The organism is uncultured Hyphomicrobium sp., assembly GCF_902826555.1.
Taxonomy (GTDB): Bacteria; Pseudomonadota; Alphaproteobacteria; order Rhizobiales; family Hyphomicrobiaceae; genus Hyphomicrobium_C.
In genome coordinates, this window is the sequence record NZ_CADEFI010000022.1 from 1 (window position 1) to 54602 (window position 54602).

Here is a 54602-nt window from a genome sequence, read left to right on the forward strand (position 1 = left end):
ACGATCTCCTGACCGACGACGGTGTCATGCTCCTGCATTCCATCGGCCACATGAGTCCGCCGGGCACCGCGAGCCCCTGGCTCCGGAAATACATCTTCCCCGGCGCCTACTCGCCGGCACTCTCGGAGGTGTTTACGGCCGTCGAGCAGAACAGCCTGTGGGTCACCGACCTCGAGTTCCTGCGGCTCCATTACGCGAAGACGCTCGCCCACTGGGAGAGTCGCTTCCAGGCCAACCGCGCTCAGGTCGCACAGATGTACGACGAGCGCTTCTGCCGCATGTGGGAATTCTACCTGATCAGCGCCGAGATGATGTTCCGCACCGGAAGCCAGCTCGTCTTCCACATGCAGCTGGCGAAGAAGCGCGACGCGGTGCCGATCGTGCGCGACTACATCACCGACACGCAACGCGCCTACCTCAAGCTCGAGCCCGAGCGCGGCATCGGCTCGTAGGACGCTGACGCGCGCTATTCCGTCTTCGGCAGCGGCGGCGCAGGCGGCACGCCGTCCTTCTCGCAATGGTAGGCCGGCTTCGCCACCTTGCTCCACACCTCCGTGGAGCCGAACAGTGGCAGGAATACGTAACCCCTCACCTCGATCTGGGTCGGGCTCAGCACGGTCGCGTAGCCCTTGAAGCTCATGCCGAGATCGGGAACGTAGACGTCGCCGCCGCCCCAGGTTCCGTCCGGCTGCTTGGCGAAGCCGTTGATGACACGCAATCCGCACACCTGCCGCTCCCGCAGCGACTCGTCGGGATTGCGGAAATCCTTGAGCGGCATGCGGTCCGGCCCATACGGCAACCGCAGCCAGACGACCTTGGCGCACATGTCGGCGGCGCAGGGCTCCACCTGCAGCACTACTTCTCCATGTGAATCCATCCAGAAGCCGTCGAGCTCGGTTGCCCTTGCGGCGCCCGAGCCGGCAGTGAATCCCGAAGCCAGGACAACAAGCGCGACTGCGAAGCGAAGCATGAAGACGGTCCCCGCGAGATGGCCGGCCCGCCCCCGGGCCTTCCGAAAAGGCGGGTATCGGCCAGCTGAGTGGTGTTGTAAAGGCGGCGCGTCGAGAACCCTCTCATTCGCCGGAGCGGCGTGCTAAGCCCGCCACGATGGACAGTCCTTCCAACCCGAGATCGAGCGGGCGATTCGCGCCCGCGCTCCCAATCGACGAAGCCCTTCCGCCCCTGGCGGATGCGCTCGCACGCACCAATGCTGCCGTGCTCGTGGCGCCACCCGGCGCGGGAAAAACGACGCGGGTCCCGCTCGCACTCCTCGATGAGCCATGGCTCCAGGGCCGTAAGATCCTCGTCCTGGAGCCGCGCCGCCTCGCCGCGCGTGGCGCAGCGAACCGCATGGCGACGACACTTGGTCAGGAGATCGGCGAGACCGTAGGCTTGCGCGCACGCCTCGATACCCGCGTCTCCAAAAAGACCCGCATCGAGGTGCTGACCGAAGGCGTCTTCACGCGAATGATCCTCGACGACCCGACGCTGGAGGGCATCGGCGCCGTCTTGTTCGACGAATTCCACGAGCGTTCGCTGGACGCCGATCTCGGTCTCGCTCTCGCCCTCGACGCACAAAGGAGCCTGCGCGACGACCTCCGCATTCTCGTGATGTCGGCGACGCTTGCCGGCGAGAAGGTGGCGGACCTCCTCGGCAAAGCACCCGTCGTCTCGAGCCAAGGACAGAGCTTCCCCGTCGCAACACGCTACCTCGGCAGAAGCCCGACGCTGCGCCTCGAGGACCAGATGGCGGACGCCATCGACCGCGCGCTCCGCTCCGAGACGGGCTCCATCCTCGCCTTCTTGCCCGGCCAGGGCGAGATCCGCCGCACCGAGGAGCGCCTGCGCGATCGCCTCGACCCGAGCGCCGCCATTCTGGCGCCGCTCTATGGCGCGCTCGACCGGCGCGAGCAGGACGCGGCCATCGCGCCTGCCCCGCCCGGAAAGCGCAAGATCGTGCTCGCCACGTCGATCGCAGAAACCTCGCTCACTATCGAGGGCGTACGCGTCGTCGTCGATTGCGGCATCTCCCGCGTACCGCGCTTCGATCCCGACGTCGGTGTAACCCGCCTCGCCACCGTCCGCGTCTCGCGCGCCTCCGCCGATCAGCGTCGCGGCCGTGCGGGCCGCATCGAGCCCGGCGTCTGCTACCGCTTGTGGGACGAGGCCGAAACCGCGAGCCTGCCGCCCTTCTCGGAGCCCGAGATCCGCGCCGCCGACCTCGCGCCGCTCGTGCTCGATTGTGCCGAATGGGGCATCAATGATCCGCGCACGCTGGCGTGGCTCGATCCCCCCACGCCCGCCGCGCTCGATGCCGCCCGCGAGGAGCTCGTCGCCCTCGGCGCCGTCGACAGCGATGGCCATTTGACGGACGCCGGCCGCCGGCTGCGTGCGCTTCCCTTGCCGCCGCGCCTCGCCGCCATGCTGATCGAAGCCGCGCTGATCGGTAGCGAGCGCGAAGCGGCCGACATCGCCGCCATCCTCGTCGAGCGTGGCCTTGGCGGCAACGATACATCCCTCGATCACCGCCTCCAGGCCTTCCGACGTGACCGCTCGCGCCGGACCACCGAGATGCGCCGCCTCGCCGAAGGTTGGGCAAGGATCGCGCGCACTACTCGTCCCCAACCCGGTTCTTCACGGGGAGATGATCGGGATGAGGGGCCGCGACAGCCGGCGGCGCAAGCGGCCGAGAGAGGGGAGGCATCCACGGCAACACTCCTGGCCCTCGCCTACCCCGAGCGCATCGCCAAAGCCCGCGGCCCGCGCGGCCAGTATCTGCTCGCCAACGGCCGTGGCGCCAACCTCGATCCCACCGACACCCTCTCCGGCGCGCAGTTCCTCGTTGTGGCAGAGATGCAGGGCGCAGCAGCCGCCACACGCATCCTGCTCGCCGCCGAGACCACCGAGGCCGAGATGACCCGCATCGCCGGCCATCGTATCGCGATCCGCAACGACCTTTTCTTTGATCGCGAGGCCGCCGCTGTGCGCGCGCGCCGCGTGCGCCGCCTCGACGCCATCGAGCTTGCCAGCGAGCCGCGCCCGGCCGACCCAAGCCCTGAGGTGGAAACCGCTCTTGCCGCAGGGCTTGCCTCTCTCGGCGCGGCCCGTCTCCCCTGGAGCAAAGCGCAAGTGCAGCTCCGCGACCGCTCCGCCTTCCTGCGCAACGCAGGCGGCGGCGATTGGCCCGACCTGACAGACTCGGCGCTGACGGCCACGCTTCCCGATTGGCTCGGACCTTACCTGGCTGGAAAGACGCGTCTTGCCGATGTGTCAGCCGAAGACTTGGGCCAGGCCCTCGACGCACTCATCCCATGGTCCCTCAAGCGCCGTCTGGACGAGGACGCGCCCACGCACTTCGAAGCGCCAACCGGCAATCGCCACGCCATTGACTACGAAGGCGCAGGCGCCCCCGCGCTTCATATCCGCGTGCAGGAGCTGTTCGGCCTCAAGACGCACCCCGGCATCGCCGGGGGGCGACTGCCGCTCACGTTGCATCTGCTGTCTCCTGCCCATCGGCCGATCCAGATCACGCGCGACCTGCCGGGTTTCTGGCGCGGATCATGGGCCGCTGTGAAAGCGGAGATGAAGGGCCGCTATCCGCGCCACCCTTGGCCCGACGATCCGGCCAACGCCGCACCCACCGCGCGCGCCAAGCCGCGCGGCACCTGAGACAACAAGCCGATGGAGCGGACTATTTACCGGCGGCGGCAGCGGCAGCCCGCCGCTGGGCGACCTCGGCAGCCGAGACTTCGCCTTCAGCGATGAGCGCATTAACGCATTCCGGGCTGAGCTTCGCCCCCGCCTTGCGCATGCACGCCCGGAGCTCCGGCGTGCCGAGCCGATGAAGATGGCAATTGTCCATGTAATCGTTGGCGCAGAACTTCTTGACCCTCGGCCCATAAGCGGCTGCGCTCAAGGGCGCGACGAGGCAAGCGGCGACGACGATGGCGACCGAGCACACACGAAGCATAGCAGTCTCCTTAACGGCAGCCGAAACGCTTAAGGTTCCTGAGCGCTGCGGTCGATAAAAGCGGGTCCGACCTGTTTTAGGGCAGCGCGCCCTCATTCCAATCTTTCTAAGAAAGCATAGATAACGTTGTGATTCCACGAGACAAAACATCGCTAAATAGAAACGGTTCCAACACCCGTCTCCCCGACGGTCAACGACTGTTGCCGTCAAGCCCATGCCACTACCTGCAGCGGCTGCTATAAGCCCCGGGCTACGGAGAGCGAATCGGCGGCAGCCTGGTTGTCACCGATCGGAAGGAACGAAGTCTCGAGGGGAGAGATCAACGATGGTCCTGAAAGCACCCGGCATCCTGACGTACATGCTGTCGGTCATCCTTACGGTGCTCGCGCTCGTCACCTATTTCTTCGGCGCTTCAATTCCTTACATCACAGGTCAAGAATTCTGGGTGCTCGTCGTTGCACAATTCGTGCTGATCTTCGGCTGTGTCATGCGTGGCCTTTGATGATGGTCAATGCGCCCTTGAAGCCAAGGGCATCGCCGTCGGAAGCGCGTTCGCGCACTATCGATTGCGGCTTGATGAAGGGATTGTCGGTACGCTGTGCGCATCTGTCGCGCGGCGTTGAGCACTCTGGTCACGGGGTGCTTGTTTGCGCAGATTGGCGCGCATGATGATGCCACGAAAATTGCAGTCGGGCCCGATCGCCGAGCGTGTACGCCGCTCCGTGCGCGAAATCGCACTTGCGGTTGCGCTAACGTTTGCGGCGCTTGTTTTTGTCGTCGCTGCAATTCATGGCAGCGGCTCCGAGACGGCATCCATTTCCCCGCCGCAGGACGCTCCTGAGAACCGCTCCAATTAGTGCGCCGCAGCAATCGCGCCACTGAAATTGCGCACTGCAGCATTCCCAGCCGACAAGATAAGCCGCCTCAACGCAGCTGCTTCAGCGGTTCGGCCTTAACCAGACCCCGCACGGAATTTCCGACATAGATCGCGTCCGCGCCCGCGAGATCGTCGAGCGTAAGCACGGCCTCGTGGGCTTTGCCGCTCCGGATCAGCACGCCGCGCAACACGCCTGGGAGAAGTCCGCTCGAGAGCGGCGGCGTGAGAAGCCTGCCATCGCGCTCAATGAAGATGTTGGTCCGGCTTCCTTCCGCGAGTTCGCCGCGCTCATTGAGATAGAGGACCTCGTCGGCCTTGACCGTGTCCGCGTAGTGCTGCCACTCGCGGTCGTAAAGCTCGCGCCGAGTCGTCTTGTGGAAAAGGAAGGCATTGGTGCTGTCGAGTCGCGTCTCCGAGACGACGAAACGCATCACCGCCCCCGGCACCTGGGCAGGCTGCTCCGTCACGGTGACCGTGAGCCCACCATCTTCAGCTAGTAGCAGCCGCACGCGTAGCCGCTTTCCCGTTTGCCCGGCAACCGCGGTATCGAGTGCCGCCTGCACCTTGGCCTCGTCGAACGCATATCCGAAATAGGCGGCGGACGCGCGCAGCCGTGCGATATGGCCGTCGAGGAGCCAGAATCCCTCCTCCGGCACGTGGAGCAGCGTTTCGATCAGCTCGAAACTCTTCGGCGGGTCGGTGAGGAATTTCATCTTGAGCAGGCATTCGGCGTATTCCTTGGCGCCGACGGAGTCGTAGACGACGCCCGATCCGATTCCCATCTCGCCGCGCCCATCGCGGAAGATGACGGGTGTGCGGATGGCCACGTTGAAGAGTGCCGAGCCCTCGGGGGAAATGGTGCCGATGGCACCGCAGTAGACGCCGCGCGGCTCCGTCTCGTAGTCGCGGATCAGCTCCATGGCCCGGATCTTCGGCGCCCCGATCACCGACCCCGGTGGGAAGATCGCACGCACGAGATCCGCGAGCCCGACGCCGTCCTTCAGCGTCGCCCGCACGCCGGACGTCATCTGGTGCAGCGTGCGGAATGTCTCGACGGTAAATAGATCCGTGACGCTGACGCTACCCACCTCGGCGATTCTTCCGAGATCGTTCCGCATCAGATCGACGATCATGAGATTCTCGGCGCGCTGCTTGACGTCGCTCGAAAGCACGCGCCGCGCGTCCTCGTCGGCTTCGGGTGTCCCGGCCCGCGGCGCCGTGCCTTTCATCGGCCGGGTCGACACGACCTGCCCGTGCTTCTCGATGAAGAGTTCAGGGCTCGCCGAAAGCACGGTAACCTCGCCCGTATCGACGATACCGGCATAGGCCACGCGCTGCCGCTGTCGGAGATCGCGATAGAAGGTCAGCGGCGAGCCTTCGAGACGAAAACGCGCCTTGAAGGTGAGGTTGAGCTGATAGATATCGCCGGCGCGGATCTTGTCCTGCACCGCGGCGAACCTCGATTCGTACTCCGCCTGATCCCACGCCGTGGTCACCGAGGTGAACTGATAGGAGCCGCTGCGGGTGTGGGTTGCAAGCCAATGGTCAACCTCCCGCTCGGTCATCGCGCGCGGCGCCCGATAGAGGCCGAACCAGATCAGCGGCACGCTCCGCCCGTCCGGAAAAAGGCTGCGGATCTTGGGCTCGAGCACGTAGCCGAGCTCGTAGGCGAAGAAGCCCGCCGCGTGGTACCCCGCCGACGTGCCGTCCTCGAGCCGGGCAAGCGCCTGCGGCACCTCGTCCGCCGTCATGGCCGAGATGATCTCGATGGGTTCCGAAAAGAGGAGCGACGGCGTTCCGCGGCCGCTGCTGTTGTCGAGCAGAACGAACGTCTCCTCGAGACCCGCCGCCGTACGTGTTGCTTGGGCTTGGTCGCTTCGGCGGGGATCGGCAGGAGTCATGCGGGTGGTGTCTCGTCCGGCAGTACGATGTTCACGACCCAGCTTATACGAAAGTTCTCGGGCCGTAGCGCATAGCTGGCCGGCAAAATCCGTCGTGGAAGCACATTGTTCAAGGGATAATGCCGGGCGGCGGAAAATGCCGGGTGCGATCGGGGTTCACAAAGCCAAAAATCGTGCTATAGACCTCGCCGAGCCGCCCTGCCGGCGGCTCTTCGAACGGGCCGGTCCCAAGGGACCAAGTCCTAAGGGATCGATCCCAAGGGACAAGGCGGCCCTGATCAGCCCAAGTTTCGCAAGGGTGGCCACTTCGAGTGGCCGGATCGTTCGAGACGACGTGGCAAGCCTCACGAGGCTATGTCAGGTCGGAGAGATGTGTCGGTATCGCGGGATGGAGCAGCCCGGTAGCTCGTCAGGCTCATAACCTGAAGGTCGTAGGTTCAAATCCTACTCCCGCAACCAACCGACCCACAGTCATTCTAGGGTAGCCACCCGCTCTGGATAGAGCACGCGGCATTCCACCTTTCCTTCCCAGCCAGGCGCGAAGCATCGCGATCCAGTCGCGAAAGTGGTCGCCGGTGCAAGCAGCATGGCGAGAGAGAGAGAGCAATAATCGCACTCGCCACCCAAGCTTGCGCGTGCGCGGCAACTTCACAACCCGCCCAGCATCAGATGCAACAAGACACCATCGCTCGTCGGCCTGTTGAAAGGTGTCCGCGCCTCCATCGGCGAAACGGCCAAGCACGTTGCGGACGGGCGCCCTTCCTGCTCAAATGTCGATATCGGGGCGGGGATATTCTAGCGATCATTCAATGGGAAGAATTGTCGGCATCGACTTGGGAACAACGAGTTCACGTGTTGCGATCCTAAGCGGCAACAGCCCCGTAATCATCGAGAATTCCGAAGGCGAAGGGACGACGCCTTCGACCGTGTCGTTCATGGACAATGGCGACATACTTGTTGGTGAGGCCGCCCGCCGGCAAGCCATCATAAACCACGACGGCACAGTAAACGCAGTGAAGCGCCTCGTCGGCCGTCGCTATGACGACCCGTCGATCGAAACGCTGAAGCGAACGGCCTCTTATAAGATCATCCGCAGCGCCAACGGGGACGCCTGGATCGAGATTGATGGCCGGGAATACTCGCCGCAGGAGATCTCGTCGCACATCCTGCAAAAGATGCGCACGACGGCCGAGGTCTACCTGGGCGAAACGGTAAATCGCGCGGTTGTAACGCTTCCCGCCTATTTCAACGATGCGCAACGACAGGCGACGATCGCCGCAGCGCGTATAGCCGGCTTGGAGGTTGTTCGCACCATTAGCGAACCCACAGCCGCTGCGCTGGCCTACGGCCTCGACAAGGCGAAGGACCTGAAGATCATCGCCGTCTACGACCTCGGAGGTGGCACATTCGACATCTCGATCCTCGAAATCAGCGATGGTGTCTTTGAGGTAAAAAGCACCAATGGCGACACCTTTCTAGGCGGCGAGGACTTCGACACAAAGCTCGTCGAGCATTTGGCCGATCAGTTCCGCAAGGAGCATGGGCTGGATCTCTCCAACGATCGACTTGCGCTTCAGCGTCTCAGGGAAGCTGCAGAAGGCGCCAAGATCAACCTGTCTTCGGCCAACACGACCGCAATCAATTTGCCGTTCCTCGCTTCGAACGAGTTCGGTCCGCGACACCTGCACACCACCCTCACGAGGAAAGTATTTGAGAGCCTCGTCGCCGGGCTCGTGGACCGTACCGTAGAGATCTGCAAGGCTGCCTTGCAGGACTGTAAAATCGACATGGGAGGCGGATCGATCCGGTCCGCAACAGTGGAAGATATTACCGAAGTGGTCCTGATTGGCGGATCCACCAGGATCCCATTGGTCACCGAGAAGGTCCACCAGTTCTTCCAGCGCGCCTCCTACAGAAGTCTGAGGCGTGAGGATGCTGTTGCTCTAGGTGCTGCTGTACAAGCGGCTGTCATGTCTGGCGAGATGAAGGACGTCCTGCTCCTGGACGTGGCCCCATTCTCGCTCGGAATTGCCACCGCAGATGGATCATTCGTACGCCTCATCGAGCGGAACACGACGATTCCGTCTAAAAGATCGCTGATCTTCTCCACGCACGAGGACAACCAAGAGGCAACGACCATTAGCGTGTTCCAGGGCGAGCGCCCTCTCGCATCCGACAATGTCCTGATCGGCGAGTTCGTACTGAGTGGAATTCCACCGGCGCCTCGTGGCATCCCTCAACTCGAAGTCACTTTCGATGTAGACGCGAACAGCGTGCTGCACGTGTTTGCAAGGGACAAGGCATCTGGCAAGGAACAATCAATTCGCGTTCAAACGACGGGAGGCTTGTCGGACGAACAGATATCCGCTCTCTCCTCCAAGAGAAAAGGCGAGCCGCCAAAATCATCTGCGGGCTCACCTAACCCTGCGCATCCCGTCCAATCGCCGTCCCAGCCACCAACGGCCGACACGCCGCAACCTGAGCGGACCAGGACATTATTTGTGAGTTATGCCCGTGAGGATCTGAATTGGGCAGAACGGATTGAAAAAGCGCTCTCGCCGCTAACGAGAAACAAAAAAATCGAACTCTGGTTTGACCGCAAGATTGAGCCGGGAGAGGCGTGGGAAAAATCTGTGCTCAGCGCGATCGATAGGTGCGATGGTGCCCTGCTGCTCGTCTCGCCGAGCTTTTTGAACTCCGACTACATCCTGTCGACTGAGCTTCCAAAGCTCTTCGCAGCAAGAGAGCAACGGGGAATTTTCTTCCTTCCAATCGTGATTAGCTTTTGTCCATACTCGCTCGTTGAGAGCCTCACCCAGTTTCAGATGTTCAACGATCCGGAGCGGCCCTACAGCAGTCTGGTCGACTGGCAAGTCGACAAGGAGCTCACAAGGTTGGTGGAAGAAATCGCCACGCGGGCGGGCAAGGGCAAGAAATAGCCTCACCATTGCGCCGGATACGATAAGGCGTGAACCGCGCGCTGAGCGCCCATTTGGTTAAGCAGACGCCGCCGCTTGGCTGCCACGACGGCACTCCCCTAATTTTGCCATGGTTCAGCCAAAGCTTTCACAATAGTGTTGACCGGTTGAGGAGTGCCCCGGGGAGGCTCCCGTGTTTCCTGCACGCCGCTTTGCCGCTGCCGTGACGGCCTCAGCGCTGATCGTCGGGACGTTTGCCGTCCCGATCGCGCGCGCCGCCGACGCAAAGAACGCCCCCGCCGCCAAGTGCGAGGACGCTGCCGGCATCGCCGTCATGGCCTCGCCGATGACGCCCTGGAAGGGCACGCCTCTGCGCGTCGTCTTCACCGCCGAGCAGGCGCTCGATGGCGAGCTGTCGCTGGTTGCTCCCGACGGGGCCGTCGCCGTCAAGACGCGCGAGCGGCACGGTGGCCCGCCCTATTTCTGGGTTGCCGAGGTCCCATCGCCCGCCGCCGGCACGTGGCAACTGAAGCTCGCACGCGATGGCGCGGCCGGCGAGTGCAGCACCCTCTCGCGCGACATCGTCGTGGCACGCAAGCAGCCGCCTGGAGCGCAAGCCGCCGCCAAGAGTGTATGGCCGGTGCGCGACACCTGGAGCCGCGCCACCGAGAACCTTTACTCCGCTTGGATCGAGCTGCTCTTCGACGCACCGCTCGACGCGGCACCGTCCTGGCCCGCCCTGCACGAGGTGCTGCGCGATCGCTCGCGCAACGTCCTGTTCAATCATCTCGGCCTGCGCGAGGACGAGAAGGGCCTCATCATCAAGCCCGATTGTGCGGATCTTCCCTACACCTTGCGCGCCTATTTCGCCTTCAAGATGGGGCTGCCGTTCGGATATGCGAAGTGCACGCGCGGCGGCGCTGGCCAGGCACCGAGGTGCACCCAGTGGTGGAACATCCAGAACGAGGAGCCGCCACCAGCTCCCCCACCCGACCAGAAGGTCGCCGGGCCCGCGGGCGACTTCCTCGGATTCTTCGGCTCGCCGTCAGCGGCACCCGCCCCCGCGGCCAAGCTGCCGAAAAAGCCCCCGGGGCTTGTGCCCGGGTTCGGCTACTACATCCGCACAACTGTCGCCAACGGCGTGCATTCGGGCGCAGGCCGGACGGCGGCCGACGACAACAACACGGACTACTATCCCGTTCCGCTGAAGCAGGAGACACTGCGCCCCGGCACCGTCTACGCCGATCCCTACGGGCACATTCTGGTGATCGCGAAGCGCATCGCGCAGACGGGCGATGCTGCAGGCGTCATTCTCGCCGTCGACGGACAGCCCGACGGCACGGTGGCGCGCAAACGGTTCTGGCGCGGAAACTTCCTCTTCGCTCAGGATCCGGCACTCGGCAGTCCCGGCTTCAAGCGCTTCCGCCCCGTCGTGCGTGGCGGTGGCAGCTTCAGGCGCTTGACCAACGCCGAAATCGAGAAGAATCCCGAGTACGCCGACTTCTCGCTCGATCAGTCCAAGCTCGCGATCGAGGATTTCTACGACCGTATGGACGACGTGATGTCGCCGGCACCGCTCGATCCCACCCGCGCCATGAAGGAGGCCATCACGTCGCTTGAGGAGCAGGTGAAGGCACGCGTGACGTCGGTCGAGAACGGACGCAAGTATCAGACCGGCGGCGGCGGCGAGGTGGCGATGCCGGACGGCGCATCGATCTTCGAAACCACGGGCGCCTGGGAGGATTTTGCAACGCCGTCCCGCGACCTGCGCCTGTTGATCGCCATCGACGTGGTGCGTGGCTTCCCCGATCGCGTCGCCCGGCGCCCGGAACGCTACGCGATGCCGCCAGGCAAGAGCGCCTCCGACGTGAAAGCGGAGCTGGGCGCCGTGCTCGCCTCCGAGCTCGGTGAGCGCAAATTCGCTTACATGCGATCCGACGGCTCGGAATGGACGCTGACCCTCAAGGACGTGATCGAACGTATCGCGGCGCTCGAGATGGCCTACAACGTCAACGACTGCGTCGAGCTGAGATGGGGCGCGTCCGAGTCGAGCGACGAGGCGTCGACGTGCAAACGCCGTGCGCCCGACACCCAACGCGGAAAAATGACCGAGTACCGGGCCTGGTTCAACGAGCGCCGCCGTCCCCCACGCGGATAGTCGGAGCTGCGGATCGCCGCGCCCCCTCTACCACTGGTCCACACGCAAATTCGGCTGCGCGATCGGACGCGGAGCGGTCTCGAGGGAGAGGTAGTCCCACGCCGCCAACGCGATCATCGCCGCGTTGTCGGTCGACCAGCGCAAAGGCGGGAGGCAAAGTTCAACGCCCATCTCCGCGCATAACGTCTGAGCGGCCGACCGCAATTGCGGACTCGCCGCCACGCCGCCGACCACGACGAGCGAGCGGCTCGGGTGCGCCGCAAGCGCACGTCGGCTCTTCTCGATCAGAACGTCCATGCAGGCGTCCACGAACGACGCCGCCAGATCCTCCAGCCGATAGGCGCCATCGAGCGGAAAATATTTGGACATCGCCGATTTGAGTCCCGAGAACGAGAAGTCGAGGCCATCGGCGATCATCGGCCTCGGCAGCCTGAGGTGTGACCCATCGCCGGTGGCCGCAAGCCGGTCGACCTTGGCGCCCGCCGGATAACCGAGACCCATAAGGCGCCCGACCTTGTCGTAGGCTTCACCCACGGAGTCGTCCCGCGTCGAGCCCAGGATGCGCACATCATGCGCTGTCGCCATGTGAGCGAGAAGCGTATGTCCACCCGAGACGAGAAGAAGGAGCGCCGGAAAGCGAACCCTCTGTTCGTCGAGATCCGCACTCCGCAAATGCCCCCGGAGATGATTGACGCCGATCACGGGCACGCCCCACCCGAGTCCGACACCGGCAGCAGCATTGAGCCCGACCAGAAGCGGTCCGATCAGACCCGGCCCGCGCGTGACGCCGATCGCACGCAAGTCCCGCTGAGTGACGCCGGCATCCGCGAGCGCCTTGGTGATGCAGGGGACCATCGCCGTCACGTGCGCGCGGCTCGCCATCTCTGGAAAGACGCCGCCATGGGCAGCGTGAATTTCGACTTGGCTCACCACGACGGACGAAAGCACGCGCCCCGCTTCATCGACCACCGCTGCGGCAGTGTCGTCGCACGACGACTCGATCCCCAAGATGACCTGGTCTTTGGATGATGTCATGACAGCAACCGCGCGATCTCCGCTTTCGAAACAGCCCCTTCCCGTTCGACGACGGGCGGCACGAGGCGACAGTTCACGAGTGTCGAAGGTTGTCCGCCTCCGGCAGCACCTTCGACGATCATATCCGGAGCGTCGCTGAGCTGATCAAGAATCTCCTCGACGCGATCGGGCGACGCCATCCCGTGCGCGTTCGCGCTCGTCACGAACAGCGGTCCGGTCTGCCGCAGCACCGCCAGCAGAAAATCATCTCGCGGAATGCGCACCGCCACCTCGTCGCGCGTCCTGAGCCAGTCCGGACGCCCGTGATCAGCAAACCCGAGCGCGATCGTCAGCGGGCCCGGGACATACTGCGAGGCGAGCAGCGTCCTGGCCGCATCCGTCACCGCCACCCCGAGCGAGGCGAGTTGCCCCGTTTCGGCGACCATCACCGGCAGACGACGCTCCGGAGACCGCCGCTTCAATTCGAAGAGCCTGTTGACGGCAGCCTCATCCGCGGGAAGCACGGCGAGGCCGAATACGGTGTCCGTCGGCACGAGCACAATCCCGCCGTCGCGCAGGCAGCCGGCCACGGCGGCGACGTGCGTGCGATCGACGGTTCTGACTGTGCCACCTTTACTCATCGTACGGCCATCATCTCTTTTATTGCTGAAATGCACTGATCGGACCTGAAACGATACGGTCCTCGGGAGCGCGCGCCGCGAACGCTATGAGATCATGCACCGCCGGCACGTCAATGTCCGTCATCAACGCGTCGATACCCGGCAGGGATCTCTGCAGGGAGTCCTTGAGCTTGCCGGCGATCGCAAAACGGCCGCCGAGATCCGCCAGCGCCCGCGACACGGCATCCAGGCTTCCACTCTCGGTGCGCACGATCCCCGACCCGTCGTAGGCGCCGACCCAGACCTGTCCCTCCGTCGCCCCGCGAATGCAAAGCACCGGCATCCCCGTCTCCGCGAACGCTCGCCACCCCATGATCTCGAGAGACGTCAGCGGCACAATGGGCCGGTTGAGGCTGAGCGCCAGGCCGTTTGCGAACGAAACGCCGGACCTGACCGCGTTGAGCCCTCCTGGCCCGATATCGACGGCAATGAGATCGATGTCGCGGGGCATCACACCGGCAGCGCCCAGAACCCTCTCGACCAGCGCCCCGAGGTCGGTGCCCCGCGCCGCCGGCTCCTCCGCCGGGCCGCCGAAGATGGTGCCGTCCCGGGACACGGCGACACCGGGCAGTCGGGACGAGGTCTCGAGTCCGAGAACCACGGTCATGCGGCCCCCTCGGCGAACGCGGTTTCAATACCTCGCTTCAAGCCGGACCAACCTTGTCCGACGGCTTGCACGCTGACATGGCGCTTGAAGGTGTCCCCCTCCACGAAGGCGAGCCGGATCGAGAGCCGTTCGGGATAGTGAGAGCCGACGACATCTCCCCACTCGATGACGATCACCCCGTCTTCGCGGTCGTCGTCCAAACCCAGATCCTGATACTCCGCCGCCCCCGAAAGGCGGTAGGCATCCACATGCGTCACCGGCACACGGCCCGCATCGTAAATGTGCACCAGCGTATACGTCGGACTGGTCACTGCCTCTTGCGAGCCGAGAGCACGCACGAGCGCCTTCACGAAATGCGTCTTGCCGGCGGCAAGCTCGCCGTCGAGGAGGATGACACTGCCGCCGCGCACATGCTCCGCGACGACGCGCGCGAGGAGATCCGTGTCGTCGGGACCACGCGCCACGAACTCCAATTGCCAACGCGGGTCGACGGTGTCGCCGCTCTGTTTATTGGGACTTTGCATGGCGAATGACGCCTGCTCGCGAAAAAGGTTGCTCTGATAGGGGGCATCGGGCGCGACATCGAGTCCGCAGCGGTCAGCGACGGGTCAGCCTGCTTCCGCCTCCACATATGGGGGTTGTCGTCCCCAGTCAATCTGATGCGCCGCCAGCCGCCGGGACGCGTCCCGCTGCGACACTTCCGTTCGAAAGCCCCTGTTACGTAAAAGTAAAGGACGGAACGGACCCGGCCGTGGCGTTATTGCCTGAACACTTCCCGCGACGGAGCCGGGGAACGCCACCCGAGCCACACGACAGTTGGTTGGTATCCATGCAGGAACGACCCAGCGAGTCCGGAGTTCTGGCTGCCGAAATGAAGGGTTCCATCCCTTCCGAGGCGCGAGAAAAAGGACGCCGGCCCACGCGTCCTGAGAGCGCCGCAACGCGCCGCTCCCGGCACTTCGGGTGGCGCGCGGTCGTGATGCTCCTGCTCGTGACCGCACTCGGCGGCACTTGGGTCTGGCAGCATCCGGATGTCGCCAAGGGAATGTTCTGGCCGGCATCTCCCGGAAAAACGCCCCAACGCGGCAATGACGCCCAAGCCGCTATTCCCGTTCGCGCGACCACGGTCGGACGCCACGACTTCCCCGTCGAATTGAACGGGCTCGGCACCGTCCAGGCGTGGAACTCGGTGACCGTACGCAGCCGCGTCGACGGCCAGGTCGAAAAGATCGCCTTCGAGGAAGGCCAGCCCGTAAAAGCCGGGGACGTCCTCGTCGAGCTCGACGCGCGCCCCTTCCAGGCCGCACTCGATCAGGCTACGGCCAAGATCACGCAGGACCAGGCCACGCTCGCGAGCGCGGAAGCCGATCTCGCACGGACGAACGCTCTGGTCGGCCCCGGCTACGCCACCAAGCAACTCCTCGACCAGCAGACCGCGACTGTGAACCAGCTCAAGGCGTTGATCAAAGCCGACGAGGCGGCGCAGGAGAACGCCAAGGTCAATCTGACCTACACGACCATTCGTGCGCCCATCGGCGGCCGGCTGGGACTGCGCACCATCGACATCGGCAACATCGTCCATGCCGCCGATCAGAGCGGCATCGTCACCATTGCCGAGATCCAGCCTATCGCCGTCGTGTTCACGGCCCCCGAAAGCGAGTTCCCTCCCGTCATGCGAGCCCTCAGCGAGGGACCGCTCGACCTCACGGCATTCTCGAGCGACGGCAAAACGGAGCTGGGGCACGGCAAGCTCGCCATCGTCAACAACGACATCGACGTCGCGAGCGGCACCATCCGCCTCAAAGGACGCTTCGAGAACCCGGACAACCAGCTCTGGCCGGGCCTTTCCGTATCGACGCGCCTTCTCGTCTCGACGCTGCACGATCGCATCGTCGTGCCCGACATCGCCGTGCAGCGCGGCCCCGCCGGCCTCTTCGCCTACATCGTGAGACCCGACCAGACGGTGGAGAAACGCGACCTAAAGGTCGGCCAAATCGGCAATGGACTGGCGGTCGTCGAGTCCGGACTTGAGCCGGGCGAGAAAATCGTCACCGCCGGTCACGCGCGCCTGCAGCCCGGCACACGCGTCGCCGACAGGCCCGATGACGAAAGCAACACCGCCGGGAAACAATAAGCAGGCGGCGACCGGAAACGAGCAAGCCATGCACGGGATCAGCCAGAGAACGCCGGGCGGCGGAATTTCCGGGCCCTTCATTCGCCGTCCGATCGCGACCACGCTCATCATGATGGGCCTTCTGTTCGTCGGCCTCGTCGCCTACCCGCGCCTGCCGGTCGCACCATTGCCGCAGGTCGACTTCCCGACCATCCAGGTCTCCGCTTCCCTGCCCGGCGCCAACCCAGAGACCATGGCCTCGTCGGTTGCGCAGCCGCTCGAACGCCAGTTCGCACGCATCCCCGGCGTCACCCAGACCACATCCTCGTCCGGCCTCGGCTCGACCACCGTGGTTGTGCAGTTCGACCTCGACCGCGATATCGACGCCGCTGCCAACGACGTTCAAGCCGCCATCAACGCCGCTGCAGGTCAGCTCCCAACCGACCTTCCGTCGCCTCCGACCTACCGCAAGGTCAACCCCGCAGATGCGCCGATCATGCTGCTGTCGGCGACGTCCGACACCCTGCCGCTGACGGACGTGGACGACAATGCCGACACCAAGCTCGCCCAGCAGATCAGCCAGATCAGCGGCGTTGGGCTCGTCTCCATCGGCGGCGAGCAGAAACCCGCCATCCGCGTCCAGATCGACCCCGCAAAGCTCGTCGCCAAGGGTCTCTCGCTGGAGGACGTCCGCGCCCGCCTTGCGCTGACCACCGTCAACCAGGCCAAGGGCAATATCGACGGCACGCTTCGAAGCCTCACCATTTACGCCAACGACCAGCTGAGCGACGCCGCCGGATGGAACGACGTCATCGTCGCCTACCGCGACGGGGCGCCTATTCGCGTCAAGGATATCGGCCAGGCCATCGACGGCCCCGAGGACATGAAGAAGGCCGCTTGGGCCGATGGAAAGCGCGGTGTTTTCCTTGTCATCTCGAAGCAACCCGGCGCCAACGTCATCGACACCGTCGACCGCATCAAGGCCCAGCTTCCGCGGCTGCGTGCCGCCATGCCGCCGTCGATCAAGATCGACGTTCTGAGCGACCGCACGCAGACCATCCGCGCTTCCGTCGAGGACGTGCAGTTCACGCTCCTCATCTCGATCGCCCTCGTCGTCGCCGTCATCTTCGTGTTCTTGCGCAGCCTATGGGCGACCATCATCCCCAGTGTCACCGTTCCACTGTCGCTGCTCGGCGCCTTGGCCCTGATGTGGCTCGCGGGCTATAGTCTCGACAACCTCTCCCTGATGGCGCTCACCATCGCCGTCGGCTTCGTCGTCGACGACGCCATCGTCATGCTCGAGAACATCGTGCGTCACGTCGAGGACGGCATGAAGCCGTTCGATGCCGCGATCAAGGGCGCGGAGGAGATCGGCTTCACTATCGTCTCGATCAGCCTGTCGCTTGTCGCCGCGTTCATCCCGCTCCTGCTCATGGGCGGCATCATCGGCCGCCTCTTCCGTGAGTTCGCCGTCACGGTCACCATGACAATCGCCGTCTCGGCCTTTGTGGCCCTCACCCTGACACCCATGATGTGCTCGCGCTTCCTCAGGCCCGAGCACGAGGTGAAACATGGCCGGCTCCACGCGTGGACCGAGCGCGGCTTCGACGCACTCCTCCGCGCCTACGAGCGCGCGCTCGACTTCTGCCTGCGCCGCCGCTTCCTGACCCTGATGGTGTTCTTCGCCACCATCGCCAGCACCGTCATGCTCTTCGTTGCCATCCCGAAGGGCTTCTTTCCGCAGCAGGACACCGGCCTGCTCCAGGGCACATCGGAAGCCGCACAGGATGTCTCCTTTGCCGAGATGATGCGGCTGCAGCAGACGCTGGGCGACATCATCGCCAAAGACCCGGACATCGAGACTTATGCCATGGCCATCGGCGCGGGCGGCGCATCGGCGTCTCTCAACACCGGCCGCTTCTTCATTACGCTGAAGCCGCGCAGCGAGCGCAACGTATCCGCCGACGCGATCATTGCCCGCCTGCGCAAGGCCACCCAAAGCGTCGAGGGCGTGAAGCTTTACCTCCAGGCCGCACAGGACATCACTGTCGGCGGCCGCGCGGGGCGCTCGCAATTCCAGTACACGATCCAGGATCCGGAGATCGCCGAGCTCAACACGTGGGCGCCGAAGATCCTCGAAAAGCTCAAGACTCTGCCCGAGCTACGCGACGTTGCCACCGACCAGCAAGCGGCCGGCATGACGCTCACCCTCGACATCAACCGCGACCAGGCCTCCCGCTACGGCCTTGATCCGAGCACCATCGACAATACGATCTACGACGCCTTCGGCCAGCGCCAAGTCGCCCAATTCTTCACGCAGCAGAACAACTACCACGTCGTCCTGGAGATTCTGCCCGAGTTGCAGGGCTTGCCCGGGAGCCTGGACAAGATCTACGTCAAGTCGGCGTCCACCGGCGAGCAGGTCCCGCTTGCCGCCTTCGCGAGCTGGACCACGCGCAAGACGCAGCCGCTCTCGATCTCTCACCAGGGCCAGTTCCCCGCCGTCACCATCACCTTTAATCTGGCGCAGGGCGGTTCGCTCGGCACCGCGACGGAAGCAATCAAAGCGGCAGAGCGCGAGCTTGGCTTGCCCACCGCCATGCGCACGACCTTCCAGGGCAATGCGCAGGCCTTCCAGGACTCGCTCGCGACCGTGCCGATGCTCATCGTCGCCGCCCTCGTCGTGATCTACCTGATCCTCGGCATTCTCTACGAGAGCTTCATCCACCCGCTGACCATCCTGTCCACGCTTCCTTCCGCGGGGGCAGGTGCTGTCGCCACCCTGATGTTTGCGGGCTTCGACTTCTCGCTGATCGCCATGATCGGCGTCATCCTGCTTATCGGCATCGTCAAGAAGAACGGCATCATGCTCGTGGATTTCGCCATAACGACCGAGCGCGACGAGCATCTCGCTCCTGAGGAAGCCGTGCGCAAGGCCGCCATCCTGCGCTTCCGCCCGATCATGATGACGACGGCAGCCGCCCTGCTGGGTGCCGTCCCCCTTATGCTGGGCTCCGGCACCGGCTCCGAGATCCGCCAACCGCTCGGCTACGCCATGGTCGGCGGCCTCATCGTCAGCCAGGCGCTCACGCTCTTTACCACTCCCATCGTCTACATTTATCTCGACAAGCTCGCTTCGTTTCTCGAACGCACGCTCGGTCGCAGCGAGCCGAAACCCGCCAGCCAGACGGCAAAGGCCAACTAGGCGGCGCGCGGTCGGGGTTGTTGCAGAAGGGTATCGCGACAACCCGTCTCCCCTCACCGCCTGAAAAATTGGCATTGACAGGAAGCCGTTCCTGCTGCGCTTTAGGGGCGTGACGGTGTTGCCACGTCCGCAAGGGCGTGGATGACGAAGAGGGAACACGGTGTGGCGTGAATAACGCTGAATCCGTGGCTGCGCCCGCAACTGTAAGCGGCAAGTCCTCTCCAACGACGCCACTGACGCTCCGAAAGGAACGTCGGGAAGGCTGGAGAGAGACGCTTGAGCCGTGAGCCAGGAGACCTGCCGGCACGAGTCGCCCATCCCCCGTGCGGTGCGCTCGGTGGAACGGTTACCCGTAGTGGCGGCTGATGTGCAACCGAATGGGAGCAACGTCAGGCATGGCCGGGGTATCGATCACCCACTGACACGATAGAAACCGGGCTCGTGGTCTCGAGCAGCGCTAGGCATTGCGGATCCCGCATCAGCCGGCGTTGCAGTCGTACCAGCCGAACCCGTATCGGCCGCACCTGCCAGGGCTTCCGTCCATCAATCGTGACGGGGGGACCTTTGTCATATCGTATCGAGTTGAATAGCAGACGTCGTATACGCGCCTACGCGAAAGCCTTGCTGCTCTCGACAGGCGCCGTCATTGCCTCGACCGCCGCCTTCGCACAGAGCACGGGCACGACGGTTCTCGAAGGCATCACCGTCTACTCCGCCAACCGCACACCGACCGAAGCCTCGAAGGTCGGCTCCTCAGTCGAAGTTTTGACCGAGAAGGATCTCGAGAAACAGTCGCGCATCTACCTCAAGGACTACCTCGAGCAGCTCCCGGGCGTGAACTTCAGCCAGAACGGCCCGCCGGGCTCGACGACGCGCATGAACATTCGCGGGGCGGGCGCCGAGTACGTCAAGGTGCTGGTCGACGGCATCGACATCAGCGATCCCTCGAGCACCAAGACCTCGGCCCACTTCGAGCACCTGCTCGTCGGCGATGTGTCCCGCATCGAGGTTCTGAAGGGTTCGCAGAGCACGCTCTACGGCGGCGATGCCGTCGGCGGCGTCATCAGCATCGAGACCAAGGCTGCGACGAAGCCCGGGTTCTCGATAAGCGGCGGTGCGGAAGGCGGCGAATACAACACCTTTAGCGGAGCCGCCACGGCAGGCTATCTGGCGACGAACGGCAGCAACGTCTCACTCACCGTGCAAGGGGTCGACACCGATGGATTTTCGTCGGCATCTTCCGGGATTGAAGACGACGGCTACAAGAATCTCACGATTTCCGGGCGGGGCGAATATTATCTGTCGCCAGCCGTGAAGGTATTCTTCGCCGCGCGCACGCTCGACGCCGATGGTGATTTCGATGGCTTCGATCCGGTGTCCTTCCTACCGGCGGATGATACTTTGACCACGGAGACCGTACAGCACGCAGGTCGCGTCGGGACCGAGATCTCTCTTTTCGGCGGCGCGTTTCTGAACACGTTTGCTATCCAGGGCACGAAGATCGAGCGCGACAACTTCGACACCGGGCAGCGTACGGTCTGGTTCGACGGCGACCGCGTCAAAGGCGAGTACAAAGGCGTCTTGCACTTCAATGACCGCCTTTCGCTTCTCGCCGGCGCCGACTGGGAGGAGACCGGTATGGAGAATGTGCTGGTCGACCGGGCCACTGCAGACGTCGGCGGTGCCTACGCCCAGCTCATGGCGGAGCCTATCGACGGCCTCGTTCTGACGGGCGGCGCCCGCAGGGACGATCACAGCACCTTCGGCGAATTCGATACCTATCGCCTGTCCGCCGCCTATCTGGTACCGGGCACGGAGACGAAGTTGCGGGCCAGTCGCGGCACAGGCTTCCGAACACCGAGCCTTGACGAGCTTTTTGGCGTCTATGACTTCGGCTTCGGGCTGATCGACTACGGCAACGAAAACCTCAAGCCCGAGGAAAGCACGAGCTGGGACGCCGGAATTGAGCAGGGGTTCTTCAACGGACGTCTTAAGCTCGGAGCCACCTATTTCGAAGTCGACACCGAAAACCTGATCGTCTTCGACTTCGGCTGCGGGTTTGGCGCACCGGTTTGCAACTTCAACCAGGAAGGCGTCACCGAGCGCAACGGCGTTGAGCTGAGCGCCGCGGCCATCGTCACCGAGGGCTTCACGGTGACGGCCGGATACACCTACACCGATACCGAAACGGCGGACGGTGACCGGTTGACTTACGTGCCTCGCCACAACTTCGTCGTCGGCTTCGACCTGCAGCCGATCGACAAGGTCGACCTCAACGTGACGGTAAAGTACGTCGCCGACTCGATCCACAGCAACGGACCGCCCGCCGTCGAGCTCGACAACTATGTGCTCGTCAACGCCAAGGCGTCCTACGAGTTCCAGCCCGGCTGGAAGGCCTATGTGAGGGGCGAAAACCTCCTCGACGAACAGTACGAGACGATTCTGAACTATGGCACCGCCGGCCTCTCCGTCTATGGCGGCGTCACCATGGCACTACCGAGTGACTGACCATGATCGCTTCGGACACAATCAGTCCGAAGCGTGAATAATCGGTCTTCTAAATGAGACCATGATCGCTTCGGGCCTAGTCGCTCCGATCGTCGCGTCGCCTATCAGGCGCGACGTAAATCGGCAGCGCCGCGAAAGTCCGAAGCGTGACATCGGGGCGAGGGGGCTCGATCGCGCAACCATGCTGCATCATGGACGCGACCGGGCTTCCTTGTTCTTACACCTGGGAAGGAGAGCTTCGAGATTTCGGACCAACCCGGAACAGACGCGGTCATCCAGGAGCAGACGCCTTCGACCCAAGTCGCGGAAGGCGCCAATCGCCAGCGTTCGCGCATTTTCGCGACCACTGCCAGCGCGGCATTCTCTCTACTGCTCCACGGCAGCGTGTTTGCCGCCGCCCTCTACTGGATCGATCACAAGCCCGGCGCCATCACGTCTCCGACCGAGGCCATCAGCATCGAACTTCTCGAAACGGAGGTGCTCGAGGCCATTACCACTCCGCCAACTTTGGAAGCCGCTGCGTCGCCCACAACTGTGCAGTCCGATCCCGGCGCCGCAACAGAAAGTGCAGCCTCCTCAAAGGCGCAGCCGGTCGAAGAGCTTCGGGAGATCAGCACCAAGGAGCCCGCCATCGCCGAGATCGAGGCCGAAAGCCCACGCGGCATGGAGGCCGTGCAAGGCACTCTCGAAACAACGGAGCAGGCTGGCCGCGAACACCTAAACGACAAACCCCTGGAAAAGGCCGACACGCCGCCGCGCGAAATCAAGGAGCGCAAGAAGCCGGTCAAGACCGCCAAGCTCACCGAGCCGTCCGACACGCCCGATAAAACCAGCGAAGCGAAAAAGAAGGGCGCCGCCCAATCGCGCGCCGCGAAAGGCTCGGCCAGCGCCAAAGGACGCGTGTCAGCCAGCTCTGGTTCTGCGATCAACTATGCCGCCCTCGTGCGCGCCCGCGTTGCCGCGCGAAAACCGGCCGGTGGCGGCAAGCGCGGCACCGTCGTCGTCGCTTTCGGAGTGACGCGCTCCGGCGGACTGGCCTTCGCCAGCATCGCCCGCTCCTCGGGCGATCCGGGCCTCGACGGTAAGGTGCTTTCCGCCGTGCGCGGCGTCGGATCCTTTCCTGCCCCGCCGCCGGGCGCAGGCCTGCGCTTCGCCATCCCATTCTATTTCAAGTAGGCACGCATACGCCACCGACAGGAGAAACGATGACCACCGATACAGCTAGCAGAAGCACCACTGGACGATCCGCGCTCGCCACCTCCAGCCTCTGGATCGCAGGCGTCGCGGCACTCTGCGTCGGCGGCAGCTACGTCTATGCGTGCGCCGCGCCCTTCGCCGCTATCGCGGCCATCGGCGCCACCAGGATGGACCGCAATACCGGCCTTATGCTTGTCATCGTCGCATGGCTGGTCAATCAGGCCATTGGGTTCGCCGTCCTGGACTATCCCCAAACCGCCACGACATTCGCCTGGGGCATCGCTATCGGCATCGCGGCCATCGTCGGATATGCTGCCGCGCGGACCATCGCGACGGCCGGACAGCCTCCGGTCCTGACGCTCGCCCTCACCTTCGTTGCCGCCTTCGTGATCTACGAGACGGCTCTCTACGGCGCGAGCTTTGCTCTTGGCGGCTCGGACTACGCCTTCACCATCGAGATCGTCGGGTACATCCTGAAGATCAATGCGGCCGCATTCGCAGTCCTGTTGATCCTGCATCGTGCCGCAATCGCGCTGCCGTGGCTCCGACCAGCCGCTCCGGCCCCCACCGCCGCCTGAACGAAAAATCCGGAAGGCCGGGGGACCACACGTTCCTCGGCCGGCTCCGGGCTCACCCGGCGAGAACAGCGCTGCCGCAACGGATGCCGTGTGTCTGGACGTCGACCTCACCGAGACTGACGCCCAACGTCTCGAGCAACGTCGCGAGCACCGGATCGAGCGCAGCCGCCACCGGCGTAAGCAGAGCGATGAGCAGCCCCTTGACCGCCGACACGCCGAGGCCGAACCCGACGACATTCACCTGCAGATCGACAGACTGCAGCAGGCTGGCGACGAGGGACGATAGAAAATCGTGTGTCTTCGCGGTTTTGATCACGTGCCCATCCACGTCGCTTTGCGTGAAGGAAAGATCCGTCGCCGACACATTGGCCATTTCGGCGTAAGCGCTGGCGGACACGGTGACCAGGGGCGCCTGCACCATCGCCGCCCGCGACACCGGAACGCTGCTTCCGAACGATGAAAGTCCGCCCGATGCCACGTCGCCGATCCAGGCCCTGACCACCGCTGGCCGCGCCTCGATTACGGCCTTCGCGCTTCCCGGTTGCGCAACGTTGCAGGTGAGGCTCTTGAGGCGCGCCTCCGCGCTCGCAATGTCGATATAGATTGGCAGCCGGATACGAATACCGGCCAGAAGCCCGGTGCCGCCGACCTCCGCGACGAGCCGCAGCCGCGTCTGCGCGGTCCTGACCGTTGCTCCGGGCTGTCCGACCGCCACCCAGCCGGAGTTCTGCGCCGCTTCTCCGATGGCAAGATCGAGCTTCAGGCTGAGCAGCCCCGGAACGCCCGCGCCCAGGTTGACGGCAACTTGGTTCTGCCCGTTGGCGAGCTGCGCCGCCGCCGAAAGCAGCGACATGAGGTTGACGTCAGCCGCAAGCCCGGCGTGAGCCTGTCCAATCTCGGCCTGGGCAAAAGGCCCAAGATCGACAAGCGCCCGCAGCGGCACCGTTGCCGTGGCGACCGTCTGCCCAAGCAGCGTTGTCACCACCTGCGCGGCCGCCGCCTCGCCCGCGTCGTTCGCACTCCTCACGGCGGCGTTCAGCACGTTGCCGACAGTCACCTCGCTATCCAGCACATTGCTATACGTGCCGGCGGTGACGCCGATATCCGTCGCCAGTGCCGAAAGGAAGCCATCCAGCGACACGTTCGCATTGACGAGGGCATTGTAGTCCATGGCGGAGAGCGAGACGTTGCCGCCGAGCAAGGCGCTGATCAACGCATTCAGGATCCCGCCATTGATGGAGGCCAGTCTGCTGCCGATCGAGAACACGGCCTGCGCATCCGTGGTGCCGATCGCAGCCACCGAGATCTCGGGCTCGGACATGAACGATTTGGCAAAGTAAAGCTGACCTCCCATCGCCACATCGAGCCGCACGGCGTTGTACGGCTGCAGGCCGGCCTGAAACCGCGCGCCGGGCTGAACCTCGGGATCGAATGAGTAGCGCCCCTTGACGACGGCCAGCGAATGAATGTCATCGAAACCGTTGGCATTGAGCGTCGCGCGGGCGGCAGCCTCGGCGTGATCGAGATCGCTGGCAGCCGCCACAGCGGCCAGGTCTGCCGCTCCCTGCACCGTCCGTCGCTCGAGATAGAGCGATCCCATGTCGATGGCGAGCGCGCAAAGGGTGATGCAAACCGTGAAGAACATCGCCATCACGACCGCGATGGAACCTTCGCAGTTTGAAATCACGCGCGACAACAGCGATCCGCGGAACATCGATAGTCCTCCTAGTAGCCGCCCCGCTTGATGATCGCTACACGCTCGATGGTCTTCTGCGGCAGAGGCACCAATCCCGACAGCGCCCAGATCGGCAGATCCTCGGAATTGAAAAAGACTCTGACTTCGAACTGCGAGGCATCTCCCGCCAGCGCATGGGCCGTGACGCTCAAGCGGTCACTGCGCAAAAGCGGATACCTGCCCCCGCTGACCGCGACATGCGCTTGTGCGATGGACGCGCGCTCGGCATTGCTGAGGCCGCTGACGGACGCACGCGCCGCGTCGGCCGCGAGCTGCTGCACGGAATGAGCCGCCCCGAAATAGACACCGTAGGCCAGCAAGCCGCAGAAGAAGACCAGCGCCACGGGGAAGACGAAAGCAAACTCCACCGCAACGGCGCCGCTATTCGCTTGCGCCACGCGCGCGATGACCCTGCCTGGAGACATCATGACTGAGCCCTCTCGATAAATGACGGCTCAGCCTAGATGCAGCATGATGAAGGCGGTGTAAGAGATGCGGCGCGAGCACAAATCGATTTTACGACACGATTATTATGCCGCTAAAAAGAAATAGGCTGTCCTTCTTTTGAGTACGGACAGCCCTGCATATGACATCCCATAGAGGATGGAGCGAGCAAGATCGAAATCTTTCGTGCGCCGCGCCTCTGATTCGAAATCCCGCCTTCTCCGTTCCAGGAACCGCTAATTGAAACGCACCAGATAGCGCTCATTACGCATGAAGCAGTGCGCGACGCGCCACTCGAGCGCATCCTCGTGATCCGAGAAGATGACTCGGTCGAGCCGCAGCAGCGGCGTCCCTTCCTCGACACCGAGATCGCTCGCCACTTGTGCGTTTGCCAATGCGATGTCGACTCGCTCGTCGGCACGACCCACGAGAATGGAATTGAGCTGAGCCAGCGCAGAGAGCCGGTACCCCCCAAAATCCTCCGGCAGGCGATTGAAGAGCTTCGCCGGCAGCAGGCAGACTTCCGTCATGAAAGTCTCGTCCTGATGCTCGCGCAAACGCTCGATCCTGATCAGTTCGTCACCCCGGCGCACACCCAGTCTCGCCGCTTCCTCGACCGATGCCTGCACGCGCGCGATCGAGCGGCCCCGTTTGTAGCCGGAGATGCGCTGCCCTTCGAAGTTGTGGAACATCGAAAACGGAAATGTCGTCTCCGCGGACGCATAGTCGTTGACGAACGTGCCGCGTCCCTGACGGCGCGTGACGATACGCTCGACCTCCATCAGATCGAGCGCCTTGCGAACGGTGCCGATGCTGATCCCAAGCTGCTGGGCAAGCTGCGTTTCGTTAGGAAGCGTCGCGCCGGGCTTCCAATGCCCGACGACGATTCTTTGCACGAGAACGTCGCGAACCTGAAGGTAGAGCGGCCGCGCGGCCAAGCGAGTTTCCAGATCCGGCATGTTTCCCCCCAAGTCTGGTCAAGACGTGCACAAGACAAGATCGCCGGACTGCACAACGCATGACAAAGGGCGAGCGACCCTCTCTGCTCGATGGAAAAAATTCTACGGATGAGAAAACCATTATGCAACCATAAATTGTAGAACAGCCGTGCGATCCCGTGCGTGACTGTTGAAATCGCGCGCCGCTCTAGCGGACGGCGAATAGGGGATAAAGATTGAAATATAAGGAATACAGGATGAGAAATGGGCCCGGCCCAGGCCCACGCGGCGATAATACCTTGGGTTGTGGACTGCGTCTGCCCAGCGAAGGCCGTGATCAGCTGCGGAGGTACATCGCCTGGATGTTGGAGAGCAGATCCTGACCGATCTCGGCCGTCTGCTGTCCGAGCAATAGCGAGGGAATCGACGTCGTGCTCGCCTGCGAATTGGCGAGATCGTACATCGCCGAGAAGCGCGCCAGAAACTTCTCGAGCTTCGCGGGATCCTTGAAATCCGCCACGTCGATGCGCTTCGAGATCATGTTCGCCAGCACGTCGACATCCGCCTGTGCCGCTGAATCCGGCAGTCCGAGCGTCGTCATCACGACTTCCATCAGCGCCTTGTCGGCCAGAACGGACAACGAGCTCGTGAGGTTCGGCGCCTTGCGCTGGAAGTAGAGCGCAAGCCTCACGCCCTCATTCTGGTCTCCGGCTGCCTGCTCCATTGTCTGGCGGAGGTAGAGATCCTGTGTCTCGACGAGCGTGTTCGGGTCCTGCACCGACCCGAGCTCGGCGCGCCGCACGCTACCGTCGGAGGTAAAATTGAAAGCCGCCGCAAGCTCACGGAAGCGTGCGTTCTCCGACTGGTTGACGAAGCTCTTGGGATCCGAAGGGTCGCTCGTCAGCGCGCGCCGCAGTGTCTGATTGAATAGCGGGCTGGTTTCGTTCTGGAAGCCGTATGCCTTCTTGAGGAAGGTCACGACGCGCTTATCGGCAAGAAGCTGGTCGACCGTCTCCACGGTATCGACCACGGAACTGAAGTAGTCGCCCTCGAGTTCGCCCGCCTCTTGCTGGAAGTCGTACTCGCCGACCGTTTCCATATAGCGTGCGATCGTATCTGACTTGGCCGACGCATATTGTGCCTTGAGCGCACCCTGTGCGTTGCCCTGGGCGTCGAAGTTGAAGGCCGCTGCCATCGCCTTGAAGCGTGGATCGCGCGAGCGGTTGGCAAAGCTGAACGGATCGGAAAGATCGCTCGTCAGCACCTGACGAATAGTCGTCGTCGAAACCGCGTCACGGTCGATCCCGTACGCATCCATGATGTATCGGTAGGCGCGCGTATCCTTGAGCAGCGCGTCCACATTTGAGATCAGCCCAACGAAGCTCTTGTAGTCGCTGGTCTTATCGGCTTCCGACGCGAGGTCCTTCGCCTGGTAGTTTGCGAAATAGCGCGTCGTGAGCTCCTGGTGTTGCGCCGTCGTTTGTGCCGGAACACCGGAATCGAGCGAGCCGTCGGTGTTGAAATTGAACATCGAGGCCAGCTTGGCGTACTCGGCCTTGGTGTTCGCATAGCTGTCGGGATCGGAAAGATCGCTCGTCAGCATGTCGCGCACCATTTGGGGCGAAACCAGAATGGGATCGATGCCGGCCGCCACCACGGCGTATTCGCGCATGATGGGATTGTTGACGAGATCGTCGACCGAAGTCACGCCTGCGATCAGGCTATCGAAGGTATTCGCCTTGAAGGCAGCCGCCGCTGGCGAGGCACCGGCATTGTTGACGTCGTAGTTGAGAAAGATCGTGAGCGAAAGCTGAGTTGCTGTCTGCGCCTGCCCACCCGACGCGACGCTGCCGTCCGACTGGAAGGAGAACGCGGCTGCGAGCTTCTGATATTTCGCGAGCTCCGCCGGAGCGGCGTTCGCAACAACGGAGAGATCGCCCGAGATGACCGACTTGATCGCCGACTCCGACGCGATGTCCGCGTTGATCCCGAACGATGTCAGCGCAAATTTGAAGAGCCTGTCGTCGGCCACGAACTGATCGGCCGACGAGATCGTCGCCATGCGCGCCTGGTAGTATTCCACCTCCGCCGCGACAGCCGCGCCCTTGCGCAGGCGCTGCTCAGAGTAGAGCCCGACGGTTTCCGCCAGATCGGACTTGTCTTGGATGATCGCCGTGCCGGCGCTGACCGATCCGTCCTTGTTGAAATTGAAAGCCCGGGCGAACTCGAGATAGCGCCTGTCGACCAGCTTGCGCACGAAGCTGTCGGAATCCGTGACGTCGCTCTCCAGCACCTTGCGCATGAAGGCCTTGGCGTACGTCATGTCCTCGAGCCCATACGCCTTCATGGCGTAGGCGTAGAGCCGCTGATCCTTGAGAAAATCGTCGACCGAAGTGACTTTGCTGATGTTCTCGCGATAATACGTCTGCTCGCGCGCGACCTGCGCATTGGACAGCGTCCGCTGCACGGATTTGGCATAATCCGCCGTATACATCCTGTAGGATAGAAACGTGGAAATCATCGCCGGCTTCCGATCGCGATCAGCCCCGAATCCCACCCGCGATTGTCACGGCAAGAAACGCCGCGAATCTCGCAAAAGGCTGCCTTGATTTTGCCGGCAGGAGCTTATCCGAGCCTGCCCGCAGCATCCGGCCGCCATCCGGGCGGAACGAAGGACGCGCCGACGCGAACGGCGCCGCCGTGCATGGTTGTACACGGACGTGTTGCAGGAGATCTTAGACGGCGACGAGTAACGGGAGAATTAACGGAGAGCGCCGGGCCAGCCGACGCTCCCCTTATGGAATTGCCGGCTATTTGCGGGCATCCGTCTCGGCGAAGTGACCGTTGCTGATAGCACCCGAGGATTGAGCGGCTCCGACGATCGTGCCGAGATTGGCGAGGAACTCGTCCACCCGCTTGCCGTTGAGAGACGACAGCAGCTTCTCCTCGATGCGACGCACGATCGGCGTCACGGCCTTGAAAAGCCTCGTCCCTTCGTCCGTAATCTTGACGTCGTAGGCGCGTGCATCGTCCTTGTCGCGCTTGCGCTGAATGATGCCCTTTTTCAGCATCCGCCGCACGATGTCGGCCATCGTGGAGCGATCGATACCGGTCGCATCGACGAGCTTGCTCTGGCTCATGCCGTCCGAGTTCGCGAGCGCAAACAACACGGCATATTGGCGCGCCGTAAGGTCGTAGCTTGCCATCTCGGCCTGATAGATCTCGGTCACGACTTGGACCGCCCGATGGAAAAGATGCAGGGGCGACTGCCCGAGATCCAGTTCAGTCGAAGTTCGCGTCATAGCTGCCCTGCCGTCCTTTTGCTCGCCGGGGTAGTATTTGTGTGAATATCCCATACCTTCGGAGACGAAATCGTCCGTCGACTCCTCAGTGGAGAAATTGTATTGAAATGCAAAGGGGAACGCGGCGCTCGCACCACACGGCTTTATCTGTCGACTGACAGGGTAATCGCGCGGAAACTGACCATCGCATGATCTACACCACCGACGACGTCCACCCTCGAGAGCGGCTGAGCTACTGGCTCGAGGTCGCGACTCGCGGCTACGTGGAGCACGAGTTCCGGGCAGAGGACGCGAACACGTTCACGGGCAGCGTCGAGATTTCGACTCTTCCCGGGGTTGGGCTTGCAACTTTCGACGCAAGCCCCGCCCATGTTCGCCGCTCCGAACGCAGCGCTGCGCGCTCCGACAACGGCGACGTTCTGATCGCCCTTCAGCTCTCGGGCGAAACCGACATCTCTCAGGACGGCCAGGATGCCACCCTGCAGGGCCGCGGCTTGTTCCTCTTGGATTCGTTGCGCCCCTTCGATATCAATCTGCGGGCTGCAACCTCGAGCATTGTCATCCGATTACCGCGCGCCGTGCTGGAAGCCCGCGTCGGCAACATAGCCGGTCTTTCCGCCCGGCCGATCACCGCCACGAGGGGCATCGGAGCCCTGGCAATGGGATTTATCGAGCTCCTTCCGGGTCAGGCAGAAGCCGTCGGCGACATTGCCGGCCTCAAAGTGGCCGATCAGTTGCTGGATCTGGTGGCACTGGCCATCACAACGGAAAATAGACGAGGCGCCTCGCTGTCCTCCCCGCGCACCGTGGCCCTGATGCGCCTCAAGGCCACGATCGAGCGCCTCATGATCGAGCCTGGTTTGAAACCGGAGCAGGTGGCAGCCGAGGCAGGCATCTCCGTGCGATATGCCAACGCCCTGCTGGCCGAAGAGCACTCGTCGATTGAGCGCTATGTCGCCGAACGGCGGCTCGAGCGTTGCCGCAAGGCTTTGGAGGACATCGGACAGTCCCAGCGCAGCATCGGTGAGATCGCTTATAAATGGGGTTTTTCCGACCTGTCCCACTTCGGACGCCGGTTCAAGGAGCGCTACGGCCTGACGCCAACCGAATACCGCAGACAGGCCATGCAGATCGCCTCCGCACCCGCGCTCCCACAATCCCAAGACCCGGTCGCGAGCCTTTTCCACAAGCGCCTTCCGGTCCGCGCGCCCAATTGACGACACGTCAGCGCGCGATCGGGCGCGCAAAGTGACAACACCCGGCAAGCGTGCTTAGGTCGACCCGCATGCGAGGCGACCACAAGAATCAGGAATGTCGAAAAGAATAGCCGGCCCCGAGATCGAGCGGATCGTTCAGCTTTTGGCGCGCCTTCCCGGTCTTGGCCCTCGCTCCGCGCGCAAGGCGGCGCTGGCGCTCTTGAAGCGACGCGAGGACCTTCTCACACCCTTGGCGGAGGCACTGGGCGTCGCCGTCCGCACCATCGTCGAATGCCCGACCTGCGGCAGCCTCGATACGGTCTCTCCCTGCACGATCTGCCGGGATGACCGGCGCGATCGGTCGACGATCGTCGTCGTGGAGGAGATGGGTGACCTCTGGGCTCTCGAACGCGCTGCCGTCATCAACGCCCCATATCACGTGCTCGGCGGACACCTCTCGCCGCTCGACGGCATTGGGCCGGATCGGCTGAACATCGCCAATCTGGTCGCACGTGCCGCCGGCGGCGATGTCAAGGAAGTGATCCTGGCACTCAACGCCACCGTTGAAGGCCAGTCGACCGCTCACTACCTGACCGAGCAACTGGCCCCCACGGGCGTCGTCGTTTCACGCCTCGCGCAGGGCGTACCGATCGGCGGTGAGCTCGATTATCTGGACGAAGGCACGCTGGCCGCCGCGATCAAGGCCCGCAAGAGAATCTAGCTGCGGACCGTCCGCTTCCAACGAGGACTTGCGATGAACGCCCGAACGGACGCGGATGCGCCTGCCTACGCGCCGCCGAAATTCGTCACGGGCTCGCTCCTGCGCCATATCCTTGTCATGAGCGGCGCCGGCGGCATCGGCCTCGGCGCGATTTTCCTGAGCGATCTGGCCAATATCGTTTTTCTGTCGTGGCTCGGTGATCAGGCGGTGCTCGCCGCAGTCGGCTACGCAAGCTCGATCCTCTTCTTCACCATAGCCATCGGCATCGGTCTCGGCATCGCCGCCACCACCATGGTATCGCGAACGCTCGGCCAAAGGCGTCGCCTGCGTGCGGCCCGCTACTCCGTCAACGCGCATATCGCCAGCCTCGTGGCCGGCATCCTCGTGGCGATCGCCATGTTCCTTGCCATCCCGTGGCTTTTGAGTGTGCTTGGCGCAACCGGCCGCACCCATGAGCTTGCAGCGCGTTATCTCTCGATACTGACCCTCGGCCTGCCGGCGCTCTCGCTCGCCATGACCTCTGCGTCTGTTCTTCGTGCGGCAGGCGACGCGCGCCGCGCCATGAACGTCACGCTCTACGGGGCTGCCGTCAACACGGCTCTCGACCCGGTTTTTATCTTCGCTCTCGGCCTCGGCATCGATGGCGCGGCGTGGGCGACGGTCGCGGCCCGCCTGGCATTCATGGTCGTTGGTCTATACGGCGTGGTCCGCGTGCACGGCCTCGTCGCCCGTCCGCGACTGCCCACATTCCTGGCCGATATCCCGGTCTTCGCCGGCATCGCCGTGCCGGCCATCCTCACGAATATCGCCGCACCCGTCTCGAACGCCTACGTGACCGCGACCATCGCCACACACGGTGACAATGCCGTGGCAGGATGGGCCATCATCGGCCGTATCATGCCCGTTGCGTTCGGCGCCATCTACGCACTCTCCTCGTCCATCGGACCGATCGTCGGTCAGAACTACGGCGCACGCGAGGGCGCGCGCATGCGCGAAGCCTTCAAGCTCGCACTCGCGGTCAATGTGGGTTTCACGATTGCCGCCTGGGCGCTGCTCGCGCTACTCGCGCCGAGCCTCATACGCGCGTTCGGCGCCACCGGCGAGGCAGCCCATCTCATCACGCTCTTCAACGTTTGGCTCGCGCCGCTGTTCGCATTCATGGGCGCCCTGTTCGTGGTCAACGCCGTTTTCAATACGCTGGGTTATGCCCACTACGCGACGGTTCTCAATTGGACGCGTGCGACGGTCGGCACCATTCCCCTGGTGCATCTCGGGAGCTCCCTCGCCGGCGCGTCAGGCGTACTCACAGCTCACATGGCCGGAGGAATTCTGTTCGGGATCGTGGCCGTCTGGCTCTGTTTGCGGCTTTTCGACCGCCTCCTCGACGGGGATGGAAGCGGCCCCAACGGCTTGCGCTGAAGTTGTGTATGCGCGGGGGTGCTCGCGTCCGGTTTCCTTGTTGGAACCCGCACCGCTAAGATAAAATCGCGAGCATTGGATTCGGCATGATCGGCCTCACACAGTGACCCAGCCAGTTTCGGAACGGATCGCCATTGTCGCACCGTCGGCCGAGGCCGTCGCCGTCTTGCGGCGCGATCTGATAGAATGGCTGACGAGCCGCGGCCACCGCGTGCTCTGCCTCACGCCGCCGGGGCCCGGTCGCTACACCTTGATCTTGAGAGGCATCGGCGCCCAGCATCGCATCATCGAGCCGTTGCAGCCGAATTTGCGCATCCTGGGTGATTGGCAAGAGCTCGCGAGCCTCGTCGGTCAGTTCAACGATTGGCAGCCCAACATCGTTCTCGCTTTCGGTCTGCATACACTGACGCTCGCGGCGATCGCGGCCCGCCGCGCCAAGGTCCGGCGTGTCGTAAGCCTCGTCAACGGCCTGCCGAGCGACGGCGTGGAAAGCATCGGCCGCCGCCGTTTCGCCGATGCCATCCGCGCCAGCGATGCCGTGGTGTTCCACAACCGCGACAACCGCGCGACGCTCGCGCGCCTCGGCATGCTGCGCGAGAACCTGGAGACGCTCGTTGTCCCCGGTGCCGGCATCGACCTCAAGAGCTTCCCCGCCATGCCGATGCCGCCAAGCGACGAGGGCTTGGCCTTCCTGATGCTGGCCCGGCTCGAACGCCGCCGCGGCGTACTCGAATACAAAGCTGCAGCCGAGCGCATCAAAGCGCGGTGGCCTCGAGCGGCCTTCCGCTTTGCCGGCCCCGCGAGCAGCGAGCCCGACGCCGTCAGCCCGGAGGCCCTGGCCGCGGGGGGCGCCGTCGAATATCTCGGCCACCTCGAGGACGTCCGCCCGGCTCTCGCCGCCTGTCACGTCTTCGTCTACCCCTCCTATGGAGAAGGCTTGCCCCGCGCCGCGCTCGAAGCGCTCGCGACCGGCCGCCCCGTGATCTCGACCTCGACGCCCGGCTGCGCCGATCTCGTGGACGAGAAGGTCTCCGGCTGCCTCGTCCCTGCCGCGGATGTCGAGGCCCTTGCTGTGGCCATGGAGAGCTACCTGCGCAATCCCGGTCTCCTGTCGACGGGATCGCGCGCCGCCCGCCTCAAGGCCGAGCGCCGCTTCGACGGCAGGGACGTCAACGCCGCCCTCGGCCGCGTCCTCGGTGTCGCGTAGCTCTTGTTGTCGGGAACTAAGCCGTCGCGCGATAGCGGCGCGTGCTGAGCTTGGGCAGCAGGAACGAGTGCGCGGGATCCACGAGCATGCCCGGCTTGATGGCCTGCCGCCCGAGCAGCATGCGATGCGCCAGCCCGTCCCGGTTCGTGAGCCCGAGCTCGATCGGCCAGGACCGCCCTCCGACGCGCAGCATCGTCGTGATAATGCACCGGCACTCCCGCTCGCCACTGGAGCTCGTCACGTCGCGTTCGCCGACCAGATCCGCCTCGCACCAGATCGCAAGCTCGGGCGCCTCGAGCAGCGGCCGCACGAGAAACCGCGCGCGCGGCGTCGAGCCCGACCCGATGATCTCGATCTCCTCGGCGTGGAGCGCCGACGTGCGCGCGCCCGTATCGACCTTCGCCTTGATGGCGAACAGACCGAGCTCCGGCAGCGCCACCCACTCGCGGCGGCCCAAAATTAACGGTTTGAGGTCATGCGTCATGGATCGGCTTCAGCAGAGGACTCCCCGCAAAGTTACACAATGTTACAATAGAGTTGCCAACGAATGCAGAGTGTTTCTGAGCTATTGGTAATAGTACGTAGAGACGCACCCTGGGCCGCGCCCCTAGCAGATTGACCAACAACCCCGACTTTCCTATTTCAGAGCCATGTCTACGCTTCCGATCATAACCCTCCCCGACCCCCTGCTGCGCCAGGTATCCGACCCCGTCGAGCGCATCGACGCGGAGCTGCTGAAGCTCGCCGACGACATGCTGGAAACCATGTACGACGCCCCCGGCATCGGCCTCGCAGCCATCCAGGTCGGCGTACCCAAACGCTTGATCGTGCTCGACGTTGCCGAGGACGATGATCAGCCGAACCCACTCGCGATGTTTAACCCCGAGATCCTGAAGGTCGACGGGGAGACAACGCGCGTGCACGAGGAAGGATGCCTGTCGATCCCGGATTTCCGCCTCGATATCGAGCGCCCGGCGAGCCTCGTCGTCGGCTATCTCGATCGCGAAGGCAAACCTCGCGAGCTTGCCGCCGACGGACTTCTCGCCACCGCCATCCAGCACGAGATCGATCACCTGAACGGCAAGTTGATCATCGATTTCCTGTCACGGCTGAAGCGCGACATCGTCGTGCGTAAGTTCAAGAAGGCCGCACGCGAGGCTTCCGCCTAAGGCGCGCGAGCTTCGCCCCAAACGTCTCCGCTCTTCACCCGGAAGGCAGCCCATGGCGCTCAGGATCGTATTCATGGGAACCCCGGACTTTTCCGTGCCGGCGTTGCAGGCGATCCACGACGCGGGGCATGAGGTCGTAGCTGTCTACTCCCAGCCGCCACGCCCAGCCGGCCGCGGCATGGCCGAGCGCCCCTCGCCCGTTCACGCCAGGGCGAACGCTCTCGGCATCCCTGTGCACACGCCGCGCACGCTGAGAGACGCCGCCGAGCAGACCCGATTTGCCGACCTCCACGCCGATGCCGCCGTCGTCATCGCCTATGGGCTGATCCTGCCGGTGCCGGTCCTGGCGGCACCACGCCTCGGGTGCTTCAACGTCCACGCCTCGGCACTCCCCCGCTGGCGCGGCGCCGCGCCCATTCAGCGCGCCATCATGGCGGGCGACACGGAAACCGCCGTCATGGTCATGCAAATGGAGGAAGGACTCGACACCGGCCCCGTTGGACTGACGAAGGCTGTGCCCATCGGGCTCGACACCACCGCAGGCGAGCTTCACGACACCCTGTCGGCACGCGGCGCGGACCTGATCGTTGCCGCCCTGGCCAAGCTTGAGAGCGGCAGCCTGCCCCTCGTCCCCCAGGCGCACGACGGCGCAACCTATGCCGCCAAGATCGACAAGAAGGAAGCGGAGATCGACTTCACCCGGCCTGCGGCCGATGTCCACAACCACATCCGCGGCTTGTCACCGTTTCCGGGAGCCTGGTTCGAAGCGGCTCAGCCCGGAGGGCAGCCCGAGCGCATCAAGGTGCTGCGCACGACGCTGGCCGCGGGTGCCGGCACCCCCGGCGAGATCCTTGACGACAAGCTTGCGATTGCCTGCGGCAAGGGCGCGATCCGCCTTGTCGAGGTCCAGCGCGCCGGCAAGCGTGTCATGAGCGCGGAGGAGCTTCTGCGTGGGTTTTCCCTTCCGCGCGGCACCATCGTCGGCGGAAACCAAACCGGTTAAGCATCCGGGGCGAACGTTGCCTCCCGAAAGCGGCGATCTCCTAGAATTCGGCCAAATCCGACGTGGAGACAGTCATGACCCGTATGCTTGCAGCCGGCACCGCCGCGCTTCTTCTCGCCTCCGCCGCCGCGCGCGCCGAAGAGCCGACCACCACCCGCATCCTGCCCTACAACGCCTACGGCGCAACCGTCACCATCGAGCAGGGCGTGCGCGTCTTTCGTCCGCTGCCTGCCGACGGCCACGTCATCGTCAACCCGGGCAACCGCACGCCCTTGAGCGTCAATATCTATGACGGCGATGTGCCCGTGGTCCGCGAGCGCCGCTGACGGTACCACGCACGCCGCCCTTGAGCCGCGATGCGGAGCGGGCTAGGCAGGGCCTCCGCAACCGGCATAGAGACCCATGCCCCGCTACCGACTGACCATCGAATACGACGGCACGCCCTTCGTCGGCTGGCAGGTCCAGCCCGATGGCGTATCCGTGCAGGGCGCGCTCGAAACGGCTGTCCAGAAACTCACGGGTGAAACGGCAGGCATCCGCGGCGCGGGCCGCACCGACGCCGGCGTCCACGGCCGCGGTCAGGTCGCCCACTTCGATCTCGCCAGAGAATGGCCCGCCGACAAGATCCGCGACGGCCTCAACTTCTATCTGAAGCCCCTGCCGATCGTCGTCCTCGAAAGCGCTGCCGCCCCGCCCGACTTCGACGCCCGCTTCAGCGCCACGGCCCGGCACTATCTCTACCGCATCCTCGCCCGGCGATCCCCGCCCGCGCTCGAGCGCAACCGCGTCTGGTGGATGCCCCGCACGCTTGATGTCGACGCCATGCGCGAGGCGGCATCCGTCCTCGTCGGCCGGCACGACTTCACGACCTTTCGCGCCGTGCAGTGTCAGGCCAAGTCTCCGGTACGCACGCTCGACCGCTTGGACGTAAAGATCGTCGACGGCGAGATCCACATCCACGCCTCGGCGCGCTCGTTCCTGCACAACCAGGTCCGCTCGATGGTCGGCAGCCTGAAGCTCGTCGGCGAAAGGAAATGGAGCGAGACCGACCTCCGGACCGCACTCGAAGCCCGCGACCGCACCGCGTGCGGTCCGGTCGCGCCGGCCGCCGGCCTCTACCTCATGGCCGTCGATTACAGCTAGCGAGCGACCGTCACCGGACAGTGCGCGCGCTGCACCACGTCGCGAGAAACCGACCCCAGCATCAGGCGCGAAACAGCCCCTTTGCCACCCGTCCCGACCACGATGTGCTCATAGCCGTTCTGCTCGGCGTAGCCGGTGATCGCTTGCGCCAGATCGCGGCTCTCCAGGTTCACGGCCTTGACTTTGGACACACCGCCCTTTTGGGCTTCGCCCACGGCATTCGAGAGGGCACGCTCGATCTCGTCTCTCGCCCAGATCAGCGTCGGCGCGCCGCCACGCCCGTAGCCGCCAACCAGTTGATTGACAGCGAGCAGCGTAAGCTCGGCATCCAGCGACTCCGCGAGTTTGGCGGCAACGTCGATCGCAGGCAGGCTGTGCTCCGTGTCGTCGATCGCGCAAAGGATCTTGGTCATATCCATTCACCTCTTTTGTTGTTGTGGATGGAGAGTCTGACCGCGACCAACCCGCGGGCATTGAGAAGGATCAACCTGAGGGCATCGCAACGCCGTATCTACGGCCGCCTCACCAAGCGTTGAACAGCCGCCGCACGATCCGCACCGCGAGCTGACCCGGCGCCCAGCCGCGCGACCACACGACGAGCTTTGCGTTCGGCTGATAGCGCAACCGCGGCCAGATGCTGGTTGAGGCGTGCCAGATGCTGCGCGCGACGAGATCGGGCTCGGCACCGGCATCTTCCCAGGCTTTGATATTCGGCATCACCGCCTCGGTGAACGCATCATAGTCGGTGAGCCCCGGCTTTGTAGCGACCTCGCGCGACCGCTCGAAGAAATCCGTCTTGATCATGCCGGGTTCGATGATCTTGACCTTGATGTTGTGCTGGCGCAGCTCGAGCCAGAGCCCCTCCGAGAAGCCTTCGAGCGCCCATTTCGTCGCGCTGTACATGGAGTAGAGCGGAATGGTGAGCCGACCCGCAGCCGACCCGACATTGACGATGCGCCCCTCCTTGCGCCCCCGCATGTGCGGCAGCACGGCGCGCGTCACATTCATGACCCCGAACACGTTGGTCTCGAACTGCCGGCGGATCTGCGCATCCGTCTGCGCCTCGAACGGGCCCATCAGACCGTAGCCGGCATTGTTGACCAGCACATCGATGGTCCCGTACTGGGCCAGCACGTCACGCACCGCCGCATCGACGGAGGCCTGATCGGTCACGTCCAGCTTGAAAAGCTTGATGTTGGAAGACTGGCTCGCGAGATCGCTCGTCTCTGGCGAGCGCATGGTTGCAGCAACCGTCCAGCCCTTGGAGGCGAACAGCAGCGCCGTCGCCCGGCCAATGCCGCTCGAAGCACCCGTAATCAGAACAGTCTTGCCGGCACTCAACACATGACTCCATAGACAAAGCCCGCCGGAGAAAGGAGCCCGACGGGCCGAACGAAACGCGCGATCGAGTTCAATCGATCATCGACAGGAATTCCTGCCGCGTAATGGCATTGTCGCGGAACACACCGAGCATGCGGCTCGTCACCATGTCCGTTCCCGGCTTGTGCACGCCCCGGGTCGTCATGCAGTGGTGCTCGGCCTTGATGACCACCGCAACGCCCTGCGGGCGAAGCGCGCTCTCGATCGCGTTGGCGATCTGCGACGTCATCTTCTCCTGGATCTGCAGCCGCTTCGCGTAGGATTCCACCACGCGCGCCAGCTTGGAGATGCCGACCACGCGCCCATTCGGGATGTAGCCGACCCACGCCTTGCCGACGATGGGCGCCAGATGATGCTCGCAATGGCTTTCGAAACGGATGCCGCGCAGCACGATCATCTCGTCGTAGCCTTCGGTCTCTTCGAACGTTTTCTGCAGGATCGCTTCGGGATCCTGGTGATAACCGACGAAATACTCCTCGAATGCCTTCGCCACGCGCTTCGGCGTCTCGAGCAAACCGTCGCGTTCCGGATTGTCGCCGGCCCAGCGCAACAGCGTGCGCACCGCCTCCTCCGCCTCTTCCCGCGTCGGGACGGTCGTGGCCGGAACCAGCTCGGGAGCGGAAACTTTGACGAGCTTGTTTTTCATGGGTGGGGGCGATTGCCTCATCGCGTGAACCTTTGACAACGTGCGGTGCAGATACGGGCGCGGCACCTACCCGGATCAACAATCGGGACGGCCGTGCGAAAAAGGCGCTCTGGAGGAACCCTGCCGTACGCCCCTCCCCTTAACATAGTGTCCACGGGAGGGAAGGGAAGAAAGGCGCCCCGGGACGGCGGATACCGCCAACCCGGCCCCATGATTAATGCCCATCGCGGCACCGCGCCGCATCCTTGTGCACCGCAAGATCGACGCCATATCCGCCCCAGGGACCAGGGAGATGCCGATGTACCGAGGAACGCCCGTTCTAGCCCTGGCGATGAGCCTGCTGGCAACCGACGTTCGCGCCGACGCCATGCTGTCGAATTTCCCTTACCCTTATCCGGTGAAGGAGCACAGCTTCACCTCCCAGGGCCAACCGTTGTCCATGGCGTACATGGACATTGCGCCCACGTCCCCACCCAACGGCCGGACGGTCATTCTGCTCCACGGCAAGAATTTCTGCGCCGCGACTTGGGAGAGCTCAATCGCGCCTTTGGCCGCCGCGGGATACCGCGTCGTCACCCCGGACCAGATCGGCTTCTGCAAATCCACTAAGCCCGCCACATATCAAATGAGCTTCTACCAGCTCGCAGCGAACACCCGCGACCTGTTGAAGACCATCGGGGTAGAGCGGCCGATCCTGATCGGTCATTCCATGGGCGGTATGCTGGCGATGCGTTACGCATTGAGCTTCCCGGCCGAGACATCGGCGCTCGTGCTCGTCAACCCCATCGGCCTCGAGGACTGGAGCGCCAAAGGCGTGCCGGGCATGACAATCGACCTCCTGCTCGAGGGCGAGCGCGCGACGGACGCCGCACGCATCAAGACGTACCAGCAGGCCACCTACTACGACGGCCGATGGCGGCCGGAATTCGACCGCTGGGTCGACATGCTGGCGTCCATGTATGCAGGTCCCGACCGCGAAAGCGTGGCCCTCGCACAAGCACGCGCGTCCGACATGATCTTCACCCAGCCCGTCGTGCACGAGTTGCCTCGCCTTGCCGTTCCGACCGTGCTGATGATCGGCGAGCGCGACACCACGGCGATCGGCAAGAATCGCACCCCACCGGACCTCGCGCGGACGCTCGGCAACTACCCGAAGCTCGCGCGCGAGGCCGCCGAGCGCATTCCGAATGCGCGCCTGATCACCTTTCCAAAGCTCGGCCACGCTCCCCACATCGAGTACCCGGCGGAGTTCGACAACGCCCTGTTGGAAGCGCTCGGCGCGCTCTCGCTGCCTTGAATGCGCCGTGGAGACGCAACACACCCAATTCCGTGCTTCACTGAGGACCGATCGAAAAATGTCTGAACGCATCTCGGCGCCCGAAGCGCTGATCTTTGCCATGATCACGGTCTCTGCCGCCGACCGCACCATCACCACAGAGGAGCTGGACCGCATCGGCTCCATAGTGCGCGAGCTGCCCCCGTTCCACGCCTTCACCCGCGACTGGCTTGCTGAGACCGCCCAGCAGTGCGGCAGCATCCTTCGCAAGCCGAACGGCATCGCCAGCGTGCTCGCCGTCATCAAGGAGAGCCTCCCGCCGCGCCTCAGCGAGACCGCCTACGTGCTCTGCGCCGAGGTTGCGGCCTCGGACCTTTCCGTGCATGCCGACGAAACGCACTTCATGCGGCTTCTCGCCGACGCACTCGGCATCGACAGGGACGCCTGCATCGCCCTCGAGCGAGGCGCCCGCGCCCGTAATCAGCGCGGCTGATCGAGCCCATCCGCAAACCCGACAATCGTTCCCACGGCCTCGGACAGGTTCGACTCCAGCGTCGCGCCGGAGCTCTTGCGTGGCTTGAGATCGTGGTCCCCATCCCGCAGCCAATGCACGGCAATGGCCGGAGCGAGCCCATAGCCCGCAACCTCGGACGGGACGCCGAACGGATCGCGTTCGCCTTGCAGGATGAGCGTCGGACACGTGAGCGCTGCGAGATGCCGGGTCCGAAGTTGCTCCGGCTTCTCCGGCGGGTGGAACGGATAACCGAGGCACACCAGCCCCGAGATCTGCCGCCGATCAAAAAGCGATTGCGCGGCGAGGCTCGCAACGCGCCCACCGAGCGACTTCCCGCCCACCACGAGCCGCTGCCCCGAGCGCAGCTCCGCGCGAGCGGCCTCGACCGCCGCTTCGTACTCTGACACCAGCGCCTCCGCCCGGGACGGCGGGCGTCGCACGCCGGCCGCCCGCGCGGCCATGTAGGCGAAATCGAAGCGCAGGACACGCAGTCCCGCATCCGACAAGAGATCCGAGACGCGCTCCATCCACGGGCTCGTTGCCGGCGCTCCGGCTCCGGGCGCGAGGATCAGACATGTCCTTGCACGCACGGGCCCCGCCGTCAGAAAGACCGTCATGTCCATTCCTCGTCAGGCGAATTGAACCCGGTTCGCCGTTTATCAGGGGTCTGAGGTCGCAATTTAGCCCCGCGCTGCGCTAAGATGCGCCAACTGATTTGCTGCGGGGACTCATGGCATTCGCCCGACGCATTTGCACAGGACTGATCCTCGCGTGGATGTTCGTGCCGCTGGCCGTGACATCCGGCACGCGCGCGGCCGAGGATACGCCTGCGTCGGGCCCGGGCCCCAGCGAGCCTGCCCACTCCTGGCAAGGACCGGCCACAGCGGCGGCCGAAGCGGCAGCACAGCAGGCCGCAAAGGAAACCGTGGTTCCGCCCCTGCCTCAGCCGGCCGCCCGTCCGGCGACCACCGAAACACCCGCGAAAGCCGCCGAGCCGGCCGCGAGCAAGGAAACGCCCGCTCCCTCCGAGGACAGCGATCCTCCGAAAGCCGCAGCACCCGCCGGGAAGACCGATAAGGCCACCGACACCAAGGCCGCCAAGAAGGACGCCGACAAGCCCAAGAAGCCCGCGCTTGCCGCCAAGCAGCTTTTCGGCTCGGTAAAATCGGCAGCACCCCTCGCCGCCCGCGCCGTGGGATTCTACTCGCGAGGCTGCCTCGCCGGCGGCAAGCCCATCGAGATCAACGGCCCGGGCTGGCAGGTCATGCGCCTGTCGCGCAATCGCAACTGGGGCCACCCGGATCTCGTCACCCTCATCGAGCGCCTGGCCCGCGAGACCACCGAGAAAAAGGAATGGTCCGGGCTTCTGGTCGGCGACATGTCTCAGCCGCGCGGCGGTCCCATGATCTCGGGCCACGCCAGCCACCAGGTCGGTCTCGACGTGGACATCTGGCTCACCCCCATGCCGGATCGCACTCTGACCAAGCGCGAGCGCGAGGACATGTCGGCCGTGTCGATGCTGAAAAACGCCGGCGAGGTCGACCAGAAGGTCTGGGGCGAAGGCCAGGTGAAGCTGATCAAGCGCGCCGCCTCGTATTCCAAGGTCGAGCGCATCCTCGTTCACCCCGCCATCAAGAAGGCTCTGTGCGAAGCAGCGGGCAAAGAAAAGGCCTGGCTCAGCAAGGTGCGGCCCTACTTCGGGCACTACTACCATTTTCACCTGCGCATCGGTTGCCCGTCGGGTTCGTCCAACTGCCAGCATCAACCGCCGGTTCCTGGCGACGACGGCTGCGGCGCCGAGCTGACGGACTGGCTGAAACGCGTCGCGCCGAAGCCGAAGCAGCCGCCGACGGCCGAGCCGACACACCCCGTGAAGCCGGCAAAACCGAAGCCGGAGATGACGCTGGCCGACCTACCGGCCGACTGCAAGGCGGTGCTCACGGCAGGCGGCAACGTACCTCCGACCGTGCCCAAGGAGCTTGTCGACACCAGCAAGAATGCCGCGCCTGAAAAGGATGTCACGGCGACCACCGCCGCGCCGGAGCCGCCCAAGCCTGAGAAGACGGAGAAGGCGGAGAAGACCGGGAAAGCCGACAAGACTGACAAGACCGAGAAATCCAAGAACGCAACGGCCAAAGCCTCCGCATCCACGAACTGAGCGGGTCTCGGCGTCTTCGAATCGGGCCGACCTCACATGAAGCGCGCGCCGTCTAGACAACCACCCCCGGCCGCGGCGGCGGATGGCCGAACGGGCGCACCGGCATTGTGTAGATGTCCGCTGCGGCAACCGTCACGATCTCCCGCTCCGGCCAGCGCAGGGCCGTAAGCTTGCCGCCGAAGCAGCAGCCGGTATCGATGCAGATGGTATTGTTGACCCAATCCGCGTCCGGCACAGGCGTATGCCCGTAGACGATCACGGGGCGCCCGCGGTATTCCGCCGCCCAATGATAGCGGATCGGCAATCCGAACTTGTCCGTCTCTCCGGAAGTTTCGCCGTAGAGACAGAAACGGCGCACCTCGCCCGACACGCGCCCCAGCATCTCCTCCTTGATGCCCGCGTGCGCGACGGCGAGTGTCCCGCCATCGAACCACAGGTAGATGGGAAGACCTTTGAGAAAATTGCGCACCGCCAAGCGGAACGCCTTCGGCTCCGGCTCCATCTGCGCGATCGTACGGTCGAGTCCATGGGACGGCTTCACGTCCTTGCCGTCGAGCCAGCGCTGAAACTTCACGTCATGGTTGCCCGGCACCGCCAAGGCCGCACCCGACTCCACCATGCTCATCACAATCCTGAGCACGTCAGGGGCCCGCGGCCCGCGGTCGACGAGGTCACCGACGAAGACCGCGCGCCGCCCGGCCGGCGGCGTCACCTCGACACGGACGGCCCCCGGCGCCCCGCTCCACGCCACCGCATAGCCGAGCCGCCCAAGCAGCGCCTCGAGCTCCGCCGCACACCCGTGCACGTCGCCAATGATGTCGAACGGACCGCCGTCCTCCCGCCGGTCGCAGCGTGAGAGCTCATCGTCCTGTGGATCGAGTTGGGTCATCGGCGGGTGATCTAGAACGCTTCCCGAGAATTATGAAGCGGTTTTCCGGCAAACGGGCGCGACAAAAGAAAAAGCCGGGATCCTCCCGCGATTTCAATAAGGCAGGAAAGCCCCCTGGACGCACCCGGTGGCGGGCGCAGGACGAAAATAGGATCAAGTCTCGATATAATCTTCGATCTGCCTTTTCGGCTTCGGCACATCGGTCACGAACGCGGCGAGATGTTCGAGACCGGCCGGCGTAGGCCCGCCGTACGCCCAGTCCAGCAGCTCGACCGTATGCACGACCGGAGTGTCGAACCCGGTATTGAGCTGCGTAATGCAACCGATATTACCGGCTGCAACCACGTCGGCCCGCGTCGATCGGATATTCTCGAGCTTGCGCTTCTTGAGCTGGCCCGCGATCTCCGGCTGTAGAATATTGTAGGTCCCGGCCGATCCGCAGCAAATGTGACCTTCGGGCACATCCACGACCGCAAACCCGGCCTGCTTCAACAGCGCTCGCGGCTCGTCGTGGATGCGCTGGCCGTGCTGGAGCGAGCAGGCCGAATGATACGCCACACGCACCGAGCTCCAGCGCTCGGGCGCGCCGAGCTGATACTCGTGCAGGAATTCCGACACGTCCTTCGTGAGGCCTGACACCGTCTCGGCGCGATCCGCGAAGGCCGGCTCGCGGCGGAACATGTGGCCGTAGTCCTTGACCATCGTACCGCAGCCCGACGCATTGACGATAATTGCGTCGATCTCGCCGCGCGCGATTTCCTTGAACCACACCTCGATGTTGCGTCGTGCGAAGCGCTTCGCTTCCGTTTCCTGTCCCATGTGCTGCACGATGGCGCCGCAACAGCCCGCGCCGTGCGCGACGATGACATCGACGCCGCGCCTCGCCAGAAGCCGGATCGTCGCGTCGTTGATATCCGGGCGCAGCACCTGCTGCGCGCACCCGGTCATGAGCACCACGCGCGCCCGTCGCTCGCTGTGCGTCACCGCCGTGCCCGCGCCCGTAAAGCGCCCCTCACGGGTTACGATCGAAGCCGGCGCCAGCGACAGCATGGCCGCAAGCTCCTTCAAGCCGAGACGTTGCAGGAGCGGCACGAACGGACGCGCAAGCGGAACGGCCTTGAGGGCGAGGCGAAAACGCCTGGGGAACGGAATGACGAACGCAAGAAGCCGGCGCAGCGCCCGCTCCTTGAAGCTTCGCGTCGTTTTCTCCTCGATCTCCGCACGCGCCGCATCCACAAGATGCATGTAGTCGACCCCGCTCGGACACGTCGTCATGCATGAGAGGCATGTCAGGCAACGGTCCAGATGATGGCGCACCTGCTGCGTCGGCGCGTGCTCCTGACCGCGCTCCAGCATGTCCTTGATCAGATAGATGCGCCCGCGCGGGCTATCGCGCTCGTCGCCTAGCACGACATAGGTCGAGCACACGGCCGTGCAGAGACCGCAATGCACGCAGCGCTTCAGGATCCGGTCGGCATCGGCGACGCGCGGATTGTTGAGCTGCTCGGGCGCAAAGTTGGTCTGCATCGGTGCTCTTTTCTCGCAAGGCGGACGGAGCCGCCCGGATAGGTCTCACATGGTAGCGTACATGCGCCCGGGATTGAGCAGGCGCATCGGATCGAACGCGTGCTTTATTCCGCGTGTGATCCGATCGACCGCCGGCCCGAGCGGCTGAAACACTTCCACCGTCCGGCGCACGGCTTCGTCCGCACGGATCAGCGTTGCATGACCGCCATGCGTGGCCACCGCACGGCGGATGTCGGCACTGCCGGCATCTGCCGAAGCCGGCGTCTCGAGCCAGATCAGTCCGCCCGACCAGTCGTAGAAGGGTTCCACCTTCATGTGCCGCCGCACCGAGGACACGAGCGAGGCCGCCATGGACGGCGTCGTCGAAATCCGCCACAAGTGCGTTCCATTGGCGGGGAAGAACGACAGCCGCCTGACCTCGCTCCAGAATTCGAGCGAGCTTTCGAGCTCGAGCTCGAGCGGCGCGCCATAGGCCGACAGCACGTCGCGCAGCTTCTGCTTCCGGTAGGTGATCGAGCGCGTGAAGTTCTCGAGCCTGAGCGCCGTGAGCGAGCGCGTTTCCTTGGCAAGCCCCTTGTGCTTGAGCCGTTTCACGAGCGTCGGCGAAAGATGCACGGTGCCGGAGACTTCGTAGGGCTGCGTCATGGCGAGGCTCATCAGCTCGACGGCCAGATCATCCGTCAGGTCCGGGTAGACGAGCGTCAACACGTCGTCCGGAAGCGGCAGCACCTTGAAAGTGACCTCCGAAAGCACGGCCAGCGTTCCCCAGCTTCCGGCAAGCCCCCGCGCCACGTCGTAGCCGGTGACATTCTTCATCACGCGGCCGCCCGACTTGAAGATCTCGCCGTGGCCGTTGACAGCCCGCACGCCGAGAAGGTAGTCGCGCGCCGCGCCGCCCGAGATGCGCCGTGAGCCCGAGAGATTGGCAGCGAACACCGCGCCGATGGTCTGCAATCCGGCGTCCGTCCCAAGCGCCGGCCCGAGATCGATGGGCTCGAACGGCAGCATCTGACCGCGCGACGCCAGCTCGACTTCAATCTGCGAAAGCGGCGTGCCCGCCCGTGCGCTCATGACCAGCTCGGCCGGCTCGTAGAGCGAGATGCCGCGCATGGCACCCGTCGTCAGCGCAACCGGCGCCATGACGGGTCGGCCGACGCCGCGTTTCGAGCCCGCACCGAGGATCTCGACGGAGATCCCGCGCTCGGCAAGCGCCATCATCATGCTTTTCAGCTCCCACTCCGTCGCGGGCCGCATGATGTCGTTCATTCGTCCCACCTTTCGAGACAGATCATGCCGCCTCGGCCGGATCGACCTGATCCGCCGATCTAGCCGTTCGGGCCATGGCCGCCTCGATCACATCGAGAGGAAACACCTTGCCGAAGTTGAGCAGCCAGTCGGGATCGAACACGGACTTGATCCTGAGCTGCACCGCCATGTCGTCATCCGTGAATTGCGCCCGCATCAGGTCCCGCTTTTCGATGCCGACACCGTGCTCGCCGGTGAGGCACCCTCCGACGGAAACACATAGCTTGAGGATCTCCGCACCCGCCGCTTCGGCTTTCTCCGTCTCTCCCGGCTTGTTGGCGTCGTACATCACCAGCGGATGCAAGTTGCCGTCTCCGGCATGGAAGATGTTGGCCACCCGCAACCCGTACGTGCGGCAGATCTCGGCGATCTGATCCAGCACGTGCGGCAGGTGCGCCAGTGGGATCGTGCCGTCCATGCAATAGTAGTCCGAGATCCGCCCGATGGCCCCGAACGCGGATTTCCGGCCCTTCCAGATCTTGGCGCTCTGCTCCTCCGACCCGCTGACGACCAGTGCCAGCGGATTGAGTTCGTGCGCGATCGAGGCGATGTAGGCCAGCCTGTCGGCAATCTCCTGCTCCGACCCCTCGACCTCGATGATCAAGAGCGCGTCCACGTTGGTCGGATAGCCGGCCTTGGCGAAGGCCTCGCACACCTCGATGGCAGGCCGGTCCATGAACTCGATCGCCACCGGAATGATGCCTGAGCCGATGATGCGCGCCACGCAGATGCCGGCCTTCGCCGAGGATTCGAAACCGATCATCATCGGCCGGGCGCCCTCCGCGGCGCGCAGGATGCGCACCGTCGCCTCGGTGATGATTCCGAACTGCCCTTCCGATCCCACGATGAGCGCCAGAAGATCGTATCCCTCGGCGTCGAGATGCGCGCCGCCGATCTCGACGATCTCCCCGTCCATCGTCACCATCTTGACACCAAGCACGTTATTGGTCGTCACGCCGTACTTGAGGCAATGCGCGCCGCCCGAATTCATGGCCAGGTTGCCGGCGAGCGTGCAGGCGAGCTGGCTCGATGGATCCGGAGCATAGAAGAAACCTTCCGGCGCCACGGCCCCGGAGATCGCCAGGTTGGTGATCCCGGCTTCGACGCGCGCAAAGCGATTGTGAAAGTCGATCTCGAGCACGCGGTTCATTTTCGAGACGCCGATCACGATCGCGTCCTCGAGCGGCAGCGCTCCGCCGCAAAGCGAGGTTCCCGCGCCGCGCGGCACCACGCGAATGCCGTTCGCCTTGGCGTATCTCAGCACCTCCGAAACGGCTTCCGTCGACGACGGCAGCACGACCGCGAGTGGCATGCGCCGATAGGCCGTGAGCGCGTCCGTCTCGAACGCGCGCCGCCCGTCCTCGTCGAAGATCACCGCATCGGCCCCGCAGATCTCGGTGAGGTCGCGCACGATCTCGCTTCGTCTTGCGACGATATCCTGATTGGGCAGCGGAAGCTCGATCGACGACATTCTCTACCCCTCGCCTCGCGAAGCTGGGCTATGCGCACCGCCTCACGCCAGCGGACGTTCATAGACGAACGCGCGCCGGAACGCGACCCGGAAGCACACGCAACGCACCGTTGCTTCGGCTCGCCCAACGGACTGGGCGACATATGGGGAGTCTCGCATGGCGAGGGGCAAGCGGCAATATTCGCCCGCGCCCTCAGCGCACGGATTCCGCCCTCCGCGCAACGCTGGTTTCTTACCCTGACCGTTGGCGAAATATCTCGCCAACATGCGGGCTTACGCCAAGCGGTGTGCGTTGCGAATTTGGGCTGTCGTCGGAGCCGCAGGTCCTAGGCGGCGTACTGGCGGTCTTGGCTGCGCTTGCGCACCGTGCGCGCGACACCGCCCCAGGCTTTCGAGCGGCTATCGTCACCGAGCTGAGAATGCAGCAGCGCGAAGAACTCCGCCACCTCGGCGGCCAACACCCCATGCCGGCCTTCGAGCACGACGGCCATCAGCTCGGCATCCTGCAGGGTGGACATGGTTTCGTTCTTGCGGCGCGAGCGGGGCATCTCATCCTCGGAGTAGGGTACGCACCCCAAGGAGCAAGATCGAAGCCAAACCCAACCGGGCGCCGAAACCGCAAATTCTGGCGGCAATTTCCTTTGAATCGCGCCTGACCCCGCAGCTGGCGTCCCATTTTGGCGGAAAGCCCGGGCCCGGAATGGCAATCGCTGTCCCAGCCTGACATGAGCGGGCAGGGCAGCCCAAGTGTTAACAGCCGCCGCGCAGCGAGCCTGGCGTCAGTTTGCAGTCCCCGCCGGATCCGACGCCATCTTGGTCTTTTGCGACGGCGCGCCTTGGTGCTGCTCGATCGGCGCGTCGGCGGCTCGCTGCTTCTTCTTGACGCCCTTGCCCTTGGCAGGCCGCTTGCGCCGGACGCCGGTGCCGCACTCGAACGAAAGCACCGCTTTGCGCACGCTGGTCACCGCCTTGGCGTCGGCCGCGATGGGCATCGTGTCGAGGCTCTGCGAATGATTGAAGAGCTGCTTCCAGCCGTAGCTTTGGAAGCCGTGCTCGAGCAGCGTTGCCGCACGCACCGTGCGTTTCCCGCCGGTCGCCTCGCCGAGCACCACCGCCATGATCTGCCGCCCGTCACGCGTCGCGCTCGCAACCACGTTGAACCCGGAATCGCAGATGAAGCCGGTCTTCATGCCGTCCGCGCCCTCGAAGGTGCGCAGAAGCCCGTTGTGCGAGCCGATGAAGATCTTGCCGATCTTGGCGTTGAACATGGACCAGTAGGGAATGTGCTCGGGATAATTCTTGATCGCCGCCCTCGCGAGCTTCCCGAGATCGCGCGCCGTCGTCACCTGCTCGGGTGCCGGCAGCCCGTTCGGATTGACGAAGATGGTGCGCGTCATGCCGAGACGTTGCGCCGTTTGGTTCATGCGCGCCACGAACTCGGGCTGCGAGCCGCTGACCGCTTCGGCAAGCATGACCGCCACATCGTTCGCGGACTTGATGATCAGCGCCTTGAGCGCCTGATCGACCGTGAGCGTGGCCGTCGGATGCAGGCCAAGCTTGCTCGGCGGCTGCATCATCGCCTGCTCGCTATAGGGAATGCGCTGCTCCAGCGTGAGCTTGCCGCTCTTCAGGGCCTCGAACGTCAGATAGGCCGTCATGATTTTGGTGAGCGACGCCGGATGCCATTGGTCGTCCGCATCCTCGGCATAGAGCACCTTGCCGTCGGACGGATCGAACACGAGTGCAGGGCCGGCGAAAGCGGCCCCGGCAAGAAGAAGCGTCAGCGCCGACAGTGCGGCAGAGAGAAATCCGGCTCGCATGGATATCCTGCCAAATGCGGAAAAATCACTTCGGCAACTAACACATTCGCCGGGTGCGTCGCAATTGCACGGCCGCGATTCCGCCCATCGTGTGGTCGTGCGAGCGCACGGGGACGTCATCTAATCAGGCGACTACGCCCATGGCCGCGCGTCGGCATCCCGTGCCTCGAATTCCTTGATCGCCTTTTCCTTTTCCAGCGTCAGGCCGATGTTGTCCAAGCCGTTGAGCAGGCAGTGCTTGCGAAACGGATCGATGTCGAAACGGATGACACCACCGTCGGGCCCGCGAATTTCCTGGGCCTCGAGGTCGATGGAGAGCGTTGCATTGGCGCCGCGGCCCGCGTCGTCCATGAGCTTGTCCACCTGCTCCTGCGGAAGCTTGATGGCCAGAATGCCGTTCTGGAAGCAGTTATTGAAGAAAATATCGGCGAAATCCGGAGCGATGACGCAGCGGAATCCGAAGTCGAGCAGCGCCCAGGGCGCGTGCTCGCGCGAGGAGCCGCAGCCGAAGTTCTCCCCCGCGACGAGGATTTCCGCGCTCCTGTAGGCCGGCTTGTTGAGCACGAAGTCCGGGTTCTCGTTTCCGCTCTGATCGTAGCGCAGCTCGTAGAACAGGGCTTTGCCGAGCCCCGTGCGCTTGATCGTCTTCAGAAATTGCTTCGGGATGATCATGTCCGTGTCCACATTCCGGAGCGGAAAGGGAGCTGCGACGCCCGTAAGCTTGATGAACTTCTGCATGTGGTGTCCTGAATTTCAGGCGCGCAAGGCATCGGCCAGCGCGCGGAAGTAGCCTTCTGCAGCGAGCAACCGGTCGACGCGGATCTTGGCCGCCGGTGCCTCCGGCCCGGCCAACGCCCCGCGGGGGCCGAGCTGCTCCAGACGCCTTTTAACGCCAGCAAGCTTTCGTCCGTCAAGATGGTGCTGAAGCACGCCCACCAGGGTCTCCAGATACCCCGAAATCCGCCCGAACTCGCGGGTAAGCCCCCGATGCGCCGCTTTATCGGCCGGTGCCGCCGCCAATCTCACCGCGTGACGGGCGGCACGGCCCAAGGTCTCCGCGATGGCCTCGGCGTAGCGGGCCACCTTGGCGCGCCGCGTCCGGTCCATGGCGGCAAGCGCTCCGGCCCAGCGATGAACCGTCTCGGCGATCGAAAGCAGCCGTTTCGGGGTATCCAACAAAGACATGGCAAACGGCCGGCCCAATATCTGGCTTGCCGATGCTAGCCTGCGCCGTAAGAGCGGGGACAATTACCTCGCAAAAGCCGCCTAGCGGATAGCCGGATCGGCAAAGCACTTCCGCATGTACTCGCAGCGATGCGAGCCCGCGAAATGCATGCTGTCGCCCTTGGCCGGTGCGATGAACGCGCAGATCTCCTCGAGGCCGCTCTCGTTCAGCCAACCTTGGCGGCGTCCACGCTGGACCGCAAAGCAATCGGCCGTCTCCTCGTCGGGACCACGGAACTGATGCCCGCACTCATGTGCGAAGATCCAGAGCTTGACCGACGTCGACACCTTGGCCAGCAGCCTCGGGTTGAGGATCAGAAAGCCGGGATAGGCCGCGCCATAGTCGTCGAGCTGACTGTCGATCACGGTCGGTCGCTGGCCGCAAACCTGCTTGCGCCCGTCGAGGGTGAGCTCGCCCGGAGGCAGCACGTGGGCATCGCCGCCCACATGCTCGGCGTACTCTTCGGGAGTGGGCACGTCGTCCGCATAGGCCATACGCGGCGCAAGCAGAAGCACCGCGAGGCCGATGCCCAGCAAAGACCGGCAAAGGAATTGAATGACCGGACGGCAAACCGTCGTCAAATGAGCACCTCTACGCGACACCGCACGCGCCCCGGAGAAACCCTAGAGTGCTTCCCGAACACTGGGAACCGGTCATAGCTGGGCCATGCCCATGACCGAACCCGAAGAAGCACGACAAAGCAACGAGCTAGGGTCGTTCCGCGGTCCCATCGAACCTGAGTGACCCTAGCAGGATCAACATCGCCTGCAAAAGTTAACATTCACTCAGGCATAAACCCCGACCGCGACAACGATATGAGTGTGTCCCAGATACCGCGGCGAGCCCCGGCGGGCGGACCCGCCGGCCATTCACTGCGACGCCTGATCCTCGATCTCCTCCATGTCGTCGTCGGAGAAGCCGAAATGATGGCCGATCTCATGCACGAGCACGTGCGCAATGATGTCCCCTAACGGCTCGCCACTCTCGGTCCAGTAGTCCAGAATGGCCCGGCGATAGAGAAACACCATGTCCGGCTCGCGCGGAGCATCGAGCACGCTTTTCTTGTCGAGGCTCAGACCCTGGTAAAGCCCCATGAGGTCGAAGGGACTGTCGATTCCGAGCTCATCCAGGACCTCGTCGAGCGCAAAATCCTCGATCCGGATCACGAGATCGCCGCAGACGTCGCGGAACTCGGGCTCGATCCGGCCCCAGGCGGACGATGCCATGACCTCGAAGTCGGCGAGCGTTGGCGGTGTCGCCGATTTCCAGTCCGTCGCGCCCGCCATGCCGTGCTCTCCCGCCGAGTTGATCGCGAACGGGAGAAATAGGCGCTTCGGGGGCGCCCGTTCAAGGGCCATGGCGAACGCGCCTCGGAGCCAAGCGGTCCGAAGCGCTCATCGCTAGTTCTGCCAGCCGCGGATATCGACGAAATGGCCACTGAGCGCCGCCACGGCCGCCATCGCCGGCGAAACGAGATGCGTACGCCCCTTGTAGCCCTGCCGGCCCTCGAAGTTGCGGTTCGAGGTCGAAGCACAGCGCTGACCGGGCTTAAGCTGGTCCGGATTCATGCCGAGGCACATTGAGCAGCCGGGTTCACGCCACTCGAAGCCGGCATCCTTGAAGATCCTGTCCAGCCCCTCGGCTTCCGCCTGCTCCTTCACGAGGCCGGATCCAGGCACGATCATCGCATAGGCGAGCCGATCCGAGATCTTGCGGCCTTCCACAATCTTCGCCACCTCGCGCAGATCCTCCATGCGCCCGTTGGTGCATGAGCCGATCCAGACCACGTCGAGCGGAATGTCCGTGATCTTCGTGCCGGGCGTGAGGCCCATGTAGTCGAGCGCGCGCACCATGGAGGCGCGCTTGTTCTCGTCCACGACCTCCGAAGGGTTCGGAACCACGCCGGCGATCGACACCACGTCCTCGGGACTCGTGCCCCACGAGACGATCGGCGGCAGCTTGGCAGCGTCGAGCCTGACCTCGCGATCGAAATGTGCGCCCTCGTCCGTAGCCAGCGTCTCCCAATACTTGAGCGCCGCGTCCCACGCTGCCCCCTTGGGCGCCTTGGGGCGACCTTTGATGAAGGCATAGGTCTTCTCGTCGGGAGCGATCATTCCAGCGCGTGCGCCACCCTCGATCGACATGTTGCAGACGGTCATGCGGCCTTCCATCGAAAGCCCGCGGATCGCTTCACCCGCATACTCGATGACCGAGCCCGTGCCGCCTGCAGTGCCGATCTCGCCAATGATGGCGAGAATGATATCCTTCGCCGTCACGTGCGCGGGCAGCTTCCCGTCCACCGTGACGCGCATGTTCTTGGCCTTCTTCTGCACCAGCGTCTGCGTGGCGAGCACGTGCTCGACCTCGCTGGTGCCGATGCCGTGCGCC

49 protein-coding genes, 1 tRNA gene, 1 pseudogene and 1 riboswitch are annotated in these 54602 nt (G+C 64.2%); of the genes and pseudogenes, 23 read left to right on the top strand and 28 right to left on the bottom strand.

The window, feature by feature from the left end; translation table 11 throughout:
* On the top strand, positions 1-452 hold a 452-nt coding region (locus tag QZV93_RS10705; RefSeq protein WP_295558320.1), incomplete at its 5' end, for a class I SAM-dependent methyltransferase.
* A gap of 14 nt (positions 453-466) precedes the next feature.
* On the opposite strand, the gene QZV93_RS10710 is transcribed toward QZV93_RS10705, so the two are convergent.
* Positions 467-970, bottom strand: coding sequence for a DUF2147 domain-containing protein (locus QZV93_RS10710; RefSeq protein ID WP_295558322.1), 504 nt, complete (start codon positions 968-970; stop codon positions 467-469).
* Positions 971-1107: 137 nt separating this feature from the next.
* Here QZV93_RS10710 and hrpB point away from each other — a divergent pair, with 137 nt between their 5' ends.
* Positions 1108-3669, top strand: coding sequence for an ATP-dependent helicase HrpB (gene hrpB, locus QZV93_RS10715; protein ID WP_295558324.1), 2562 nt, complete (start codon positions 1108-1110; stop codon positions 3667-3669).
* Positions 3670-3691: 22 nt separating this feature from the next.
* Here the strand turns inward: hrpB and QZV93_RS10720 are convergent, their stop codons facing one another.
* Positions 3692-3970: a hypothetical protein gene (locus QZV93_RS10720; RefSeq protein ID WP_295558325.1), complete on the bottom strand. Its 279-nt coding sequence runs from the start codon at positions 3968-3970 to the stop codon at positions 3692-3694.
* A gap of 325 nt (positions 3971-4295) precedes the next feature.
* Between QZV93_RS10720 and QZV93_RS10725 the strand changes: the two genes are divergently transcribed.
* Positions 4296-4472: a hypothetical protein gene (locus tag QZV93_RS10725; RefSeq protein ID WP_295558327.1), complete on the top strand. Its 177-nt coding sequence runs from the start codon at positions 4296-4298 to the stop codon at positions 4470-4472.
* Positions 4473-4894: 422 nt separating this feature from the next.
* On the opposite strand, the gene pabB is transcribed toward QZV93_RS10725, so the two are convergent.
* Positions 4895-6748, bottom strand: a complete 1854-nt coding sequence (gene pabB / locus QZV93_RS10730) for an aminodeoxychorismate synthase component I (protein ID WP_295558328.1) — start codon at positions 6746-6748, stop codon at positions 4895-4897.
* A 382-nt stretch (positions 6749-7130) separates the two neighbouring features.
* On the opposite strand from pabB, the gene QZV93_RS10735 reads away from it, so the two are divergent.
* From QZV93_RS10735 to QZV93_RS10750, 4 genes and pseudogenes are all read left to right on the top strand, one after another.
* A tRNA-Met gene (locus tag QZV93_RS10735) sits at positions 7131-7207 on the top strand.
* A gap of 350 nt (positions 7208-7557) precedes the next feature.
* Positions 7558-9120 (top strand): annotated as a pseudogene (gene dnaK / locus QZV93_RS10740) (molecular chaperone DnaK); the annotation flags it as partial.
* A gap of 129 nt (positions 9121-9249) precedes the next feature.
* Entirely contained in the window at positions 9250-9687 is a 438-nt protein-coding gene (locus tag QZV93_RS10745; RefSeq protein WP_295558397.1) for a toll/interleukin-1 receptor domain-containing protein, read from the top strand.
* Between the two features lie 172 nt (positions 9688-9859).
* The gene (locus QZV93_RS10750) at positions 9860-11824 is read left to right on the top strand and encodes a hypothetical protein (RefSeq protein WP_295558329.1); all 1965 of its coding nucleotides are present in this window, start codon (positions 9860-9862) and stop codon (positions 11822-11824) included.
* A 27-nt stretch (positions 11825-11851) separates the two neighbouring features.
* Here QZV93_RS10750 and tsaD read toward each other — a convergent pair whose 3' ends face one another.
* Genes tsaD through tsaE form a run of 4 tightly spaced genes read right to left on the bottom strand, consistent with a single transcriptional unit; the run spans position 11852 to position 14649 of the window.
* Entirely contained in the window at positions 11852-12859 is a 1008-nt protein-coding gene (tsaD, locus tag QZV93_RS10755; protein WP_295558331.1) for a tRNA (adenosine(37)-N6)-threonylcarbamoyltransferase complex transferase subunit TsaD, read from the bottom strand.
* Complete coding sequence (locus tag QZV93_RS10760) at positions 12856-13479, bottom strand: L-threonylcarbamoyladenylate synthase (RefSeq protein WP_295558333.1); 624 nt, start codon at positions 13477-13479, stop codon at positions 12856-12858. Before QZV93_RS10760 ends, tsaD begins: the two co-directional genes overlap by 4 nt.
* A 19-nt stretch (positions 13480-13498) precedes the next feature.
* On the bottom strand, positions 13499-14125 hold the full coding sequence (tsaB, locus tag QZV93_RS10765) for a tRNA (adenosine(37)-N6)-threonylcarbamoyltransferase complex dimerization subunit type 1 TsaB (protein WP_295558335.1): 627 nt from the start codon (positions 14123-14125) through the stop codon (positions 13499-13501).
* Positions 14122-14649 carry a tRNA (adenosine(37)-N6)-threonylcarbamoyltransferase complex ATPase subunit type 1 TsaE gene (gene tsaE, locus QZV93_RS10770; protein WP_295558337.1) on the bottom strand — a complete coding sequence of 176 codons (528 nt, stop codon included), beginning with the start codon at positions 14647-14649 and terminating at the stop codon, positions 14122-14124. The genes tsaB and tsaE overlap by 4 nt, the downstream gene beginning before the upstream one ends.
* Positions 14650-15104: 455 nt before the next feature.
* Between tsaE and QZV93_RS10775 the strand changes: the two genes are divergently transcribed.
* The 5 genes from QZV93_RS10775 to QZV93_RS10795 all read left to right on the top strand — a co-directional run bounded on the left by QZV93_RS10775 (position 15105) and on the right by QZV93_RS10795 (position 23726).
* Positions 15105-16259, top strand: a complete 1155-nt coding sequence (locus QZV93_RS10775; protein WP_295558398.1) for an efflux RND transporter periplasmic adaptor subunit — start codon at positions 15105-15107, stop codon at positions 16257-16259.
* Positions 16260-16287: 28 nt separating this feature from the next.
* Positions 16288-19443, top strand: coding sequence for a multidrug efflux RND transporter permease subunit (locus QZV93_RS10780; protein ID WP_295558400.1), 3156 nt, complete (start codon positions 16288-16290; stop codon positions 19441-19443).
* Between the two features lie 96 nt (positions 19444-19539).
* Positions 19540-19763, top strand: a riboswitch (cobalamin riboswitch).
* A gap of 301 nt (positions 19764-20064) precedes the next feature.
* Positions 20065-21951: a TonB-dependent receptor gene (locus QZV93_RS10785; protein WP_295558339.1), complete on the top strand. Its 1887-nt coding sequence runs from the start codon at positions 20065-20067 to the stop codon at positions 21949-21951.
* A gap of 384 nt (positions 21952-22335) precedes the next feature.
* A complete protein-coding gene (locus tag QZV93_RS10790; protein WP_295558341.1) occupies positions 22336-23127 on the top strand; it encodes an energy transducer TonB in 792 nt (263 codons plus the stop codon).
* Between the two features lie 29 nt (positions 23128-23156).
* Positions 23157-23726, top strand: coding sequence for a hypothetical protein (locus QZV93_RS10795; protein WP_295558343.1), 570 nt, complete (start codon positions 23157-23159; stop codon positions 23724-23726).
* Between the two features lie 52 nt (positions 23727-23778).
* Here QZV93_RS10795 and QZV93_RS10800 read toward each other — a convergent pair whose 3' ends face one another.
* The 5 genes from QZV93_RS10800 to QZV93_RS10820 all read right to left on the bottom strand — a co-directional run bounded on the left by QZV93_RS10800 (position 23779) and on the right by QZV93_RS10820 (position 30145).
* A complete protein-coding gene (locus QZV93_RS10800; RefSeq protein ID WP_295558345.1) occupies positions 23779-25440 on the bottom strand; it encodes a pilus assembly protein TadG-related protein in 1662 nt (553 codons plus the stop codon).
* An 11-nt stretch (positions 25441-25451) separates the two neighbouring features.
* On the bottom strand, positions 25452-25889 hold the full coding sequence (locus tag QZV93_RS10805; protein ID WP_295558346.1) for a TadE/TadG family type IV pilus assembly protein: 438 nt from the start codon (positions 25887-25889) through the stop codon (positions 25452-25454).
* 252 nt (positions 25890-26141) lie between these two features.
* On the bottom strand, positions 26142-26864 hold the full coding sequence (locus QZV93_RS10810) for a GntR family transcriptional regulator (protein WP_295558347.1): 723 nt from the start codon (positions 26862-26864) through the stop codon (positions 26142-26144).
* A gap of 316 nt (positions 26865-27180) precedes the next feature.
* A complete protein-coding gene (locus tag QZV93_RS10815) occupies positions 27181-29364 on the bottom strand; it encodes a DUF1217 domain-containing protein (protein ID WP_295558349.1) in 2184 nt (727 codons plus the stop codon).
* Between the two features lie 289 nt (positions 29365-29653).
* Complete coding sequence (locus QZV93_RS10820; RefSeq protein ID WP_295558350.1) at positions 29654-30145, bottom strand: MarR family transcriptional regulator; 492 nt, start codon at positions 30143-30145, stop codon at positions 29654-29656.
* Between the two features lie 188 nt (positions 30146-30333).
* On the opposite strand from QZV93_RS10820, the gene QZV93_RS10825 reads away from it, so the two are divergent.
* From QZV93_RS10825 to QZV93_RS10840, 4 genes are all read left to right on the top strand, one after another.
* A complete protein-coding gene (locus QZV93_RS10825; RefSeq protein ID WP_295558351.1) occupies positions 30334-31362 on the top strand; it encodes a helix-turn-helix domain-containing protein in 1029 nt (342 codons plus the stop codon).
* A gap of 94 nt (positions 31363-31456) precedes the next feature.
* Positions 31457-32062 (top strand): recombination mediator RecR, encoded by a 606-nt coding sequence (gene recR, locus QZV93_RS10830; RefSeq protein ID WP_295558352.1) that lies wholly within the window; start codon positions 31457-31459, stop codon positions 32060-32062.
* Between the two features lie 33 nt (positions 32063-32095).
* Entirely contained in the window at positions 32096-33481 is a 1386-nt protein-coding gene (locus tag QZV93_RS10835) for an MATE family efflux transporter (RefSeq protein WP_295558354.1), read from the top strand.
* A 103-nt stretch (positions 33482-33584) separates the two neighbouring features.
* Positions 33585-34688, top strand: a complete 1104-nt coding sequence (locus tag QZV93_RS10840) for a glycosyltransferase family 4 protein (protein ID WP_295558356.1) — start codon at positions 33585-33587, stop codon at positions 34686-34688.
* 16 nt (positions 34689-34704) lie between these two features.
* Here QZV93_RS10840 and QZV93_RS10845 read toward each other — a convergent pair whose 3' ends face one another.
* Entirely contained in the window at positions 34705-35172 is a 468-nt protein-coding gene (locus QZV93_RS10845) for a RimK/LysX family protein (RefSeq protein ID WP_295558358.1), read from the bottom strand.
* A gap of 166 nt (positions 35173-35338) precedes the next feature.
* Between QZV93_RS10845 and def the strand changes: the two genes are divergently transcribed.
* From def to truA, 4 genes are all read left to right on the top strand, one after another.
* On the top strand, positions 35339-35857 hold the full coding sequence (gene def, locus QZV93_RS10850; RefSeq protein WP_295558360.1) for a peptide deformylase: 519 nt from the start codon (positions 35339-35341) through the stop codon (positions 35855-35857).
* A 52-nt stretch (positions 35858-35909) separates the two neighbouring features.
* The gene (fmt, locus tag QZV93_RS10855; protein ID WP_295558361.1) at positions 35910-36860 is read left to right on the top strand and encodes a methionyl-tRNA formyltransferase; all 951 of its coding nucleotides are present in this window, start codon (positions 35910-35912) and stop codon (positions 36858-36860) included.
* 74 nt (positions 36861-36934) lie between these two features.
* On the top strand, positions 36935-37186 hold the full coding sequence (locus tag QZV93_RS10860; RefSeq protein WP_295558362.1) for a hypothetical protein: 252 nt from the start codon (positions 36935-36937) through the stop codon (positions 37184-37186).
* A 76-nt stretch (positions 37187-37262) separates the two neighbouring features.
* Positions 37263-38003: a tRNA pseudouridine(38-40) synthase TruA gene (gene truA, locus QZV93_RS10865; protein ID WP_295558364.1), complete on the top strand. Its 741-nt coding sequence runs from the start codon at positions 37263-37265 to the stop codon at positions 38001-38003.
* Here truA and QZV93_RS10870 read toward each other — a convergent pair.
* The 3 genes from QZV93_RS10870 to folE form a co-directional block, all read right to left on the bottom strand.
* Positions 38000-38416, bottom strand: a complete 417-nt coding sequence (locus QZV93_RS10870; RefSeq protein ID WP_295558366.1) for a universal stress protein — start codon at positions 38414-38416, stop codon at positions 38000-38002. The two genes, truA and QZV93_RS10870, sit on opposite strands and share 4 nt — an antisense overlap.
* A 109-nt stretch (positions 38417-38525) precedes the next feature.
* The gene (locus tag QZV93_RS10875; RefSeq protein ID WP_295558368.1) at positions 38526-39344 is read right to left on the bottom strand and encodes an SDR family oxidoreductase; all 819 of its coding nucleotides are present in this window, start codon (positions 39342-39344) and stop codon (positions 38526-38528) included.
* 70 nt (positions 39345-39414) lie between these two features.
* Complete coding sequence (gene folE, locus QZV93_RS10880) at positions 39415-40029, bottom strand: GTP cyclohydrolase I FolE (protein WP_295558370.1); 615 nt, start codon at positions 40027-40029, stop codon at positions 39415-39417.
* Positions 40030-40327: 298 nt separating this feature from the next.
* Between folE and QZV93_RS10885 the strand changes: the two genes are divergently transcribed.
* Both QZV93_RS10885 and QZV93_RS10890 read left to right on the top strand, forming a co-directional pair.
* Positions 40328-41326 (top strand): alpha/beta hydrolase, encoded by a 999-nt coding sequence (locus tag QZV93_RS10885; protein WP_295558372.1) that lies wholly within the window; start codon positions 40328-40330, stop codon positions 41324-41326.
* Positions 41327-41384: 58 nt separating this feature from the next.
* Complete coding sequence (locus tag QZV93_RS10890; protein WP_295558374.1) at positions 41385-41798, top strand: tellurite resistance TerB family protein; 414 nt, start codon at positions 41385-41387, stop codon at positions 41796-41798.
* On the opposite strand, the gene QZV93_RS10895 is transcribed toward QZV93_RS10890, so the two are convergent.
* Positions 41786-42436, bottom strand: a complete 651-nt coding sequence (locus tag QZV93_RS10895) for an alpha/beta family hydrolase (RefSeq protein WP_295558376.1) — start codon at positions 42434-42436, stop codon at positions 41786-41788. The genes QZV93_RS10890 and QZV93_RS10895 overlap by 13 nt on opposite strands.
* A 113-nt stretch (positions 42437-42549) precedes the next feature.
* Here QZV93_RS10895 and mepA point away from each other — a divergent pair, with 113 nt between their 5' ends.
* A complete protein-coding gene (gene mepA, locus QZV93_RS10900; RefSeq protein ID WP_295558378.1) occupies positions 42550-43977 on the top strand; it encodes a penicillin-insensitive murein endopeptidase in 1428 nt (475 codons plus the stop codon).
* A gap of 52 nt (positions 43978-44029) precedes the next feature.
* Here the strand turns inward: mepA and QZV93_RS10905 are convergent, their stop codons facing one another.
* The 11 genes from QZV93_RS10905 to QZV93_RS10955 form a co-directional block, all read right to left on the bottom strand.
* Positions 44030-44866 (bottom strand): metallophosphoesterase, encoded by an 837-nt coding sequence (locus tag QZV93_RS10905; RefSeq protein WP_295558380.1) that lies wholly within the window; start codon positions 44864-44866, stop codon positions 44030-44032.
* Between the two features lie 153 nt (positions 44867-45019).
* A complete protein-coding gene (gene glcF, locus QZV93_RS10910; protein WP_295558382.1) occupies positions 45020-46393 on the bottom strand; it encodes a glycolate oxidase subunit GlcF in 1374 nt (457 codons plus the stop codon).
* A 45-nt stretch (positions 46394-46438) separates the two neighbouring features.
* Positions 46439-47659 carry an FAD-binding protein gene (locus QZV93_RS10915; RefSeq protein WP_295558384.1) on the bottom strand — a complete coding sequence of 407 codons (1221 nt, stop codon included), beginning with the start codon at positions 47657-47659 and terminating at the stop codon, positions 46439-46441.
* A gap of 22 nt (positions 47660-47681) precedes the next feature.
* Positions 47682-49169 (bottom strand): FAD-linked oxidase C-terminal domain-containing protein, encoded by a 1488-nt coding sequence (locus QZV93_RS10920; protein ID WP_295558386.1) that lies wholly within the window; start codon positions 49167-49169, stop codon positions 47682-47684.
* A gap of 326 nt (positions 49170-49495) precedes the next feature.
* Entirely contained in the window at positions 49496-49717 is a 222-nt protein-coding gene (locus tag QZV93_RS10925; protein ID WP_295558388.1) for a hypothetical protein, read from the bottom strand.
* 231 nt (positions 49718-49948) lie between these two features.
* Positions 49949-50989, bottom strand: coding sequence for a D-alanyl-D-alanine carboxypeptidase family protein (locus QZV93_RS10930; RefSeq protein WP_295558390.1), 1041 nt, complete (start codon positions 50987-50989; stop codon positions 49949-49951).
* 132 nt (positions 50990-51121) lie between these two features.
* Positions 51122-51727, bottom strand: a complete 606-nt coding sequence (gene leuD, locus QZV93_RS10935; protein ID WP_295558391.1) for a 3-isopropylmalate dehydratase small subunit — start codon at positions 51725-51727, stop codon at positions 51122-51124.
* Positions 51728-51742: 15 nt separating this feature from the next.
* Positions 51743-52174: a hypothetical protein gene (locus QZV93_RS10940; protein ID WP_295558393.1), complete on the bottom strand. Its 432-nt coding sequence runs from the start codon at positions 52172-52174 to the stop codon at positions 51743-51745.
* An 81-nt stretch (positions 52175-52255) separates the two neighbouring features.
* Positions 52256-52795 (bottom strand): hypothetical protein, encoded by a 540-nt coding sequence (locus tag QZV93_RS10945; protein ID WP_295558395.1) that lies wholly within the window; start codon positions 52793-52795, stop codon positions 52256-52258.
* 288 nt (positions 52796-53083) lie between these two features.
* Positions 53084-53500, bottom strand: coding sequence for a metallopeptidase family protein (locus tag QZV93_RS10950; RefSeq protein WP_295558402.1), 417 nt, complete (start codon positions 53498-53500; stop codon positions 53084-53086).
* A gap of 114 nt (positions 53501-53614) precedes the next feature.
* Positions 53615-54602 (bottom strand): 3-isopropylmalate dehydratase large subunit (locus QZV93_RS10955; protein WP_295558396.1); only part of this gene is annotated, 988 nt, incomplete at its 5' end.

Bases quoted from the DNA above. Each gene is read 5' to 3' on its own strand.
- QZV93_RS10915 (WP_295558384.1), bottom strand. From the start codon at position 47,659: ATGAACGACATCATGCGGCCCGCGACGGAGTGGGAGCTGAAAAGCATG.
- glcF (WP_295558382.1), bottom strand. From the start codon at position 46,393: ATGCAGACCAACTTTGCGCCCGAGCAGCTCAACAATCCGCGCGTCGCC.
- tsaB (WP_295558335.1), bottom strand. From the start codon at position 14,125: ATGACCGTGGTTCTCGGACTCGAGACCTCGTCCCGACTGCCCGGTGTC.
- QZV93_RS10760 (WP_295558333.1), bottom strand. From the start codon at position 13,479: ATGAGTAAAGGTGGCACAGTCAGAACCGTCGATCGCACGCACGTCGCC.
- QZV93_RS10815 (WP_295558349.1), bottom strand. From the start codon at position 29,364: ATGATTTCCACGTTTCTATCCTACAGGATGTATACGGCGGATTATGCC.
- tsaE (WP_295558337.1), bottom strand. From the start codon at position 14,649: ATGCAAAGTCCCAATAAACAGAGCGGCGACACCGTCGACCCGCGTTGG.
- QZV93_RS10845 (WP_295558358.1), bottom strand. From the start codon at position 35,172: ATGACGCATGACCTCAAACCGTTAATTTTGGGCCGCCGCGAGTGGGTG.
- hrpB (WP_295558324.1), top strand. From the start codon at position 1,108: ATGGACAGTCCTTCCAACCCGAGATCGAGCGGGCGATTCGCGCCCGCG.
- QZV93_RS10905 (WP_295558380.1), bottom strand. From the start codon at position 44,866: ATGACCCAACTCGATCCACAGGACGATGAGCTCTCACGCTGCGACCGG.
- folE (WP_295558370.1), bottom strand. From the start codon at position 40,029: ATGAAAAACAAGCTCGTCAAAGTTTCCGCTCCCGAGCTGGTTCCGGCC.
- QZV93_RS10925 (WP_295558388.1), bottom strand. From the start codon at position 49,717: ATGCCCCGCTCGCGCCGCAAGAACGAAACCATGTCCACCCTGCAGGAT.
- QZV93_RS10805 (WP_295558346.1), bottom strand. From the start codon at position 25,889: ATGATGTCTCCAGGCAGGGTCATCGCGCGCGTGGCGCAAGCGAATAGC.
- tsaD (WP_295558331.1), bottom strand. From the start codon at position 12,859: ATGACATCATCCAAAGACCAGGTCATCTTGGGGATCGAGTCGTCGTGC.
- QZV93_RS10800 (WP_295558345.1), bottom strand. From the start codon at position 25,440: ATGTTCCGCGGATCGCTGTTGTCGCGCGTGATTTCAAACTGCGAAGGT.
- QZV93_RS10860 (WP_295558362.1), top strand. From the start codon at position 36,935: ATGACCCGTATGCTTGCAGCCGGCACCGCCGCGCTTCTTCTCGCCTCC.
- QZV93_RS10870 (WP_295558366.1), bottom strand. From the start codon at position 38,416: ATGACCAAGATCCTTTGCGCGATCGACGACACGGAGCACAGCCTGCCT.
- recR (WP_295558352.1), top strand. From the start codon at position 31,457: ATGTCGAAAAGAATAGCCGGCCCCGAGATCGAGCGGATCGTTCAGCTT.
- QZV93_RS10835 (WP_295558354.1), top strand. From the start codon at position 32,096: ATGAACGCCCGAACGGACGCGGATGCGCCTGCCTACGCGCCGCCGAAA.
- QZV93_RS10820 (WP_295558350.1), bottom strand. From the start codon at position 30,145: ATGACGCGAACTTCGACTGAACTGGATCTCGGGCAGTCGCCCCTGCAT.
- pabB (WP_295558328.1), bottom strand. From the start codon at position 6,748: ATGACTCCTGCCGATCCCCGCCGAAGCGACCAAGCCCAAGCAACACGT.
- QZV93_RS10780 (WP_295558400.1), top strand. From the start codon at position 16,288: ATGCACGGGATCAGCCAGAGAACGCCGGGCGGCGGAATTTCCGGGCCC.
- QZV93_RS10795 (WP_295558343.1), top strand. From the start codon at position 23,157: ATGACCACCGATACAGCTAGCAGAAGCACCACTGGACGATCCGCGCTC.
- QZV93_RS10940 (WP_295558393.1), bottom strand. From the start codon at position 52,174: ATGTCTTTGTTGGATACCCCGAAACGGCTGCTTTCGATCGCCGAGACG.
- QZV93_RS10885 (WP_295558372.1), top strand. From the start codon at position 40,328: ATGTACCGAGGAACGCCCGTTCTAGCCCTGGCGATGAGCCTGCTGGCA.
- QZV93_RS10720 (WP_295558325.1), bottom strand. From the start codon at position 3,970: ATGCTTCGTGTGTGCTCGGTCGCCATCGTCGTCGCCGCTTGCCTCGTC.
- QZV93_RS10930 (WP_295558390.1), bottom strand. From the start codon at position 50,989: ATGCGAGCCGGATTTCTCTCTGCCGCACTGTCGGCGCTGACGCTTCTT.
- QZV93_RS10950 (WP_295558402.1), bottom strand. From the start codon at position 53,500: ATGGCGGGCGCGACGGACTGGAAATCGGCGACACCGCCAACGCTCGCC.
- mepA (WP_295558378.1), top strand. From the start codon at position 42,550: ATGGCATTCGCCCGACGCATTTGCACAGGACTGATCCTCGCGTGGATG.
- def (WP_295558360.1), top strand. From the start codon at position 35,339: ATGTCTACGCTTCCGATCATAACCCTCCCCGACCCCCTGCTGCGCCAG.
- QZV93_RS10920 (WP_295558386.1), bottom strand. From the start codon at position 49,169: ATGTCGTCGATCGAGCTTCCGCTGCCCAATCAGGATATCGTCGCAAGA.
- truA (WP_295558364.1), top strand. From the start codon at position 37,263: ATGCCCCGCTACCGACTGACCATCGAATACGACGGCACGCCCTTCGTC.
- QZV93_RS10890 (WP_295558374.1), top strand. From the start codon at position 41,385: ATGTCTGAACGCATCTCGGCGCCCGAAGCGCTGATCTTTGCCATGATC.
- QZV93_RS10825 (WP_295558351.1), top strand. From the start codon at position 30,334: ATGATCTACACCACCGACGACGTCCACCCTCGAGAGCGGCTGAGCTAC.
- QZV93_RS10725 (WP_295558327.1), top strand. From the start codon at position 4,296: ATGGTCCTGAAAGCACCCGGCATCCTGACGTACATGCTGTCGGTCATC.
- leuD (WP_295558391.1), bottom strand. From the start codon at position 51,727: ATGCAGAAGTTCATCAAGCTTACGGGCGTCGCAGCTCCCTTTCCGCTC.
- QZV93_RS10810 (WP_295558347.1), bottom strand. From the start codon at position 26,864: ATGCCGGATCTGGAAACTCGCTTGGCCGCGCGGCCGCTCTACCTTCAG.
- QZV93_RS10895 (WP_295558376.1), bottom strand. From the start codon at position 42,436: ATGACGGTCTTTCTGACGGCGGGGCCCGTGCGTGCAAGGACATGTCTG.
- QZV93_RS10710 (WP_295558322.1), bottom strand. From the start codon at position 970: ATGCTTCGCTTCGCAGTCGCGCTTGTTGTCCTGGCTTCGGGATTCACT.
- fmt (WP_295558361.1), top strand. From the start codon at position 35,910: ATGGCGCTCAGGATCGTATTCATGGGAACCCCGGACTTTTCCGTGCCG.
- QZV93_RS10775 (WP_295558398.1), top strand. From the start codon at position 15,105: ATGCTCCTGCTCGTGACCGCACTCGGCGGCACTTGGGTCTGGCAGCAT.